Origin of the sequence: Leptospira ainlahdjerensis (assembly GCF_016919175.1) — a bacterium.
Taxonomy (GTDB): Bacteria; Spirochaetota; Leptospiria; order Leptospirales; family Leptospiraceae; genus Leptospira; species Leptospira ainlahdjerensis.
The window spans coordinates 1-57,671 of record NZ_JAFFPU010000042.1 but is presented as its reverse complement, the minus strand read 5'-3'; the positions used below and the strand labels follow the sequence as shown (position 1 = coordinate 57,671).

50 protein-coding genes and 2 pseudogenes (1 of these 52 running past the window's edge) are annotated in these 57,671 nt (G+C 43.4%); 21 read left to right on the top strand and 31 right to left on the bottom strand.

What is annotated here, in order from left to right; genetic code table 11:
• Positions 1 to 536: the 3' end of a M20 metallopeptidase family protein gene (locus tag JWG45_RS12020; protein ID WP_205279942.1), read on the top strand. The gene continues 646 nt to the left of window position 1, outside the view; the window shows 536 of its 1,182 coding nt (coding positions 647-1,182); its start codon lies beyond the left edge, outside the window; it ends in the stop codon at positions 534 to 536.
• Positions 537 to 727: 191 nt separating this feature from the next.
• Here the strand turns inward: JWG45_RS12020 and JWG45_RS12015 are convergent, their stop codons facing one another.
• From JWG45_RS12015 to JWG45_RS12000, 4 genes are all read right to left on the bottom strand, one after another.
• Positions 728 to 3,295, bottom strand: a complete 2,568-nt coding sequence (locus tag JWG45_RS12015; RefSeq protein WP_408611629.1) for a SpoIIE family protein phosphatase — start codon at positions 3,293 to 3,295, stop codon at positions 728 to 730.
• Between the two features lie 407 nt (positions 3,296 to 3,702).
• Complete coding sequence (locus JWG45_RS12010; RefSeq protein WP_205279940.1) at positions 3,703 to 4,992, bottom strand: aminopeptidase P N-terminal domain-containing protein; 1,290 nt, start codon at positions 4,990 to 4,992, stop codon at positions 3,703 to 3,705.
• Complete coding sequence (locus tag JWG45_RS12005) at positions 4,989 to 6,020, bottom strand: glycosyltransferase family 9 protein (RefSeq protein ID WP_205279939.1); 1,032 nt, start codon at positions 6,018 to 6,020, stop codon at positions 4,989 to 4,991. Before JWG45_RS12005 ends, JWG45_RS12010 begins: the two co-directional genes overlap by 4 nt.
• Positions 6,021 to 6,035: 15 nt before the next feature.
• Positions 6,036 to 7,154 (bottom strand): thiolase family protein, encoded by a 1,119-nt coding sequence (locus JWG45_RS12000; protein ID WP_205279938.1) that lies wholly within the window; start codon positions 7,152 to 7,154, stop codon positions 6,036 to 6,038.
• A 147-nt stretch (positions 7,155 to 7,301) separates the two neighbouring features.
• Here JWG45_RS12000 and bfr point away from each other — a divergent pair, with 147 nt between their 5' ends.
• The 4 genes from bfr to JWG45_RS11980 all read left to right on the top strand — a co-directional run bounded on the left by bfr (position 7,302) and on the right by JWG45_RS11980 (position 11,059).
• Positions 7,302 to 7,769 (top strand): bacterioferritin, encoded by a 468-nt coding sequence (bfr, locus tag JWG45_RS11995; RefSeq protein ID WP_205279937.1) that lies wholly within the window; start codon positions 7,302 to 7,304, stop codon positions 7,767 to 7,769.
• Complete coding sequence (locus JWG45_RS11990) at positions 7,766 to 9,016, top strand: THUMP domain-containing class I SAM-dependent RNA methyltransferase (RefSeq protein WP_205279936.1); 1,251 nt, start codon at positions 7,766 to 7,768, stop codon at positions 9,014 to 9,016. The genes bfr and JWG45_RS11990 overlap by 4 nt, the downstream gene beginning before the upstream one ends.
• Before the next feature lie 15 nt (positions 9,017 to 9,031).
• The gene (locus JWG45_RS11985; RefSeq protein ID WP_205279935.1) at positions 9,032 to 10,159 is read left to right on the top strand and encodes an acetylglutamate kinase; all 1,128 of its coding nucleotides are present in this window, start codon (positions 9,032 to 9,034) and stop codon (positions 10,157 to 10,159) included.
• Between the two features lie 555 nt (positions 10,160 to 10,714).
• Positions 10,715 to 11,059, top strand: coding sequence for a DCC1-like thiol-disulfide oxidoreductase family protein (locus JWG45_RS11980; protein ID WP_205279934.1), 345 nt, complete (start codon positions 10,715 to 10,717; stop codon positions 11,057 to 11,059).
• Here JWG45_RS11980 and JWG45_RS11975 read toward each other — a convergent pair.
• The 3 genes from JWG45_RS11975 to JWG45_RS11965 are packed head-to-tail and all read right to left on the bottom strand — an operon-like array spanning position 11,036 to position 14,065.
• Positions 11,036 to 11,731, bottom strand: a complete 696-nt coding sequence (locus JWG45_RS11975) for an iron-containing redox enzyme family protein (RefSeq protein ID WP_205279933.1) — start codon at positions 11,729 to 11,731, stop codon at positions 11,036 to 11,038. The two genes, JWG45_RS11980 and JWG45_RS11975, sit on opposite strands and share 24 nt — an antisense overlap.
• 11 nt (positions 11,732 to 11,742) lie before the next feature.
• A complete protein-coding gene (locus JWG45_RS11970; protein WP_205279932.1) occupies positions 11,743 to 12,810 on the bottom strand; it encodes a D-alanine--D-alanine ligase family protein in 1,068 nt (355 codons plus the stop codon).
• Positions 12,803 to 14,065: a KamA family radical SAM protein gene (locus JWG45_RS11965; RefSeq protein ID WP_205279931.1), complete on the bottom strand. Its 1,263-nt coding sequence runs from the start codon at positions 14,063 to 14,065 to the stop codon at positions 12,803 to 12,805. The genes JWG45_RS11970 and JWG45_RS11965 overlap by 8 nt, the downstream gene beginning before the upstream one ends.
• Before the next feature lie 98 nt (positions 14,066 to 14,163).
• Between JWG45_RS11965 and JWG45_RS11960 the strand changes: the two genes are divergently transcribed.
• From JWG45_RS11960 to JWG45_RS11950, 3 genes are all read left to right on the top strand, one after another.
• On the top strand, positions 14,164 to 14,838 hold the full coding sequence (locus tag JWG45_RS11960) for an HAD family hydrolase (RefSeq protein WP_205279930.1): 675 nt from the start codon (positions 14,164 to 14,166) through the stop codon (positions 14,836 to 14,838).
• Positions 14,839 to 14,881: 43 nt separating this feature from the next.
• Positions 14,882 to 15,700 carry a GerMN domain-containing protein gene (locus JWG45_RS11955; RefSeq protein ID WP_205279929.1) on the top strand — a complete coding sequence of 273 codons (819 nt, stop codon included), beginning with the start codon at positions 14,882 to 14,884 and terminating at the stop codon, positions 15,698 to 15,700.
• A gap of 131 nt (positions 15,701 to 15,831) precedes the next feature.
• Positions 15,832 to 17,058, top strand: a complete 1,227-nt coding sequence (locus JWG45_RS11950; RefSeq protein ID WP_205279928.1) for a GGDEF domain-containing protein — start codon at positions 15,832 to 15,834, stop codon at positions 17,056 to 17,058.
• Here JWG45_RS11950 and JWG45_RS11945 read toward each other — a convergent pair.
• The 3 genes from JWG45_RS11945 to JWG45_RS11935 all read right to left on the bottom strand — a co-directional run bounded on the left by JWG45_RS11945 (position 17,048) and on the right by JWG45_RS11935 (position 19,237).
• Positions 17,048 to 17,407 (bottom strand): LIC11299 family lipoprotein, encoded by a 360-nt coding sequence (locus JWG45_RS11945; RefSeq protein WP_205279927.1) that lies wholly within the window; start codon positions 17,405 to 17,407, stop codon positions 17,048 to 17,050. The two genes, JWG45_RS11950 and JWG45_RS11945, sit on opposite strands and share 11 nt — an antisense overlap.
• Before the next feature lie 326 nt (positions 17,408 to 17,733).
• Positions 17,734 to 18,834 (bottom strand): cyclic dehypoxanthinyl futalosine synthase, encoded by a 1,101-nt coding sequence (mqnC, locus tag JWG45_RS11940; RefSeq protein WP_205279926.1) that lies wholly within the window; start codon positions 18,832 to 18,834, stop codon positions 17,734 to 17,736.
• Positions 18,835 to 18,952: 118 nt separating this feature from the next.
• Positions 18,953 to 19,237 (bottom strand): hypothetical protein, encoded by a 285-nt coding sequence (locus tag JWG45_RS11935; protein WP_205279925.1) that lies wholly within the window; start codon positions 19,235 to 19,237, stop codon positions 18,953 to 18,955.
• Positions 19,238 to 19,390: 153 nt separating this feature from the next.
• Here JWG45_RS11935 and JWG45_RS11930 point away from each other — a divergent pair, with 153 nt between their 5' ends.
• A complete protein-coding gene (locus tag JWG45_RS11930) occupies positions 19,391 to 21,481 on the top strand; it encodes a heterodisulfide reductase-related iron-sulfur binding cluster (RefSeq protein WP_205279924.1) in 2,091 nt (696 codons plus the stop codon).
• 736 nt (positions 21,482 to 22,217) lie between these two features.
• Positions 22,218 to 22,664, top strand: coding sequence for a transposase (locus JWG45_RS11925; RefSeq protein WP_205279923.1), 447 nt, complete (start codon positions 22,218 to 22,220; stop codon positions 22,662 to 22,664).
• A 459-nt stretch (positions 22,665 to 23,123) separates the two neighbouring features.
• Here JWG45_RS11925 and JWG45_RS11920 read toward each other — a convergent pair whose 3' ends face one another.
• Positions 23,124 to 24,731: a peptide chain release factor 3 gene (locus JWG45_RS11920; RefSeq protein WP_205279922.1), complete on the bottom strand. Its 1,608-nt coding sequence runs from the start codon at positions 24,729 to 24,731 to the stop codon at positions 23,124 to 23,126.
• A gap of 640 nt (positions 24,732 to 25,371) precedes the next feature.
• Between JWG45_RS11920 and JWG45_RS11915 the strand changes: the two genes are divergently transcribed.
• The 3 genes from JWG45_RS11915 (at position 25,372) to JWG45_RS11905 (ending at position 27,907) form a co-directional block, all read left to right on the top strand.
• A complete protein-coding gene (locus JWG45_RS11915; RefSeq protein ID WP_205279921.1) occupies positions 25,372 to 25,692 on the top strand; it encodes a hypothetical protein in 321 nt (106 codons plus the stop codon).
• 184 nt (positions 25,693 to 25,876) lie between these two features.
• Positions 25,877 to 26,812 carry an ornithine carbamoyltransferase gene (locus tag JWG45_RS11910; protein WP_205279920.1) on the top strand — a complete coding sequence of 312 codons (936 nt, stop codon included), beginning with the start codon at positions 25,877 to 25,879 and terminating at the stop codon, positions 26,810 to 26,812.
• A gap of 102 nt (positions 26,813 to 26,914) precedes the next feature.
• Positions 26,915 to 27,907 carry an HpcH/HpaI aldolase/citrate lyase family protein gene (locus tag JWG45_RS11905; protein WP_205279919.1) on the top strand — a complete coding sequence of 331 codons (993 nt, stop codon included), beginning with the start codon at positions 26,915 to 26,917 and terminating at the stop codon, positions 27,905 to 27,907.
• Between the two features lie 108 nt (positions 27,908 to 28,015).
• Here the strand turns inward: JWG45_RS11905 and JWG45_RS11900 are convergent, their stop codons facing one another.
• Both JWG45_RS11900 and JWG45_RS11895 read right to left on the bottom strand, forming a co-directional pair.
• Entirely contained in the window at positions 28,016 to 28,489 is a 474-nt protein-coding gene (locus tag JWG45_RS11900; protein WP_205279918.1) for an LIC11177 family protein, read from the bottom strand.
• 203 nt (positions 28,490 to 28,692) lie between these two features.
• Positions 28,693 to 29,673 carry a rhomboid family intramembrane serine protease gene (locus JWG45_RS11895; protein WP_232380660.1) on the bottom strand — a complete coding sequence of 327 codons (981 nt, stop codon included), beginning with the start codon at positions 29,671 to 29,673 and terminating at the stop codon, positions 28,693 to 28,695.
• Between the two features lie 162 nt (positions 29,674 to 29,835).
• On the opposite strand from JWG45_RS11895, the gene mtnA reads away from it, so the two are divergent.
• Positions 29,836 to 30,927, top strand: coding sequence for an S-methyl-5-thioribose-1-phosphate isomerase (mtnA, locus tag JWG45_RS11890; protein WP_205279917.1), 1,092 nt, complete (start codon positions 29,836 to 29,838; stop codon positions 30,925 to 30,927).
• A gap of 76 nt (positions 30,928 to 31,003) precedes the next feature.
• On the opposite strand, the gene JWG45_RS11885 is transcribed toward mtnA, so the two are convergent.
• The 8 genes and pseudogenes from JWG45_RS11885 to JWG45_RS11850 all read right to left on the bottom strand — a co-directional run.
• Entirely contained in the window at positions 31,004 to 32,242 is a 1,239-nt protein-coding gene (locus tag JWG45_RS11885) for an SMP-30/gluconolactonase/LRE family protein (protein ID WP_205279916.1), read from the bottom strand.
• Positions 32,239 to 33,126 (bottom strand): M24 family metallopeptidase, encoded by an 888-nt coding sequence (locus JWG45_RS11880; protein WP_205279915.1) that lies wholly within the window; start codon positions 33,124 to 33,126, stop codon positions 32,239 to 32,241. The genes JWG45_RS11885 and JWG45_RS11880 overlap by 4 nt, the downstream gene beginning before the upstream one ends.
• A gap of 96 nt (positions 33,127 to 33,222) precedes the next feature.
• Entirely contained in the window at positions 33,223 to 33,960 is a 738-nt protein-coding gene (locus JWG45_RS11875) for a helix-turn-helix transcriptional regulator (protein WP_205280010.1), read from the bottom strand.
• Positions 33,961 to 34,346: 386 nt separating this feature from the next.
• A complete protein-coding gene (locus tag JWG45_RS11870) occupies positions 34,347 to 35,621 on the bottom strand; it encodes an SMP-30/gluconolactonase/LRE family protein (protein ID WP_205279914.1) in 1,275 nt (424 codons plus the stop codon).
• A gap of 93 nt (positions 35,622 to 35,714) precedes the next feature.
• The gene (locus tag JWG45_RS11865; protein WP_205279913.1) at positions 35,715 to 37,211 is read right to left on the bottom strand and encodes a FapA family protein; all 1,497 of its coding nucleotides are present in this window, start codon (positions 37,209 to 37,211) and stop codon (positions 35,715 to 35,717) included.
• Positions 37,212 to 37,511: 300 nt separating this feature from the next.
• Positions 37,512 to 38,552 carry an alpha/beta hydrolase gene (locus tag JWG45_RS11860; RefSeq protein ID WP_205279912.1) on the bottom strand — a complete coding sequence of 347 codons (1,041 nt, stop codon included), beginning with the start codon at positions 38,550 to 38,552 and terminating at the stop codon, positions 37,512 to 37,514.
• A gap of 189 nt (positions 38,553 to 38,741) precedes the next feature.
• Positions 38,742 to 39,254 (bottom strand): chemotaxis protein CheX, encoded by a 513-nt coding sequence (locus JWG45_RS11855; protein WP_205280009.1) that lies wholly within the window; start codon positions 39,252 to 39,254, stop codon positions 38,742 to 38,744.
• Positions 39,245 to 40,033: pseudogene (locus JWG45_RS11850) on the bottom strand (hypothetical protein); the annotation flags it as partial. The pseudogene JWG45_RS11850 and the gene JWG45_RS11855, both read right to left, overlap by 10 nt.
• Positions 40,034 to 40,437: 404 nt before the next feature.
• Here JWG45_RS11850 and JWG45_RS11845 point away from each other — a divergent pair.
• The gene (locus JWG45_RS11845; RefSeq protein ID WP_205279910.1) at positions 40,438 to 41,181 is read left to right on the top strand and encodes a class I SAM-dependent DNA methyltransferase; all 744 of its coding nucleotides are present in this window, start codon (positions 40,438 to 40,440) and stop codon (positions 41,179 to 41,181) included.
• Positions 41,182 to 41,209: 28 nt separating this feature from the next.
• Here JWG45_RS11845 and JWG45_RS11840 read toward each other — a convergent pair whose 3' ends face one another.
• Positions 41,210 to 41,908: a hypothetical protein gene (locus JWG45_RS11840; protein ID WP_205279909.1), complete on the bottom strand. Its 699-nt coding sequence runs from the start codon at positions 41,906 to 41,908 to the stop codon at positions 41,210 to 41,212.
• 221 nt (positions 41,909 to 42,129) lie between these two features.
• On the opposite strand from JWG45_RS11840, the gene lpdA reads away from it, so the two are divergent.
• Complete coding sequence (lpdA, locus tag JWG45_RS11835; RefSeq protein WP_205279908.1) at positions 42,130 to 43,548, top strand: dihydrolipoyl dehydrogenase; 1,419 nt, start codon at positions 42,130 to 42,132, stop codon at positions 43,546 to 43,548.
• Here lpdA and perRB read toward each other — a convergent pair.
• On the bottom strand, positions 43,538 to 43,981 hold the full coding sequence (gene perRB / locus JWG45_RS11830) for a peroxide-responsive transcriptional repressor PerRB (protein ID WP_205279907.1): 444 nt from the start codon (positions 43,979 to 43,981) through the stop codon (positions 43,538 to 43,540). The genes lpdA and perRB overlap by 11 nt on opposite strands.
• A 245-nt stretch (positions 43,982 to 44,226) precedes the next feature.
• On the opposite strand from perRB, the gene JWG45_RS11825 reads away from it, so the two are divergent.
• Positions 44,227 to 45,699 (top strand): sodium:proton antiporter, encoded by a 1,473-nt coding sequence (locus JWG45_RS11825; protein ID WP_205279906.1) that lies wholly within the window; start codon positions 44,227 to 44,229, stop codon positions 45,697 to 45,699.
• Positions 45,700 to 45,975: 276 nt separating this feature from the next.
• Here JWG45_RS11825 and JWG45_RS11820 read toward each other — a convergent pair whose 3' ends face one another.
• The 4 genes and pseudogenes from JWG45_RS11820 to JWG45_RS11805 all read right to left on the bottom strand — a co-directional run bounded on the left by JWG45_RS11820 (position 45,976) and on the right by JWG45_RS11805 (position 50,618).
• Positions 45,976 to 46,677: an HAD family hydrolase gene (locus JWG45_RS11820; RefSeq protein ID WP_205279905.1), complete on the bottom strand. Its 702-nt coding sequence runs from the start codon at positions 46,675 to 46,677 to the stop codon at positions 45,976 to 45,978.
• Positions 46,678 to 47,089: 412 nt separating this feature from the next.
• A pseudogene (locus JWG45_RS11815) lies at positions 47,090 to 48,016 on the bottom strand (hypothetical protein); the annotation flags it as partial.
• A gap of 150 nt (positions 48,017 to 48,166) precedes the next feature.
• On the bottom strand, positions 48,167 to 48,781 hold the full coding sequence (locus tag JWG45_RS11810; RefSeq protein ID WP_205279903.1) for a helix-turn-helix domain-containing protein: 615 nt from the start codon (positions 48,779 to 48,781) through the stop codon (positions 48,167 to 48,169).
• Positions 48,782 to 49,433: 652 nt separating this feature from the next.
• Positions 49,434 to 50,618 (bottom strand): hypothetical protein, encoded by a 1,185-nt coding sequence (locus tag JWG45_RS11805; RefSeq protein WP_205279902.1) that lies wholly within the window; start codon positions 50,616 to 50,618, stop codon positions 49,434 to 49,436.
• 311 nt (positions 50,619 to 50,929) lie between these two features.
• Here JWG45_RS11805 and JWG45_RS11800 point away from each other — a divergent pair, with 311 nt between their 5' ends.
• The 4 genes from JWG45_RS11800 (at position 50,930) to JWG45_RS22205 (ending at position 54,214) form a co-directional block, all read left to right on the top strand.
• Positions 50,930 to 51,361 carry a MarR family transcriptional regulator gene (locus tag JWG45_RS11800; RefSeq protein WP_232380655.1) on the top strand — a complete coding sequence of 144 codons (432 nt, stop codon included), beginning with the start codon at positions 50,930 to 50,932 and terminating at the stop codon, positions 51,359 to 51,361.
• A 9-nt stretch (positions 51,362 to 51,370) separates the two neighbouring features.
• Positions 51,371 to 52,114 carry an RluA family pseudouridine synthase gene (locus JWG45_RS11795; RefSeq protein WP_205279901.1) on the top strand — a complete coding sequence of 248 codons (744 nt, stop codon included), beginning with the start codon at positions 51,371 to 51,373 and terminating at the stop codon, positions 52,112 to 52,114.
• Positions 52,115 to 52,165: 51 nt separating this feature from the next.
• On the top strand, positions 52,166 to 53,011 hold the full coding sequence (locus JWG45_RS11790; protein WP_205279900.1) for an SDR family NAD(P)-dependent oxidoreductase: 846 nt from the start codon (positions 52,166 to 52,168) through the stop codon (positions 53,009 to 53,011).
• A 183-nt stretch (positions 53,012 to 53,194) separates the two neighbouring features.
• Positions 53,195 to 54,214: a hypothetical protein gene (locus JWG45_RS22205; protein WP_232380654.1), complete on the top strand. Its 1,020-nt coding sequence runs from the start codon at positions 53,195 to 53,197 to the stop codon at positions 54,212 to 54,214.
• Between the two features lie 72 nt (positions 54,215 to 54,286).
• Here the strand turns inward: JWG45_RS22205 and rsmI are convergent, their stop codons facing one another.
• The 4 genes from rsmI to JWG45_RS11765 form a co-directional block, all read right to left on the bottom strand.
• A complete protein-coding gene (rsmI, locus tag JWG45_RS11780; protein WP_205279899.1) occupies positions 54,287 to 55,054 on the bottom strand; it encodes a 16S rRNA (cytidine(1402)-2'-O)-methyltransferase in 768 nt (255 codons plus the stop codon).
• Between the two features lie 3 nt (positions 55,055 to 55,057).
• Positions 55,058 to 55,870, bottom strand: a complete 813-nt coding sequence (locus tag JWG45_RS11775; RefSeq protein WP_205279898.1) for an HAD family hydrolase — start codon at positions 55,868 to 55,870, stop codon at positions 55,058 to 55,060.
• Position 55,871: 1 nt separating this feature from the next.
• Positions 55,872 to 56,660 carry a M23 family metallopeptidase gene (locus tag JWG45_RS11770; RefSeq protein ID WP_118969041.1) on the bottom strand — a complete coding sequence of 263 codons (789 nt, stop codon included), beginning with the start codon at positions 56,658 to 56,660 and terminating at the stop codon, positions 55,872 to 55,874.
• 418 nt (positions 56,661 to 57,078) lie between these two features.
• Positions 57,079 to 57,504 carry a thiol-disulfide oxidoreductase DCC family protein gene (locus tag JWG45_RS11765; protein WP_205279897.1) on the bottom strand — a complete coding sequence of 142 codons (426 nt, stop codon included), beginning with the start codon at positions 57,502 to 57,504 and terminating at the stop codon, positions 57,079 to 57,081.
• Positions 57,505 to 57,671: the final 167 nt, after the last annotated feature.

Sequence of the window (57,671 nt, the reverse complement as noted above, 5' to 3'; positions counted from 1 at the left end):
TAACGGCACTTCAAACGATCGTTTCTCGAAACACCGATCCGTTGGATTCTTGCGTCGTTACGGTTGGAAGTTTTCACTCAGGAAACGCGTTTAACGTGATTCCGGAAAACGCGGAACTCAAAGGTACGGTAAGAACCTATTCCAAGAAGATGTTTGAAGAAGTTCCCGGCAAACTCGAACGTGTTGTCAACGGAATTGCGTCCGCGCTCGGAGCCAAGGTTTCCATCCACTACGAAAGAACCAATCAACCCACGATCAACGATCCTTTTATGGCGAATATCGTCCGTAAGGCTTCGCTTAACATTCTCGGCGTCGACAGCGTAACCGAAGAACATACGAAGTCCATGGGTGGAGAAGATTTTTCTGCTTTTCTTATGAAAGTTCCCGGTTGTTATTTTTTTGTGGGTTCGATGAACGAATCCAAAGGACTCATTCATCCTCATCACAGCTCCAAATTCGATATCGACGAAGATTCTCTCTCCATCGGACTTTCCGTCTTAAAAGAAGCGATTCGAATCTATCTCGAGGAAAATTAGGATTCGTCTCTTCTAAAAATTTTAAACAGACTTCATTCGCGTCTTGGAATCTAAGAATTTTTGATCTTATACCTTTTGCAAAAGGATTCGATTGACAAAAGGATAAAAAACATAGTTCCCAAGAGGAGACAGGATACATTTTTTAGAAAAGAATCATCCGAAACGTTTTACTTTTCGATACGGACGATCCGTCAAACGACTTCCAGAGAATTTTTTACCTGCAGGGCCTTATTATTATTGGGGTCAATACGAAGCGCTCGTTCGATCAGTTCCTTTGCACGAGGAAGAATATTCAAAATTCTGTATATATCTGCGAGATTGATTAGGTTTCTTAATAGGGAAGGATCCTGTAAAAACGCCCTCTCTCCCAGATCCGCGGCCTTCTGATGGAACCTTAACATCTTGTAACAAAGAGACGCGTGATACAAAAAATCGCTCGAAGCGCCGTTCTGATCCAGGAGGGTTTCCCAGTAGCCTACCGACTTTGCGTAATCTTTTTCCCTGAGATAAAATCTTCCTAAAACCTTAAGAATCTGCTCGTTTTTCGGATGAAGTTCCAAGGCCCTTTCCAGAGTTTTCAATCCGTCTTGAACTCGATTTTTTTCGAGAAGCTCCTTACCACGATCCAAAGCATCCTGCAAAGATTGGATAGGAAGCGTTTGAAAGGAGGAAACTCTATCGTCCGGATGATAGGTAATCTTTAAAAGCGTAAAGTCGTCAACGAGTGCACCGAACTTTACAATTCGATCATATACTTCCTTTAGGTCCGCACCTCCTTCTTCTACCCTTCTTAAAAACTGCTCCTGATCCTCGTTGATGATCCGATCTTCAGCCTTTCCGATCAGAAGATCGTCTCTTCCGTCCGAACCGATCACGATCGTATCACCGGGAAGCATTCGAAAGGTTTTGATCGTAAGGTGTTGTTCGTTTTCGGGAATTCCGATCTTACGAAGAGTCAGCTCGTCTTCTATGTAAGAAGCAACCCTATCCCGATACAAAACAGTCCAAGGGTGTTCCGCATTGATATAATACAACAACCCCGAAGATTCTTCCACCAAACCGAGAACGATCGAGATATACATCGATCCGTCGAAGGATTCGAAAATTTTCTGAAGTTCTAAAAACGCTTCCTTCAGCCATCGTTCGGGAGATTTGTCTTTCTGAGAGCTGATCCCGGATCGAGTGAGGATCGTATTAAAGACGGTTCCCATAACCAACGCGCCGCCCGCCCCTTGGATAGACTTACCCATCGCGTCCCCATTAACAAAGACCACATAACGTTTCCCGCTCAGTTCCACGTTCCCGGATATAAGTATGTCTCCGCCGATCTCGTATGTCTTCCCTTTGAATTCGAAGGACTTTTTCTGTTTTGTATAAAACTCGGTCTTAACGACCGCGCTCGTATTTTTATTCGAAGAAAGAGGATTAATGAGAAGCGAAGTGAGAAAATAATCTGCGTCTTGTTGGACCTTGAGACGATTGACTTGTTCGAGAGATTGTTTCAGTTCTTCGGTTCTTTGTTCGACTTTTTTTTCAAGATCCTCGTTTAACTCTTCCACCTCTTCGTTCAAACGGACAAACTTATTCGCGAGAATCGTAGCGATGCTCAGGATAAAAAATAAAAATGCGTATCCGACCACTCTCGGAAAAACGATCACATTGCGAGCTCCGAGAGTATCCAAAACCCCGGCGATCACGACTACCAAAACACCCAACAGAATAAAAAGTGCGTCACGATCCTTTTGAATAATCCTTCGGATCAAATAATACGAAATCAGACAGACATAAACAATCCAGCCGTATTGAACCACGTGCTTGTTCAGATTATTGTAATGAATCACGTTGTTTGAAAAAAGATAAAATATCGTAAACGCCGCATAACTTCCGTCCAGAACGTTAAGAATCATATTTCTAGGATATTTAAAATACACCCGGACAAAATTGGCGAACAACGGAATCAGAACGGTGAGAATGATATATTCCACCTTTTTCATATAGATAAATTCGATACCTAGATCGTATTTGATCTGATTTCTTAAGAATTGGTAGATAAAAAACAGAATCGTAAAAAGACCATAATACAGATTTTCCCGATCCGATCGACGCCTAACGTATAAAAATAGAAAATACCCACCTACCGTGAGATAAATCATCAATAAGAATGTTTTAATATACTCGGCGCGAAGGAGGTCTTTTAGAACCAAGGAGCTGTCGCCGATCAATGTTCGATCCTGCTCGATCCCGAGTTCTCGATCAAAAAATTTCTGAACTTGTATAACGATTATATTTTTGTCTCCCCTCCTAATAAGCTCGTTTGCTATCGGATAAACACGAATCTTATCGTAAGCTTGAGGAAACTTAGAATTCAGATCTCCCGTAGCGCCAATCAAAGTTCCGTTGAGATAAGTTCTATCCTTATCGTTGATCGTCCCCAATCGAATCGAAAGACTTGTCGCATTCCATTCTTTCGGCGCTATAAATTTTTTAACGATATAAACCGTCCGAACCGATTCGTCCTTTAACTTGTGGATCCCGGGTGCCTTGTAGATTTCAAAAGGAATGGAATTCTTTTTTCCCTCCAAGTAATCTTTTGAAAATAAAACGGGATCGATCGCAGAAGGAGTAATTTCCCAACTTTGTTCCGAAGTAGAATCCAGGCTTGTCAGCGTATCAAAGGAAGTAATTTTTTGAATCGTCTCCGAATGGAGCGGAAAGAAAAAACAAGCACCGAGGAAGCAAAAACAAAAAAGTGGATCAATCCGGAATTTTCGAAAGAAAAGAATCCCACTGAGAAGGAGAGACGAAAAAGAAAGGGATTTCTTTGCAGAAATCGGACCGAGGGCCTGTTCGTATAAAAACATAAAAACTAATCTTCCTTAGTTCTGATTGGGTTTTATCAAAAAACCTTTTTATAAATTTAGAAATCGAAAGCCTTCGGAGCCTTCCTCCAAAATAAGAACATTGGTCGCATTCCATCCCGACTTCGAAAGACTTTCTCCCAAAGAAAAAGTCTTTCGAAGTCGAAAAAACAATCCAACTAACGTTCTAATTCCGGCTAAGACAAGGATAAATTTAGTTTTTTAAGAATATGGAACTTCTTTTTATAAAAGTATTCCTCAATCCGAGTAAAACGGAGACAACCGCGCCATTTTCAAAGGACTTCGGATTAATTTTTTAAAGCTTCGATCTCGGCAATTTCTTTCGGAATCATTCGGGTTAGATTGAGCGGGTCTTGACCTTGAACTAGAACGTCGTCCTCGATTCGAATCCCGATTCCACGAAAACGTTCCGGGATTTCAAGATCTTCCGGATCAAAATACAATCCGGGTTCGATCGTGATCACCTGGCCATTTTCCAGTTTTTTGGAAGATCCGCTTTGATAGTAAGTTCCTACGTCGTGAACATCCATTCCCAAATAATGACTTGTCCTGTGCATATAATATTTTTTGAATATTCCTTGCTCCATAATAGAATCCAAAGAACCCTCCAAGACACCCAGATCCTTTAGACCTTCACAAAGGGTTCTTACCGCTTGATTATGAATCGCGACAAATTCCACACCTTCTCTCGTATGTAAAACCGCTTCCTTCTGAGCCTTTAGAACGACTTCGTAGACTGCCTTTTGTTCGGGTGAGAATTTTTTTCCCACTGGAAAGTTACGCGTAACATCCGCGGTGTAATATCCTTTTTCTGCGCCGCTGTCGACTAAAACGAGCTCGCCTTCTTTCAACTGACAGTTGTTAGACGTATAGTGGAGAATCGTAGCATTTCTTCCGGTCGCAACGATATGCCCGTATCCTCCACCCCAGGCTCCGTGCCTGAGATATTCGGATTCTAAGATGGCTTCGAGTTCGTATTCAAACATTCCTGGCTTGGATTCTTTCATCAAACGTTCGTGACCGAGCGCGGTAATCCTCGCTGACTCCTGAATCGCCGAGATTTCAAAGGGAGTTTTGAACATTCTCATCCAGTGTAAAAAATCGGGAGACTCGATTCTTCTTGGACCGAATTTCCCTTCTCTCGAACGCTGATTGAGGGAATGGATCCATTGGATGAGTTTAGAATCTCGGACCAAGTCCCTTCCGAAAAAATGATAGAGAGTATGCTGATTAACGAGAATTTCGTCTAACTTGGATTCCCACTCATTGGTATCAAAGGATTCGTCGAGTCCGAGAAGAGATTTCGCTTTTTCCTTTCCGATCCGAATCCCGGTCCAGATTTCTTTTTCCTTATCCTTCGGAAGCATAAAGATGGATTTATAAGAATTCTTTAATATAAGAATCCCGTCCGCTTCGTCCAACCCGGTCAGATAATAATAATCCGAATCCTGACGAAACTTATACTCCACATCCCGATTTCTGATGGAATGAGAAGCCGCAAAGACGATCAAAACTTCTCCGTCTTTGAGTTTTTTCTGAACTTCTATGATTCGTTCTCGATAAATTGAATGTGTCATGGCTGAATTCCCTTTGCTAATTGGACTGCGATGGAAAACAATTTATCGGGATCCTGTTCCCTCATACAACGAAAATGTCCTTCCGGACAAACTCTTCCACCGTGAATTCCACAGGGTCGACAAGAAAGTCCCGAAATCCCGGAGACGTAGGAAAGGTCGGCCAACGGAGTATAACCGAAATCGGGAACGGTAGCTCCAAAGACGGCTAACGTGGGAATGTTAAACGCAGACGCGAAATGAATCGGAGAAGAATCGTTGCTGACCATCAAGGAGGCTTTGGAAACCAGAAACGAAAGTTCCTGAAGATTCGTCTTTCCGGCAAGATTGATTCCGAATCCTGAGCCGACTTCCTCGCAGAGTTCGAAATCCCCCTTGGATCCGATGAGAACGATTTTTTTTCCGGATTCTTTCGAGAGCCTTTCGCCTAGCGCGCGAAACTGAGACGCCGGCATTCGTTTTGTTTCCCAGACCGAACTCGGAGCGAGAAGAATGAAGTTGCCCGCTTCCAAACCGTTTTCTTTCATCAAAACCCGAACTCGGAAAACGGATTCTTCTTTCCAAAACAATTCCGGTCGTTTGGAAAGATTTGCGGATTCTTTCTCTTCGTAAATTAAGGAAAACAATTTTTCCACCTCGTGTTTTCCCCGCAAGGGACGAGGAATTTTCTTCGTAAGTAGAAAGGAAAAACCTGCGCTCTCGTAACCGATTCTTACCTTTGCTCCGCTTGCAAACCCAATCAACGTGGAACGAAAAGAAAAATGAGGAAGAAGACAAAGCGTATATTCTTCTTTTCTTATACTCCACAAAAATGAAATAAATTTCCAAAGGGATTTTTTGAATTCTTTTTTATCCAAAGGAATGAGACGATCAATATGAGGATTCGCCTCCAGAACGCCTTCGGTGCCTTTGTTGACAACGACCGTAAGACGAGAATTCGGATACTTTCGTTTTACTTCTCGAAAGAAAGCGGTGGTTAAGATCAAGTCGCCTAAGAACGCGGTTTGAATCAAAAGTATTTTTTCAGTCACTGGCTAATTCCATTCTTATCCTTTGGAAAGAATCGTCGCAAAGTTGTTCACTCCCAGTCCGCCGATGGAAAGGGCAAGTCCGTTTTGAAAACGGTTATCCTTGTGCATCCAAGTCTGAAGCTCGGCGATTTGTGCCAGACCCGATACACCTACCGGATGCCCTCTCGTTTTCAGTCCGCCCGACGCGTTGATCGGAAGTTGTCCTTCAGGATGCGTCTTTCCCTCTTTCACATAACGTAGCGCCTTTCCCTTCGGGAAAAGTCCTGCGTCCTCGGCTCCGATCAATTCAAAAGGAGTGAAGGCGTCGTGAAGTTCCGCGATGTGAATATTTTCGGGTTTTAGATTCGCCTCCTTGTACGCGCCCGCAAAGGCGGCGACACTTGAGGAAAAACTCAAATCCCCCGGAGCTGAGGAAAGATTTCCGATTCCGTGTCCTACTCCGGCGACCCTCAACGTTTTGGAAGAATTCTTTTTTTCGGAACTCAAAAGTACGGCGCAACTTCCGTCCGAGAGAGGGGAAATGTCGTACAAACAGAGCGGGCTTGTAAAAAGCGGAGATTTAAAATATTCTTCTTCCGTAATATTCTTTCGGATATGAGCATTCTGGTTTTGAAGTCCGTTGTCGTGGAGTTTTTTGGAAAGCGCGTAAAGATCCTTTCGATCGTATCCGTGTTCGTAAAGATAACGAGTCGCGATCATTCCTCCGCCTTGCGCCATCGACATCGCGAACCCTCTTTGACGATCGGACAAGACACTTCCCAAAAGAAGATTGTTTTCCTCCCTTTCGAGTCGACTCATAACTTCGGTCGCGACGACCATTCCCCTTTGAAACGCTCCCGATCGAAGAAGATAAGTCGCCGTATGCAACGCGCTAGCACCGCTCGAAGATGCGGTCTCCGTGCGGATGACAAAAAGATTTTTAAGACCTAAACTTTCTTTGATTCTTGCGGGAAGAAAAATCTCTCCCGTATATCGTTCGGGAGCCATAGCCGCGAAAATAAGAAATTGAGGTTCAAACTCAGGATTTCGTTCGAGAAGTTGTATCGCGGTTTGATAAGAAAGAGAATGATAATCAAGTTCAGTTTTACCGAAACGACTGAGTTGAGAATCGATGAGAAATACGGATGAAGACACGATAGTCTATGTTTTTGAAAATTGTGAGATTGAAAATCAAAAAAATTAAATCAATGTGGAGAAGAACGACTTTTCAGGAGACTTTTGAAACTATCCTTGCAAATTTAAGAATGTTTTTTATACTGAAAGGATAGAAGGGGAAATACGATGAAAGGAAATAAAGAAGTTCTAGAAATTCTTGGCGAAGTTCTTGCCGCAGAACTCACAGCAATCAATCAATATTTTATTCACGCGAAGATGAACAAAAACTGGGGTTTCAAAAAGCTCGCCGATTTTATGAAACACGAATCCATTGACGAGATGAAACATGCGGACGAAGTTATCGATCGAATTCTCTATCTAGACGGGGTTCCCGATCTTCAGAGATACATGAAGGTAAACGTCGGAAACAACATCCAAGAGATCCTCAAAGCCGATCTAGAATTGGAATACGCCGCGGTGGAAAGATTCAATCGAGGAATCGCGATCGCCGTCAAAAACAACGATAACGGCACCCGAGAACTTTTTGAAAAAATCCTGATTTCGGAAGAAGAACACGTGGACTGGATCGAAGCACAACAGGAAATCATTCGTCAGATCGGCGTTGAAAACTATCTGGCGCAACAAATCGAGTGACGAATTTTAGAAACCCCGCTCCCAAAAAATCGCTGAGATTCAAAGTTCGAAAGCCCGAAGGGCGTTCTTCTTCGGATCATACGAAAGAAAAGGAAACACCGTCCAAAACGGAATGGGACTTTTCAAAACCGGAAACGTTTGAATACCACGCTTCTTGTCCGGACGGACTCTCCGGTTTACTTCGGGAAGAAATCTTAGAAGCGAGACTGACGGTTCTCGCGGAGAATCGCGGCGGGGTTTTCTTTCAAGGCTCCGCAAAGGCATTGAAGGATTTTATTCTCACAACCGGAATCGCCTCGGGGATCAGCATTTCTCTGCGCTACTGGAGAGTCGATAGCCCGGAAGATCTTTATAACCAAGCGCTTCAATTTCCTTTTGAGAAGATCATCAGTCCCGAACAATCCTTTCGGATCGATTCTACGACAAAAGATTCTCTCAAAGACTCGCGTTATGCGACTTACAAGCTCAAAGACGCTATGTTCGATCGTTTTCGCTCGAAGGGAAAAGAAACTCCGCAGGTTTCCAGAGACGAACCCGATTTTTTATTCTATCTTCGCTCCCATTCCGATCACGCTAAACTTTCTCTGGGCTTGAATACAAGACCCCTCCAACAAAGAGGTCATGGAAGAATCGGAGGCGACGCTCCGATGCGGGAGATTCTCGCGTCCGCCCTCGTTCGTTATTCCGGCTGGGACACCAAATCTGTGTTATACGACCCATTCTGCGGATCTGGAACGATCGTCATCGAGGCGGCTTTGAAACTTTTATACGGAGGTTACACGAACTACAGAAGTCTGGATTCTTCCCTTCCGTTTAAAAAACTCTTCGGAGAACCCAAACTCAAAGAAGAAGCCGGAAAGATTTCAAAAACACTTATATTTGCCTCGGATCAGGACGAAAAGGCCCTGAATCTCGCGAAATTAAATGCGAGGAACGCCGGCGTAGATCATCTGATCGAGTTCTTCAACGCGGATGCCACGGTTTCGGAAAACGAAAAAGGAATTCAAAACGGCTTTATCGTTACAAATCCTCCGTACGGAGTCCGTTTAGGAACCAAGGAAGAAGCCAAAGAAATCTACTTGTCCTGGGGCAAGAAACTCAAAGATCATTTTGCCGGGAACGTTCTCGCCATCGTCTGCGGAGATACTTCTCTTTTAGGTTTTCTAAAATTGAAAAAAGATAAAGAACAATCGCTCACAATCGGCAAGCTGAAGGGAAAATTAGTTGCCTACACTCTCGGCAAATAATCCAATCGAATCGGAATGAAACATCAGGAAATTCTTCTTAAACTTTTAGAAGTAACTGAGAACACGAAGGATTCATTCCAATTTCTAAAACTCTTCCGCTCCATCGAGCCTGAAAAGTTCGCGGTGATCTACGCGGATTCGGGAACTCTGATGGAGTCTGCGGAAGCGCTTCTCTACAATCTCAAACTTCTGCACAAACTCGAACTCTATCCTGTTGTCGTTTTGGATAAGGACGGAATATCTTATACCAATCTTTTTTATCAAAATCAAACCAAAGAAGAAGAGGAATCGACTCTTCCGGGTAAGCTCTTTCGTCACTTCAATGAATTGGAGACCTCGGTAGCATCGGCTCTGAACGAAAAAAAACTTCCGATTTTTATTTCGGAAGAAAGCGGTAGCGGTCTTTTTGAATTTCTAAACAATCTCTGCTCCTCTTTGAAAACGAAAAAGCTCATCTACTTGAATCCTCGAGGGGGAATTTATTCCGGAGGAGAAAAAATCTCCATCTACGACGTGGATTCGACGATCGAACCGGACCCGATCGATTCCGTTCTTTTTCACGCGTGCAATCAACTTTACAAAAACGTAATGGATCCCGACTTCGGGATAGCAATCACCTCGGCCTCCTCTCTTCTGAAAGAATTATTCACGATCAAAGGAAGCGGAACCCTCCTTCGAAAGAAAAATCGAATCGACTTTGTATCCGATCTCAATTCGGTTCCGAAAGAAAAGATCAACCACCTCATCGAAAGGTCGTTTCAAAGACCTTTGAAGAAGAATTTTTGGGATCAAGAGTTTGCCGGAATTCTTCTCGAATCGGAATTCAAGGGTTGTGCCTTAGTCAAGAACACTCCTTACGGCTCTTTTCTTTCTAAGTTCGCGGTAGACGAAATCGCGAGAGGGGAAGGAGTGGGAAGGGACATCTGGGATCAGTTGGTTCAAAGATTTCCGGTCCTTTTTTGGAGGGCCAGAAAGGAAAATTCGATATCGAAGTGGTATATGAAAGTCTGCGATGGTATGCAAAAGGAAGGGATCTGGATTTATTTTTGGATCGGAGTTTTGGAAGAACATATCCAACCCATTTGCACTTTTTTAAGAAATCTTCCCCAGGATCTGGAAGCGCCGTCTAACAATACAAAGTAGTCGGTGGATTTTTTTTATACCTGCTTGCAGAACATAAGAATTTTGTAAATTGTAAAAAGGAAAGTCAGGAGGAGTTCCTACAGGGAGAATGTTACTTGCAAAAAGTATGTTTTTCTGACAGGGAGATTTTGCTTGGAGGTTTTCCGCAACCACTTCCCTGCGAGCACCCCAAAGGAAGCGACACACTGAGTTTCCCAAGATCCGCATACTTACCCACAAGTTGTGAGAGGAGATACAACGAGAATCGTCCCGAGACAAGGGTTTTGTAGGAATTCCTACATGAGAATTTTTTCTTGCGAAAAGTTTGATTTTGTGATAGAGGAAAGTTTCCGGAATTTTTCCACCACCCACCCCACCACCCGAAAATCGGGCGGGGCACGTGACTTTTACGAAAAAAAAAAAATGTCGGAGTTCCGACAATTTTTCTGAAAATGCAGACAACCTTTCGGGTAAGGATAGGTAAGATCAAAGCCGGGCAGCAAAAGTTTCGCGGTGAATGTCGGAATCACGAAAAGAAGAATTCAAATTTTATTATACAACGAATAGAGAAAAAAAATGAACGCACTGGTCTTCTTATACGATGGAGATTGCGCTTTTTGCACAAACCTGGCACAAAAGCTCCATTCCTACAACCTCAATCCGAAGATTCGTTTTAAATCCTTTCGAGAATTTTCTGAAAAAGAACTGCGAGAAATTCATCCCAGTTTGAACATCCAAGTCGCTCAGGGAAACGTTCAGATGATCGCGGACGGAAGAAGATATCCGGGGTTTTTTGCGGTCCGAAAACTGAGCCATTCCCTCAAAGGATTTCGTTGGGTCGCTCCCCTTCTTTACCTTCCCTTGGTTCCCATTTTCGGAATGATCGGAATGAATGTTCTAAAATCCCTGAAGAGCCGATAATCCTTCGTAAAAGACAAGTCTTGCGTCCAAGGCCAGCCGATTCCCTTCCATCACACTTTTTCTCTTTTCATCCGTGTCTGCTACGGACTCTATCAAACGAAAGAGTTTTTCGGCGTGAGATTCATCGGCGTCCAGGTTGACCTGAAAGAACTTGCCTTCGGGCAAGAAAACTCTTTCTTTTAGCTCCTTGTAAGACATAAACATTCTAGAATATTCTAATTTTAGCAAGTATTCGTTCGCTGGACCGAGGGCCCCGAGAGCGGAATAAAAATCGCTAGTCGTGATTCTTTGCATAAGATCAAGATAAGCCTTTGTCTCCGGTAGACGATGCGATTCAAAAACGTTTTCTCCCATCTCGGAAAGAAATTTTTTAAGAATGGAAACGTGAGAATCTTCGGCTTTCCCCTCTCCCAATTCTTCCCAGATATTCTGAACGAGGACGATCTTTGCGTCCAGATTGTCGCTGATCGCCGCGGTGTTTAAAAACCAATTTACAAAGTCGACGCTCACGAAGTATTCCTGACGCAACCAAAGAAGAAGGTCTTCTTTTTCCATTCTTCTTTCTTTGGATTCCAACCAAAGATTGGCCGTTAGGACGGGATGATTCCGAACCGATTCTTCCAAAGAAGTCCGAAAAGAAACCGCGTTCTGTGAGGAATGAAACGTTTGCATAAATTTCTTTTTTATTTTTTCGAAAGGATGGAATTGGTCTTTAACTTAGAATATAAAAATCGAGGAGATTCTAATTCCAAACGTGCGTTCAGGAGAATCTCTGAAAACAAGGATTTTTCCTCCCCTAAGCCCTGACGATAACAAATCGGAAAGGTAGAATAAAACGGAGACAAACCCGGAGTCAGGTTGATTTCCAAAAAGAAAGGTTCACCCGCCTCGTCGCATTTCCAATCCAATCGCGCAGGTCCGGAAGTTCCCAAGGCCTTACAAAAAGAAAGACTCTGTTCCTGAAGGAACAATTCCCTTTCTACTGGACAGTCAAAGACCAAAGTTTCCGGCATCGCATTCTTAGACTTTGTCTTTTGTCCGTAGACTTCCTCTACTTTCAAATCCTCTCGCAAAATCAGACGTCCTGCACGGCTCGCACGATAACCCGATTTCAATGAACCCATTACAGAAATTGTATATTCAGAACCACTCAAGTATCCCTCAACCAAATAGGGAAAGTATTCTTCCGGCAGATCGCGCGTCAGCGAACGAAGTTCTTTTTCGTTTTGCACGATACTTTTTTCTCCGATCCCGAGGCTCGACCCCTCTCCGGAAGGTTTTAAAAAACAGGGAAACACGACCTCTTTCGGAAGAGTAAAATTCTTTCGAGCCTCATATTCAATGGAGAATCCCGGGGCCACCGGAATTCCGAGAGAATTTGCAAAGATCTTCGTTAAATTTTTATCCAAAGAAACACTTTGAGCAAATGCGTCCGATCCGGTGTGCGGAAATCCAAACAGTTCGGCCGTCGCAGGGATCAAGGCCTCTCTGTTCCGAGAACGAAAACCTTCCATCAGATGAAAAATCACCGGTCGATCCTTAAAACCTAAGGAAGAATATTGATTCAATTTTTCTAATAGATCTTTCGGCGTCGTCACGAGTTCTGAAACTTCCCCGAGTTCGTTTAACAATTCAAGAATTCTCTCAACGGAAGCGGAAGATTCCCATTCTTGTTTGTAAGAATCCGGAAATTCGCCCGTAAACTCGTGGAGATCGGCGTAGACGATTACGGTGGAAATCGTCTCACTCATAGGATTTTTTTTCTTTTGCACCCAGGCTTTCCGGAGAAATTCTTTCCCAGGTTTCCAAAGTGATCTCAGGATAACTATCTTCCATCGTAGAATCGGGAGGCTCCGGACTGACGTGATAGGTTCCGCGTAACGCGGATCGAAATACGTGCATCCTCTCCGGTTTATAATAACCCAGATACCAATCCGGAGTCAGAGTGATCTTGCCTCCGCCTCCGGGAAGATCGTTTACGAACTGAGGAATTCCCATTCCCGCGATTTTTCCCCGAAGATAACCCACGATCTCGATTCCTTTTGCAAGAGGAGTTCTAAAACCTCGGGAACCCGGAATCAATTCCGGATCATACATATAATATGCACGGATTCGAAGTTCTAACAGCTTTTTATGAAGTTCTAACATAGCCTCTCCGGAATCGTTGATTCCTTTTAGGAGAACACATTGATTCCCGACGCTCACTCCCGCTTTAAGAAGTTTTAGGACCGCTTCCTTCGCTTCGGAGGTGCATTCCTTTGAGTGATTGAATTGCGTATTACAAAAGATGGACAACCTCTCCGTATTGTGAGATTCGATTATATTACAAAGTTCGTATGTGATTCGAAACGGAAGTGTGACCGGGTTCCGTGTTCCGAGTCTGCAGATTTTTACGTGTTCGATTTTTTCGAGCCTTTCCAAAATCCAATCGATCTTAGAATCGCTCAAGTTCAGAGGATCTCCTCCTGACAAAACCACATCCCTGATTTCAGGATGGGATTCTATGTATTCAAAACAGGCTTCAAGATCTTCGGAAAGCATTCTCTCCTTGGAATCGGAAACCTTTCTTCCCCGCATACAATGTCTGCAATAGACCGAACATTCGTGATTGGTAAAAAGAAGAACTCGATCGGGATACATGTGTGTAAGTCCCTTCACGGGAGAAAGTCTTTCCTCGTGAAGAGGATCAATTGATTCTTCCGGAGAAAAGATCGTCTCCGCTTCCCTCGGGAGAATCATCTTTCGAATCGGATCTTCTATGTCTTCCGGATCTGTAAGAGAAATGTAATATGGTGTAGCCGAGACGTTTAGTCGAATCGTGTCTTGTAATCCGATTCTTTCGCTCGGAGTCAGTTGAAAGTAACGCTCCAGTTTTTCACCTTGGACGCGATTTTGCAACTGGGCCTTGTAGTCGGTCCAGGCAAAGGACGAAAAAAGCTCCGAACGATTCTGCAAAATTTTTTGCGGAGAGGAAGCGCCGGTTTGACTGAGATCCGAAGTTTTCATGGAGGAGATACTTCCTATTTTCTCCGCGTCCGGGGAAAATCAAGCAAAGGGAAAAAGAAAATGCCAAAAGGACCCGTTTTCAGAAACTGTCCTCAGAAATGACTTCCTTTTCCAGCGATTCTCTCCAAGCTCTTGCCTTCGACGTAGACGGAACCTTGTTCTCTTCGGAGGAGATCATTCTCCAAGTTTATAAGGATTCAATCGAACATTTTTCGCAAAGCTCCGGAATTCCCCTCGAATTGCCTTCGAGAGAAAGAATCATGGACGAGATCGGAAAGCCGGTCAAAACCATTTTCCTAAACCTCCTTCCCCAACTCGAAGAAGAACAAAGGGATACGATCTCCGACAGCGTTCTTCGATTCTTATGTCAGAGAATCCGAAACGGAGAGGGAGAATTTTATCCTCAGGTAAAAGAGACGATCGAGGCTCTTTCCAGAAAGGGATTTCGTATTTTAGCGGCTTCCAACGGAAGAAGACCCTATGTTGAAACTATTCTCGACGTTGCAGGAGTGCTTCCCCTCTTTGATCCGATTCTCGTCATAGACAACGAAAGGATCAAAACCAAGGGAGGAATTCTCAAAGAATACGTAAAACTCTACGGACTCGAACCCGAAAAAATTCTCATGATCGGAGACAGACTTTCGGACTACGAAGCGGCCCGTCAAAATGGTTGTCCTTTTGCGTTCTGCACCTATGGACACGCCAATCCCGGAGAAATTCCGGACTTCGAGATGGAGCTCAAAAACCTTTCGGATCTCACAAAACTCCTCTGATTTTTGCCTCCATAGAATCCGAATTCTTTCCGAAAATGTTAGAGTGCCGGATTCGGAAAAAAGAAAAAATCTCATCTTCATTCTAACAGGGATTATCTTTACGTTAGTACTTTTGGATAAAAGTTCCGGCTCGGGATTTTCTCTTTCCGGAACGGGATTTCAGGGTTTTAGAAACATTGGAAAGATGAATCCGGAATCTCAAAATTCCAATCGGGGAAATCTCAATCACAAAGAAATGATGGATCAGGCCGAAGACGAAATCCTCGGTGAACTCCTACAAAACGGAGACGTTCAAACCTCGTCTTCCGAAAATTCAAACACGATCGAAGAAGACCTAAACGAAGAAAATCTTGTTCCCGTGATGGATCCTCAGATTTCCGAAACCCAAGGAAAAGAATCCGCAACCGCACTTCCTACTGAAAAAGGAGAATTGTCCCTCTACTTTCTTAAGTTTTATGGAAAGGGGAGCAAAAGTCATTCCAGACTTGTAAAGGTTCTACGACTTTCCAAGGGCGGTGATCGTGTGAAGCTTGTCTTAAATTCCCTCATCGCAGGTCCGGTTGTCGCGGAAAAGGAAAAAGGAATTCTCAATTCGATTCCGTCGAGTCTCAGTTACGACCCGGATTATAGGATCGAAGACGGAGTTCTTAAAATTTCTCTGAGTGCCGATTTGGAAAGAAGCGCCGGTCCCGAAATTCTCAAAGATAGAATCGACCAGCTTACCTACAGCCTGATGGAGAATCTTCCGATTCGGGGAGTTCAACTGAGGATCAACGGAAAATCGGTGCGTTCTCTCGGCGGAGAAGGAATGCCTTTGCCCTCCGTTCTGACAAAAAATCCTAGAAAGATCGTAGTTTTTTAATATTCGACATCGTTATTTTTTTCCAAATTCGGTCGAATTCCTATGTCAAGGAAGCCCTAACAAATCCTGATTGTTTAAACAGAGCCGTTTTTAAAATGGGGAAGCAAGATTCTTTCGTCGTTCGCAAATCAATGAGACATTCATTCGGTAATAATCAAAAAGCAAAACTCCTCGCTCGGAGAGTTTTTTTCAATCCTTTCCCGGATGATTATCTGAAGATCTATCAACCGGATATTCAAAGAGCGACCGTCATTTATTTTTTTCTCTGTATCGGAATCAGCGTACTTTCGGCTTTGGTTCCGGACGGAGCCAATCCTCTCGGAGAAGAAAACAGAATTCTTGTTTACTCTCGTTTAGCAGTTATTCTGTTATCCGGTTTTTTTGCATTCTTACTTATAAAATGGAAAACCTTTTTTAGAAAGGGAATCGAGAGATTCAGCATTCTTTCTTCGGGAACAATTGTTTTTTCCGTGCTTCCGTTTATCTTTTTGGATCCAGAAAGAATGGGGCTTTACTTTCATTTTTTTACCGCCTTGGTTGTGAGCGGGAATATTCTTCTCTGGTTTACGGGAACCACCGTAATTTTTTTCAATTCCCTCTTCTATTTTTCACTCGTTCTTTGTACGACGTTTACTGGTTTTGCGATGCCTTTGCAACACGACTTTGCGATCATATTGATTTATCTTACTACGGGAGTGATCGGGAATCTTCTGATCAATTTCTGGAGGGTGATGGATCACCGTGCGAAGAAAAAATTGCAGAAGGCGGTGCATAAACTCCGGGACAAAAATATTCAGATCGAAAAAATTTCGAAGGTAGACGAACTCACACGTCTTTATAACAGAAGATATCTGATCGAACAATTTGAACTTTTTTTAAAAAGGGCCCAACGTTATAAATTTTCTCTCGCGATGATTATCTTGGACATGGACTATCTCAAAGAGATCAACGATTCCTACGGGCATCTCGCCGGAGATTTGTCCTTACGAACGATTTCGGAAGTAATGAAACACAGAGTGAGGGCCACCGATATCTGTTCGAGAATCGGAGGGGATGAATTTTGTATTCTTCTCGACGCGATCAAAAGGGAGGATCTTTCCCAACTCTGCGAAAAACTAAGACGGGACGTTTCCCAAAAGGAACTTTCCTATCGAACGAAAACGGGAGACCCTGTCAAGATCACTGTTTCCATCGGAGCCTGCATCTTCGGCCCCGAAGAAGAATTCAGTTTTGACGATATCTATCACTCGATCGATTCGGCGCTTTATGAATCCAAAAAGAAGGGAAGAAACAGAGTCTCCTTTATAGAACCGATCCGATACTTTCCCAAAGAAAACCCGAGAACTTTTACTTCTTAGGTGTCGGAAGTTCGTAGTGATAAGTGATCTCACAGTAAACCCCCTCTTCCAAATACTTCGTATTCTTTAACTCTAAAAAAAACTGTCTATTTTTTTGATCGGGTTCCAGCTCTTCCAATTTTCGGGTTGCGATCGTTTTCGCCGCCGTGCAGGAAGTGTTTTGCATCTTGAACTTATCGTTTTCTTCGATCGAAGAAGCCGAAGCTTGTCCGATCGAAACGAGTTCGTAATTATGAGGTCCGAGAGTTTTTACGGTAACACCCGTATCTACGTGAATCCTTTCCTTCACCTCGTGGGCGCAGGAAGTAAAAGCCAATACAAACACCAGAATACAATTTAGAATCTTCATCTTTTTCTCCTCATCGTCTTTTTTTAGAAAAGACGTTCTCTCATTTCAGACCTTTTCTATTAATAAAAACGGATTCTTCTCTTTTCATTTCTTATCTCTAAATCCTAAAAAAAGAGCCAACCTTGGTTTCGAAAAATCTTTCTTTCAATTCGAAATGGATCCGGATTTTCATCCCGTTTGAAAGTAGAATCCGGTAAGTCCTCTCTCTAAGAACAGGAAAAAAATTCGAACACTTCTCGAAACTTGAGATCGCAGGTTCGTTTTTAAGATAAATTTTTCCCATTCTTAGAATGGAAAAACAAAACGAGTCGTTTCAAGAAAAATTTTTAGAGACTTCCAGCCAATTCGTTCCCATAACGATCGTAGTTGTAAAGAAGATCTCTTCGTTTTGGAACAAATCCTCCTTCCTTCAAAAACTTGATCGCTTCTTTTTCGGTCTTGAGTCCGTAAGAACGAAGGACATTTTCTTCGATGACGACGGAAGAGATGTCGTCGGCCCCGCTCGTGAGCGCCAACTGCCCGACTCCCTTTCCGAGAACCATTACGGAGGTTTCGATATGAGGAATGTTGTCTAAGAAAATTCTACAAATCCCCAGAACCTTTAGATATTCCTGCGTGGAAACCGCGCGGACCTTAAAACGTTTTGTCTGAGGCTGAAACGTCCAAGGAATAAAGGATAAGAATCCTCCGGTTCGATCTTGGAGGTTTCGCACAACGCTCAAGTGTTCGATCACTTCTTCTTTTGTTTCCTCAGAACCGAAAACGATGTTTGCACTTCCCGGAAGTCCCGCTTCGTGACAGGTTTCCATTGCGCGAACCCATTCTTCCGTGGTAGCCTTTTTGGGAGAAATGATATTGCGCATCCGATCCGTAAGAATTTCCGCTCCCGCTCCGGGAACGGAATCGAGACCGGCTTGTTTCAAAATTTGTAATACTTCTTTGAGAGGAAGTCCCGTGATTTTTTCTAAGTTGATGATTTCCACGGGAGAAAAAGCCCGGATATGCATGTCAGGATATTTCTTTTTTACGGAAGAAATGACCTTTAGATAATAGTCGAACGGAAGATCCGGATATACTCCGCCTTGGAGAAACATCTGATCCGCGCCTTCGCTCACAGCGTAATCCATCTTTTCCAAAATTTCTTCCGCGCTCAGGACGTAACCTTTTCCGCTTCCGATCTCATCCATAAAAGAACAAAAACTACATTCTACATTGCAGAAGTTTGTGTAGTTCACGACGCGAAACATCGTATAACTCGCTTGTGTATGAGGGAGAATTTTTTCTCTCAAGGTTCTGGCGGTCGCCATGATCTTCAGATGATCCGCATCCTTGTAAAGAGAGAGAGCCTCTTCCGGAGAAATTCGAACTCCGTCCAGGGCTTTTTCTAAAATCGAATCTGTCGGATGAGAGGAAAAAATTGAGGCCACTTGTGCTCCTGTATTCGGGCGTTCCCAAAAAGGGATTCTCCTTCAATCATTGGACTGATTCTTTATTTGGCATCTTCTTTTTAAGGAGAATTTTGGTTCCTCAGAACGAGTCCTTTCTCTAAAAGAGACTTTGTCTCAACAAAGTTGCAACCCTGTTTTCAAAAGAAGGAACGGGGAGTTCCCACACTTCTCTGGAGGACAAAGTTGCAGCCCTGTTTTCAAAGGAAAGAACGGCGAGTTCCCACACTTCTCTGGAGGACAAAGTTGCAACCCTGTTTTCAAAGGAAAGAACGGGGAGTTCCCACACTTCTCTGGAGGACAAAGTTGCAACCCTGTTTTCAAAAGAAAGAACGGGGAGTTCCCACACTTCTCCCTCTTTTCTAAGAAAAGTTGGAACGCTCACAAATTTCGGTCTTATTCAAAACCATTGAGTTTCAATCTCAAGAACGATCGTTCTACCGAAGGTCCCTGATTTGAAAATTCCTCGACAGGCAGGTTCTAGATTCCTACGCTGTAAATCAAATCACCAATCCAAAAGAAAGGGTAACTCATCAATATGGCAATTTCACAAATCGCCTTTCACGTGATCTTTACGATCCTCTTCGTCGTCGCGAATGTAGTTTTTATCCGTGCGATTCTTTATCGCCTTCAACTGATCTTCAACGCAAGAAAAGCGGCGGGAACAGAGAACTTTCTGGAAAACCCGAACTGGGGATTTAGAATCAACAGTTTTCTCCAGAACGTGATTCTTCAGAAGAAAAACTTCAAAGAACCTCTTCGCGGAATCATGCACGCGTTTATCTTTTACGGTTTCGTAACCTATCTGCTTCATACCACGAGTCAGATGATCTCCGGTATGTTCGGATACGGAATGGATGATCCTTACAAATTCTCCCTGATCGGTTTTCTTTTTGGAGAAAGTATCGGACATCTGTATGAATCCATCGTTCAGGTGGTTTCGATTTTTGTTTTGATCGGTCTCGGATTTTTTGCTTGGAGAAGATGGATTCAAAAAGCAAAAGGACTCGATGTTCATTCTCCCGCTTCCGCAGTCGTAATCTCTATGATTTCCATTCTGATGATCTCCACACTTTTGGGTGAAGGTGCCAAAGCAGTGGGCGCAGTTTACGATAGCCCGACTGAAAACGCTTCTTTTATCGCCGCCGGAATCGGAGCCGTTTGGAAATCCATCGGAGTGGAATATTCCACCGCAGACTTGGTCGTTCAGATCATGTGGTGGGTCCACATTCTTTCCGTATTCGCTTTTATGCTCTACGTTCCGACTTCGAAACACGCGCATTTAATCTTCGCTCCATTCAATTACTTCCTTCAATCCGATACTCCGAAGGGCGCTCTTTCTAAAATCAATTTAGAAGATGAGAATGTGGTCTGGGGTGTTAACCGTGTGGAAGACTTTCCTTGGCCGAATCTGCTCGACGGGATGTCCTGTATCGAGTGCGGACGTTGCCAGGTTCAGTGCCCTGCAAACAGAACCGGAAAAGTTCTAAACCCAAAAGCTATCATCGTAGAACTCAAACATGCACTTCTTGAAAAAATGCCGGAAGTGGCAAAGATTCGTTTGGAAGAATCCGACGCTGGAGTTGCCGCAGAAAAAGTTGCAGCACTGGATACGGCTGTGATCAACAACTACGAAGGCCTTTCTGAAGAAGCCCTTTGGGGTTGTACGACTTGTTACGCTTGTGTCGAAGCTTGTCCTGTTGGAAACAACCAGGTCAACGCGATCATGGAAATGAGAAGACACTTGGTTCTTGCAGAATCCAAATTCCCCGTCGAACTTCAAAACGCATTCGTGAACATGGAAAACAACTCCAACCCTTGGGGTGTAGGAGCTCACACGAGAGCGGATTGGGCGGATGGACTGGGTGTAAAAACTATGGCGGAAGATTCCAACGTAGACGTTCTCTACTGGGTCGGCTGCGCCGGAGCTTTTGACGAGAGAAACAAGAGCATCGCTAAATCTTTCGTAAAAATTCTCCAGAAAGCGGACGTGAAGTTTGGAATTTTAGGAACCGAAGAAAACTGTTCCGGAGACTCCGCAAGAAGAGGCGGTAACGAATACCTCTACCAAACTCTTGCACAAACAAACGTGGATACGATGAACGGATACAACGTCAAAAAAGTTGTGACCGCTTGTCCACACTGCTACAACACAATCAAAAACGAATATCCTCAATTCGGAGGAAACTTCGAAGTCGTTCACCATTCCGAGTTTATCAACGACCTCGTAAAAGAGAAAAAGCTGGATGTAAAAACCGCTGAAGACGCATCTTCCGGAAAATACACCTATCACGATTCTTGCTACATCGGCCGTTACAATGATAACTACGAAAATCCAAGAGACGTTGTTAAAAAAGTCGCAGGTGGAAAACTCGCTGAACCTTCCGATCACCACACAAAAGGTCTTTGTTGTGGAGCGGGCGGGGCTCAGATGTGGATGGAAGAACAGAACAACGATCGTGTCAACGTCAAAAGAACAAAACAACTTTTGGATACCGGTGCCACTACGATCGCAACCGCTTGTCCTTTTTGTGTGACCATGATCACAGACGGTGTGAAACACGAGGGAAAAGTAGAAGAAGTAAAAGTAAAAGACATTGCGGAATTGGTCGCGGACAATCTTGCCTAAACGATTCTAATTTAGAATTTACACTTCAAAAGCCGGTCTTCAAAAGCCGGCTTTTTTTATTTTCTCTCTTTTTTCAAATCACAAAAATCCAAACTTTCTTTTTAAGGCTCTTTCCCTTTCTGCCTCCAATCGTTGAGTCCTTCTGAAATCCTTTCGATTTCCTCAGTTCTTTTTTCCAGCGAAGAATTTTTGAAAATCGAAGGACCTTTTGTGCTGTCTCGAATATTTCTCCAAAGCCGACTTTCGTTTTTCTAGGAAAGCGATTGTTTGTTGTAAGAAAAGAAATCAAATTCCAGAATCGGACCTGAAGGAAGAAAGGAATTTATTGAAATGCTAACTTGAGAAGCCAGTTTTTCTGATTTTAGCGCTTCGAGAGGTCGGTTTTTTCGTAACAGAAGTAAGAGTTCCCACACTTAGAGTTTCAGAGCAAAGTTTTACTTTAAAAGTTTTCAAAAGTAAGAGTTCCCACGCTTAGAGATTTCGCAGGAGACAACACTGAACGAATTTCAATTTCGGATCGACTCAATCCTAATGAAACCGCTTACTTTCGAAGTTTGATTTACTTCGAAAACCTCACATCGTTTTTGTTTCAATGCAAATGTATTTCTACTTTTCCTTCGAATTTTGTCGGAAGGTATAAAATTTTAAAAAAAACAGAGCTACGATTTTTAGGAAGATTGACTTTCACAGAGGGCCGAAAATTCGTTGGAGCTGCAACCATAAGTCAGGAGAATCCATGAAGAAGATTCCGATTCGAACACTCAGAAAGAATTCCAAACTCCCAGAACAATTCCTCTCCGCAAACGATTATCACTTAATCCTTGAAACAGTGGAAGAATTTCCCTGGGTGAACCCGCATCTAATGACCCAGATTCGAAGCCTCTTTCGAGAGAAAGCGGAAGAAGTGAACGTAAAAACTTATCTCGTAAACAGAACCAAGAACCAGGTCCACGCCCTTCTCTCGGTTCCATCCACGATCGGAGTTCCTGCTTTGGTGCGCCGTCTCAAGGGATATTCTTCCAAAATTTTAGGAAGAAATACCTTTTGGAAGAAAGGTTATCAGATCCAAACCGTGGGTGAAAAAGACTTTCATTCCACCTTCCGCTTTCTAAAAAATCGAGTCGGTGATTTCGACCTACAAAGGGAAAATCGGGAATTCCAGAACACCCAAAATGCAGCTTAGATTTCCCAAGATTTTTGATTCCTTTTCATTGGGTCTTTATAGCAAAAGAGGCCGATTTTTTAGAATTCCATTGACGCTTCCAAAGAAAATCCTTAGAAAAGAGCCTTCTCTATCCTGCAAAAAGGGATTTTACAAAAAAATAGGCGAAGGGGTCCAAAGACCGCTTCGCCTCAAAGACATCTGGTGCAAATACGTTTCTTAAGACTCTAAAAATTTTCAGATTCTTACTTCCCTAAGTCTCTTTTTTTAAGAATCTAGAAATGTTTTTTCGTTCTGAAACAAAATTCAGTTTTAAAAGGGAGAAATAAAGAAGAGGTTCTTTTCTTTGAAAGGCAGGCTTTTGTGGGAACTCCCCAAAAAGCGGAGAATTCTGTTTGAGAGATTCTCCAAAAACAAAAAAAGAACGGGGCTTGAAACCTTCTCAGATCTGAAAAAAGAATGTTTCCTGTTTTGGGAAATTTAGACCGAAGGTGGATAATCCAAAAGAGTTATTTCCGGATTCTTCTTTTGAAAGTAACCCTTGTCCCATTCCGTATCAAAGAGAAGAGCAGCGCGTCCTCCCCGATCGGAGACAAGATTCGCCGAAGAAGGAACTTTTGAAAGATCTTCCTGCGCAATCCAACAAGAGATCGCATACGGAAGAATCGTGATTGTAGAGGGCGCATTGTATTCGTCCATAAGCCTTCTTTTGAAAACTTCGAACTGGAGTTGTCCCATCGCTCCGATGATCGGCAATCCTCCGCCGACGGTCTGTGAAGAAAAGAGATGCAGAATTCCCTCTTCAGCGAGCTGATCGATACCTTTTCGAAAACTCTTCATACTCGCCGTGTCGGAAGACGAAATCGTTGCAAAGAGTTCCGGAGCAAATACCGGAAGTCCTTTCAGATCCGGAACCTTGGAAGTCGCGACGATATCTCCGATCGCGTAGGTTCCGGGATTTACGAGTCCGATGATATCTCCGGGATACGCTTCGTCGACCGTGTTTCGATCCTGTCCAAAAAAAGCAAAAGAAGAAGAGAGTTTAACAGATTTTCCTAATCTTCCGTGAAGGACGTTGAGTCCTCTTTCAAATTTTCCGGACGTTACTCTTAAGAATGCGATTCGATCCCGATGTTGACGATTCATGTTCGCTTGAACCTTAAAGATAAATCCGCTAAAAGGAGTATGAATCGGATCGAGTTTGGATCCGTCTTTCAGAGGGAAAAACATGGGAGGTGGTGCGATTTTTATAAATTCATCCAAGAACAATTGAATCCCAAAGTTGTTCACCGCTGAACCGAAAAATACGGGTGTGATCTTGGATTCTAAAAAGTCTTCTTTGTTAAACTCGGAAATGCCACCTTCTACGAGTTCCAATTCTTCTCGGAATGCTTTGATGACCCAATCCTCAAATCGAGAATCCAATTCGGGGTCGTTGATTCCGGATGTTTGGAAGGAAGATTTTTGACTTCCTCCGGGTGTTTTGTCATAGGTAAGAATGGATTTATCTTTTCGAGAATAGACTCCGCTGAAATCAACTCCAGTTCCGATCGGCCATACCATCGGAACCGCTGCAATTCCTAGAACCTTTTCGATCTCATCCAAGAGTACAAAGAGATTTTTTGTAGGTCGGTCCATTTTGTTGATGAAGGTTACGATCGGAATTCCTCTATCTCTACAGACCTTGAAGAGTTTGATCGTCTGAGGTTCGACCCCTTTTCCGGCGTCGAGTACCATCACTGCAGTATCCGCCGCGATGAGAGTTCGGTAGGTATCTTCGGAGAAGTCTTCGTGACCGGGAGTATCTAAGAGATTGAGGACGTGTCCGCTGTATTCAAATTGAAGTGCGGCGGATGTGATGGAGATCCCTTTCTCTTTTTCCATCTCCATCCAGTCGGAAGTAGCGGCCTTCCGATTCTTTCTTGCCTTTACGGCTCCGGCGAGTTGGATCGCGCCTCCGTAGAGGAGAAGTTTTTCAGTGAGGGTTGTTTTCCCTGCATCGGGGTGAGCGATGATCGCGAAGGTTCTTCTTCGCCGGGTTTCTTCTTCTATGCTTTGATTTTGTTTCTGCGCTATCGTCTCGCTCATAGAATTTGCCCTACCCAATTCCAGATTTTTCTTTCAAATCGGAGTGTCAGCAATTAAACTCGGATTCGAAACGAGTGAACTTTGTTTGGATAGAGGGATTGAAAGAATCAGAGCTTGTATTTTAAGAGCGCGCCTCGTCGTAGTTCCGACATTCCTCTGTGAAAGTCGCGGGCCCCACCCTGATCTTGGGCGGAGGGGAGCGGTGGCGGGAAAAATCGGACGACTTTCCTCTATCACAGAATTCTAATTTTGCAAGCCCTAATCCCAGTGTAGGAACTCCTAAAAAGCTTCTCTTCTCGGGGCGATTCTCGTTACAGTTCCTCTCAGCTTGTGGGTAAGTTATGGATTTTCGGGTATCGAGGCGGAAAAATTCCGGAAACTTTCGTAGATCACAAAAAAGCCAATTCCGCAACCAAATTTCGAACCTAAAAGAATTTTGTCGGAACTCCGGCAAAATTCTCCCATAACGCTTTCCATTCTGAGCAGCCCCCTCGCCTTTTTCGATTTCAACTCCCTCGATTCTTTCAAAGAATTTCCAATGCCGACTTTTCTTTTTTCTCACGATCGTATTGAACGGGTAAATCGATTGTAACAGGAATGGATTACATTCTTACTCATCTTACAAATACAAAGGTGTTTTATGGAAGGGATTCCCCTCACTCCATCCAGAGTTCTCAAAGGATTGACTCTTCAAATAGACGGACTCGAAGAATCTTTTGAAATTCTAAAAATCAGAGAAGAAGGAATCACGGTTTCCTCTTCCTCGGAACTCAATCTTCTCGTCGGATCTCCCCTAAGCGGACAGATCGCTTCCCAAAGTCTAAATCTTCAATTTCGATTCCAAGGGAGTTTGCAAAGACAAGTCCTCAGACCGGATCAAAATGGATTTATCCTGGGCATTCAATTCCATCAGACCACAAGGTATCCCGATCTCCTCATCGCACTGGAACTCGCTTCATAGTTTCCCTTTTTTTTTTGCATTCGTTCCCGACAAACCATGAACCTTAAAGGGGCGCTTTTGGCCCCGTTTTTTTAATCCCAACCCGCTAAACTACCTTGCCCCCTACGGGCAAGTTCGGCGGATCCACATTCATCTATTTTCATTTACGAAACAACTTCCGTTTTGTTTTCTGTACATATTCCTTATGTCTGAAAGCAACGTGAAACATCTGATTTCCTGGGAAGATTGGTCGGATTCTGAAATTGTCGATTTGCTCAACTTTGCGATCCATGTTAAGAAGAATCGTGTCAACTACGCGGGTCATCTCAGCGGGCGAAGTCTCGCGATGCTCTTTCAGAAAACTTCCACAAGAACCAGAGTTTCTTTCGAGGTCGCGATGACCGAGATGGGAGGTCACGGAATTTATCTGGATTGGATGGCGTCTAACTTTCAACTTTCCGATATCGATCTGGAAGCGAGATATCTTTCCAGAAACGTCTCCGTCATCATGGCACGTCTCAAAAAACATGAAGACCTCTTGGCGATGAGAAACGGATCCCAGGTTCCGGTCATCAATGGTTGCGACAATATGTTTCATCCATGTCAATCCCTCGCCGATATCATGACGATCGCCTTGGACAAACCGGACCGTCCTCTGAATCAAGTAAAACTCACTTACATCGGAGTTCATAACAACGTAGTCAATTCTCTCATCGGAATCACTGCGGCCTTGGGAATTCATCTGACTCTTGCAACGCCGATCGCGGAAAAAGAAAACATCCACGAAGGCACCGTAGAAAGAGCCAAGTCAAAAGGAACCCTCGCTTGGGAGAAGAATCTCGAGAAGGCAGTGAAAGACGCGGATTATATCTACACAGATACCTGGCTCGATATGGAATTCTTCAACGATCCTTCGTACGCGGATAAGAAAAAGGAAAGAATGGAACTCATGATGCCATATCAGATCAATTCTTCTCTTATGGAAAAAACGAACGCAAAGGTCATGCACGACATGCCGATCCACGCGGGTTACGAGATCACACGAGACGTCGTCTTAAGTCCACGATCCATCATCTTTCAGCAGGCGGAGAATCGTCTGGACGCTCAAAAAGCAGTCATTCTAAAACTCCTCGAAGCATAACCTTCCGAAAATCGGTTTACCAGAGGCGTATCCTTTCCAAACCTGTATTTAGAGCCTTTTCACCCTCACTTGCGGGCTCGAATAAGAATTAAAGGTATCTCTATGTCTAAATTGACTCATCCAAGAGAGGCGCTCTTCGAAGGAGAAAAGCCTTTCCCTATCATTCCTGCCTGCGAACACTTCGCCGGTTCCGAAAAGCTGATTACAAAAGCCCTTGAACTCCAGAACAAACTCGGCGGTCTCTTCGACATCACGATGGACTGCGAAGACGGAGCACAGACCGGAAAAGAAAAAGAACACGCTGAATTGATCGTTCGCCTTCAGAACAGCGAGCTCAACAAACACAACATGAGCGGCGTGAGAATTCACGATTATACAAACGCATACTGGAAACAAGACGTAGACATCATCGTTCCAGGCGCAGGCGCAAAAATCGCATACATCACAATTCCAAAACCGACTCGCGCGGCTCAAGTGGAAGAGATGATCACTTATATCCAAAAAGCGGTTCAGAAAGCGGGAATCAAAAGAGAAATTCCGATCCACGTTCTCATCGAAACCAACGGAGCGCTTCAGGAAATCGAAAAGATCGCTGCTCTTCCTTGGTTGCAAGTTCTTGACTTCGGATTGATGGACTTCATCTCCGGGCACCACGGAGCGATCCCAGCTTCTTGTATGAAAAGCCCGGGTCAGTTCGACCACGAACTCTTAAGAAGAGGAAAGGCAAACTTAGTGGCGGCCGCTCTCGCAAACGGAGTCATCCCCGCGCACAACGTAACCCTGGATTTGAAAAATCAGTATCAAACTTACAAGGACGCAAAACGCGCTCACGACGATTTCGGCTTTTTAAGAATGTGGTCCATCTACCCGACTCAGATCCAAGCGATCCTCGACGCGATGGCTCCGGATTACAGCGAAGTGCAGACCGCGTCTGAAATTCTCATCCAAGCTCAAAATGCAGAATGGGGACCGATTCAGTATGCGGGCGATCTTCACGACCGCGCGACTTACAGATACTTCTGGGAAATTCTTCAAAAAGCAAAACTGACCGGAATTCCGGTTTCGGAAGAAGCTTCCAAAAGATTCTTTAGCTAATCGGATTTACAAAAAACGATATTCAAAAAGCCGCAAGTGATTGCGGCTTTTTTTATTTCTTCAATGAGGTTTGGAAAAAGAGAGGCGAGATGGAATATTCTTTTCTGATTATTTAACGAATTTTTCCAAAAGTTTAGCGATCAGTTCGTTTAAACTTTTTTCAACGTAGTCCCAGGATTTTTTATTCATGGGTTCGAGAGGCATTTTTTTATTGAGTTGTTTGAAACGATCAAAACTTTCTCTCGCATAGTCGAGATACTTCCTAGGTTCTATCCCAAGCCGATCCAGATGGCCTTCATTCTTATTGTAGATGCCGGCGACTTTCTCTCTGTATTCGTCTTCCAAAAAATAGTAACGAATATCCAATTTGATTTCATCCATGGCCTTATAAATCTTCATTCCCTGCCCTTCTTTTTTTTCGGTTGGAGCAGTCTTCTCAACGGGATTATCCGAGCGGGAAGTTTTCGGACTCTCTTTCGGACCGGCGATCTTGGAAGCGGAATTTTGATTTCCTTTGATCAACTTCTCAAGTTTTTCTCGTTTTAAAATATCAAATAAAGCGCTCTTCTTGTTCTTAGTCACGATCAAAATCCTACTATGCTTAACTTGCACCAAACCCGAATTAGACTCGAACCATCGGCGTCACCGAACGTAAGAATTCTTTTTCAAGGAAAGATTCTAATATTCTTATCGGAATATACGTGTATCCAGTCCATAACTAACGGTTTATGAGACGATTTTTCTTATAAAAAAGGAAGATTTTCCTAACAGCGAATTGGAAACAATTAATTACCAAAATTCTCACCCGTCCGAATCTTTCTCAAAGCACAGTTCGGCAACCATTCACAACGAAGACAAAAAGGATCCTCGGGTTGAAATGTTGAAGGAGGACATAAATTCACGTTTGTCTGTTGCAAAGGAGTCAGAAGTGTTTCTCTCTCGGAAACAGAATCGATCTTGGAAAGCTGCGCTAAAAGTTCCCGATTCTTTCTCGTTTGAGTGTCCAGATCTTCGTTCAAAGAACGCACTGTCGGAACCGGAGGGGATGATTCTTTCTCCTGCCGTTTAGGAAAGATTTTTCCAGAATCAAGAAGATTTCCCTTTAAGATCCACGGAGCAACGAGAGTCGCACCGATCGCTCCACCCAAATGACAGGAGTTACTGATAAAAAACGGAGAATGAAAATAGTATAAGGAGATCAGATCTGCCGCATAGCCCACACCCACGATGATCCAAGGAGCGTAACGAGCTTTCATTCGAAAAAAGATCAGGAAAACTTCGGTCTCAGGAAATAAAATTCCAAAAAGAACCAGAATCCCTGTGATCCCGCCACTTGCCCCCAAGGTCATAGTCTGAAAAAGATCCATCGGATAGGGAATTCCTAAAACATGAAGAATCACCGGAGCAAGTGCGACGGTAAGACCTCCCACCAAAATCGAAACAACATAGATGACGGAAAATTTCCAAGCGGGAATATATTTACAGATCAACCCACCGAACATCACAAGAACATACATATTCAAAAAAAGGTGAACAAACGGGGTTCCGTGAACGTCGTGAAGAAAGCCGTAAGAAAAAATCTGCCAATAATCTCCTCGAAAAAAACGTCCCGGAGTCAAGGCAAAGTAGTATTCAAGAATTCCGGTTCCACCCGCAAAAAGTTGAAGAATGTATATGAGTACGTTTGCTAAGAGGAACAGATTGATCGGATGAAAAATGGAATAACCGAAAAGCGAGATTCCGTTTCGGTATTTTCTTTTTGCCATATAGGATAGAATACGAACTGTGGTCAGAGAGTCAAGCAGGCAAAGCCGGGGCAAAAAATCACCCCGGGTTTCCCCATTCTCCGGGAGAAGGAGAATGATTTTCAATCACTCTCTTTAAATCGAAAAAAAAGCCCTCATCCTTTATAGCCGGGAACAAAAAAAATGCAAGAATCAGGATTAAAACCAATTCTTTGGAAAAACCGAGAACTCACCCTTTTGGATCAAAGAGTTCTTCCCGGCACGACATCGTTTTTAATCGCGAAAACGATGGAAGATTGTATTTTTGCAATCAGAGAAATGGTGGTTCGAGGAGCTCCGGCCATTGCTATCACGGGGGCTTTTGGAATTGCCCTCTATCTCAACGGACTTTCCTCCAAACCTACTCTTTCCGAATTGAAAAAAAAACTCGGAGATCTCTTAGAATCAAGACCAACGGCGGTAAACCTCAGACTCGCGATCGAAGAATTCTTTTCGCGCTTTCCGGAAACTGAATATTCATCTTTTCACTTGGAGGATCTCCAAAGAGGCGCCGAAAAGTTCGCGCTCTTTATGCTCGAAGAAGATCTAAGCAACAATCTCGCTCTTTCTAAAAATGCACTGAGTCTCTTTCCGAAAAATCCTTCTTCCTTAAACATCATCACTCATTGTAATACCGGAGCGTTAGCGACCGCGGGTCACGGGACTGCGTTAGGTGTTATACGATCGCTCCGGGATGCGGGGCATTCTCTCACGGTATACGCGGATGAAACCAGACCTTATCTTCAAGGTGCAAGACTCACGGCCTGGGAACTCAAAGAAGAAGGAATCCCCGCATATCTGATCACGGATAGTATGGCCGGGTGGGTCATGTCGTCCCGAAAGATCGACGCGGTAGTAGTCGGCGCCGATCGAATCGCGTCTAACGGAGACACAGCGAATAAGATCGGGACTTATCCGTTGGCGATCGTAGCCAAACACCACGGAGTTCCTTTTTACGTAGCCGCGACCGAAAAGAGTATGGATTTTAGAATCCCGGATGGAACTCAGATTCCGATCGAGATGAGAAAGGAAGAAGAAGTCACCTCTTTCGGATTTTTAAAAGACGCGGACGGAAAACCTTTTTTGAGCGAAGGAGTAATCGCGCCCAAAGGAATGCCCGCACTCAATCCTTCTTTCGATGTGACACCCGCCTCTTTGATCACGGGGATTATCACCGAAAGAGGAATTATCTCTCCGGTTACGGAAGAAAATCTAAAAAAAGTTTTCGGCTCTTAAAAATCGCTCCCGCTTTTTAAAGTTTTTGATTCTTTTTAAAACAATCTTTAAAAGGATACTATCTTTTTAAAAAAATTCATTCTTTTGATTCGAATTTGTCCATCGAAAGAGAATACAATCCTCTCGACGTTTTATCGAAAGTAGGAAAATAAACCCGACCTCCAAAGGGAACGGCGACCGAAATATCGGTGATCTTAGAACCGTCGTGCATCCAATAATACAACGCTCGTTTTGCATCCGAATCCAAAACAAGAACTCCCGTTTTTTTGGAGATGGGTAAAATTCCTTGAGGAAGAGACAAAAGAAAGGATTTGATCCAAGGATTTTTATGAACGAAGTTGATCAGTCCCGACCTTCGTTTGATGATTCCCACCCAAATTCTTCCCTTCTCGTCTCTTTCCATTCCGTCAGCCAAACCGGGAAGGTTTTCAAAAAGAACCTCGGACCTTCCCTCGTTCTTTCCGGATAAAAAAGCTCGAAGAATTCTAAACTTTGTTGTCTCGGTAAAAACTACAGACTCCTCTCCTTTTGTTTTTCCTTCTTCCAATAGAATTCCGTCCACAAAGGTAAAGCCACCTAACACAAGCGAGATGGTCTGCTCTTTACGATCCAACATCCAAAGTTTCCCGTGCGGAAAAAGTCCGATCGCTTCCGGAACCGCCCCGCTCCCCATTGCCGCGTCGGATCGTTCAAAGGGTTCGGTGATGTAAACACGATTCCCGTCCTTGGAAACGGCAAGATCGTTACAAAGTGAAAACGGCCTCGAGTTCGAGGCGTTTAAATCCTTTAAAAGAAAAGATTTTCTTTCGGAGAGAGTATAAACTTTTTCGAACTCTTCCACTTCCGTTTTTGGCAGATCGAGAACCAGAGGTTTAACGATTTGTGTTTTTATGTCGACCTCATACAAGCCTACCTTGTCTTTTTCTTCGTAGGTTTCTCCGCCCAATCGGGAAGCACATACAAGAATTTTGTCTTTTTTCGAGTTTGTGTATTGTATTCCGGCCGGATTGACCGGAGGACGCAACCATCGGACCGCCTTTCCCGTGGTTGTTTCCAACTTCCAAATCCATCCGTCCATTCCGGAAGCGTAGCCGACTTTTTTTTCGAAATCGAAAATCAAATCGTCGTGACCGGGGAGATCGTTTTCCTCCACTTTCAATCCTTCCAAGAAGGGATCTTCCTTTGTTTCAACTTCTAAAATTCCGGAAGGGGTCTCTCCTAATGTAAACGTTTCTCCGATTTTGATTTTTCCCGGATTACAAGCGATTCCGAAAGACATCAGGAAGAATATAAGTATAGTATGTTTTACTTTCATATCAATACCTCTGGCTCCTTTCCTTTGATTACGTGAGGAACCTCGTCGTCCAACCAATAAGCTCCTTCTTTTTCCACTACCAGAATCTCTTCGAATTTAAAACCGGTTTTTCCTCTGCCGAGATGCGGCTCGATCGCCCACAATCCGATTTTATCTCCTTCGTGGTCCGGAGTTAGGAGTTCCGGTAGGACTTTGTGCGTCAGAAATTCGTATGACCCTTGCAGACTAAACCAACTCGCAAAACTGACCGGCAACAGGGGAAATGAAAAATTGGGAAGATGCACTTTATAGACTCGATGCCCTAAAACCGCAAACGGATATAAAGAATGAACGTTATCAAAGCCGTTCTCTTTCGCGTCCCGATCGATCTTCCACCAAATTTCGGAAGCGCTCATAGACGATGAAAAGTATTCGGGAATTTCCTTTCGAAGTTTGAGAAGATATTCCATTCCCAAATCCAATTCCTGATTTGGGACCAAGGAAGAAGAATAACCGATATCACCGATATAACCGTCCACTACGGGGGAGACGTCGAGGATAAACGATTCCTGAGACGTTAGTCGCTTCTTTCCAGGATGAAACTGGGTGAAACGTTTGTAACCGTCAAACCTCGCGTGTTCTCCGAACCAGGCAAAGGGTCTGTGCAGAAATACTTTTACGCCGTGGTCCTTCAAAAATTCTTCCATCCGTTTTGCGGTTTGAATTTCGGTCCAACCTTCCCGCATTTCTTTTTCAGTTTCGGTCACACATTGATATGCCAACCTTTGCGCTTTTAAAAAACCCGCCTTCTCTTCTTCGCTCGGAGTTTTAATCGACTTCGAGTTGTATCTCGAAATTTTTGAGGAAACTTTGGATAAGAATCCCTTTTCTGTTTCTACTGGCATAATTTCTTCCCTAGGTTCGATAGGAGAAAGACTAACAGAAAGGGTTCGATTTGAATTGAACGATTCCGGTATCGACGTGATTTTTCGAAAGGAAATTCAGTCGGACTCGCAGAATCGTACTTCGATCGATTTGAGATGACCGAAAAAAAGAGAAGGAACAAATCCGAAATTCTCCTTAAACGTTCTGGTAAAGTGAGCCGAATCGGAAAAACCCGCGGCGTGCGCCGCTTCGGTTATATTTTTACCTTCTTTCAGGAGTTTCACCGTGCTCAAAATTCGAACCCAGAGTAAATAACGTCGGAGAGGAATTCCTAAATTCTCCTTAAAAAGCCGAATCAATCGATCCTCTGAGATGGAAAAGTCTTTTCCAATCTCTTTCATCCGAATGCTATCCGGAAGTTCGGTCCGAATTTTATACGCGATCCTGCGAATTCTTTCGTCTATGTTTTTTTCCAATCTTCGAAAGGGAAACACACATTGAAGAAGATCCAGATGTAATCCCCATGCGTCTTCGTTATTTAGATTTCCGTTATATAGATTCCATAACCTTTCCATCAGAGGAAGAAACGCCGTTATCCCCAGCCTTTTTACTTCCCCCGTCTTGATTCCATCGGATATGGATCTGTATTCGTAAGTTTCCGGATCGATCAATAAGGCGATCATTTCCACTCCGGGCGAAACGGTCCGATGATAAGTATTCGGTCCGACCAAGGCTACACGATATTCTTCTTTTCCGAGTTCGGTTTCGATGCTGATATTCGTTTTTAAAGCGATCGCCAGAGTTGCGGCGTAGTGTTCGTGAAAGTCCGTCTGCATCGCGTTAGTCGCGTACATTACCCGGCTGTTCCAGAGATAAAGAATGTCCTTATGGGAAACGTCCAACTATCGGGACTCCGTGTTTAGAATCCTAATTCTGAATCCGCGAGAATTCCATTCGATTTCGTTTTTAGAATTCGGATCAAACACTAAAAAACGAATGCCGGTTTTTAAAATCGAATCTTTGCACATTTCGGAAAAAATGATTCTTCAATACAACGCAGGTTTATCAAGAGAAAAATTGGAATTCTTCCCGCGTTGTTTTTCACTTTTTCGAAAGGAATCGGTTTTGTTGTTTCCAGTTTAAACACTTTCTCGTTCAATTTTTCCGCTCCTTTCCTTTTTTTATCAGCTCCTCGTATAGACCTCCATCGAACGTTTCTTTTCCTTCGATTCAAAAAAAATCAGATCGGATAGGGAATCCCAATCAATCCCTTGTGATCCTTTTTGTAGACCGAAAGATAAATTCGTTTTTTGCCCGGAACCACTACGATGAGCGTAGAAAAAAGGGATCCGTTATGGATCGCGTAATAAAGCGGTTTTTTTGCATCCTTTGACAAAACGAGCAAACCCGTCTTTTTCGATACGGGTTGAAAATTTTCGGGAATATACAGAACTAAGTTTTTCCAAAAAGGATGTTTGTGCAACCAGGTGATCAATTTGGATCTTTCCACCGGCAAAGCGATCCAGATTCTCCCTTGCGGATCCCGATCCATTCCGTCCGGAAAACCGGGTAGACCTTCGATTACGATTTCATCTTCACCGGATCTTTCACCTAACAAATGCAAACGAATCAATCGGAATTTGGAAAGTTCATTGAGAAGAATCGAAGATTCTTTTCTCGAATCGGACCCGTACTCGAGTAGAATTCCATCCAGATACGAATAATCCTGAGCGACCAGACTCGCCGTATTTTCTTTTAAATCATACTTCCAAAGATTTCCGTTTTTGCCTAAGGTGAGAGCTTCGTTCCGGGATTGTTCGCTCACTCCCAATAGGGCGCCCGCGTGGTCGTAAGGCTCCGTGAAATAAATTCTTTCTCCGTCGTTGCTGATCGCGAGGTCGTCCGCCTTTTCCACCGCTCTGCTGTTCTCGTCAGTCATATCGGTAAAACGAAGAGTCGGTTGTTTTTCAGGAGAATAGAATTTTCCTAAAAGACTGTGTTCATTCTTCGCTTCCGATTCCGGAATTTTGGGAACACGCGTTCCTATCTTTCGAATTTGTTTATTAGAAATTCTTAATTCGTAAATTCCGGGTCCATTCGGTTCGGTGATATCCTCCTTTTTTCCTCGAGACGCACAAAAGTAAATCAGGTCCGGTTTTTTCGGATTGGCTACCATTCCTCCCGGAAGCAAAGGTGTTTTCACAAACCGTGTAGACGTGTTGTTTTTCAGATCCACGATCCAAATATAACCGTCGATCGAAGCGACAAAGGCCCTATTCAATTCTTCTTGTAAAAGTATTTCATCTTGGGCGGGGACATCGGGGACTAAAATTTCTATTCCTTTCGAGCTTAGGTCCCGAGGATCCCGGACCTTCTCGATTTCGGCGTTGTAAGGAAACTCAACCGATTCTTGAATTTGTTTTTTAAAATGATCTTCGGGGGAAGCGAGAGAATTCCACAATCCGATTCCCAAGAAAATGGGAATCAAAAGGAATAAAGTTCTTTTACGATTCATAAAAACAATCGTAACCGAAAGAACCAAAATCCGCTTGAACGAATCCGGTATTTATCTTTGTAAAATTATTTTTATATCGAAGCTCTAAGACTGCTATTTCTGAAGAGAAACCATCATCGCTTTGTCCTGACCGGGTTCAAAAACCATCATAAAAGAGGATTGAAACTTAGTGATCTTTTCGATCTGTCTTCGATAATGAATCACCGCTCCGGGATAAGCGCCCTTCTGAACCGCCAACCTTACCGAACCCGGATTAAAACGCGCTCCTTTTAAGGCGTCCTGTTTGTATTTGAGCATATTCAAAATTTTTAATTTTTTGTTATAATCTTCGAACACCGCCTTAAAGGCCGCTTTTTTGTCGTCCGGAAGATTTCCTCTTGAGCGCTGAACCAAATGTTTGATCTGTTGAATTTTCGGAAGAATTTTCTCCATCTCTTTTTCGCCCAATTGAATTTTACGCGTGATGTCTTGGAAGGAGCGGTCGTTTTTATAATGAAAGCCGAGTTCGATACTCACGTCCAATTCCGCACTGGAACCTAAGGAACTCAAAGATATTCCCTCGTTTGTTCGAACCTTACTGGAAACGAGGTTTCCGTTCGTACCGTTTAGAATGATGGAACCCAAAGTATCGATCGTCGAGTTGAGAATGGCTCCTTCGATGATGATATCCCCTTCCGTTTCCAAACGAGCGTTTTCGATAAACTTCGCCTGAACCCTTCCGATAACTTGGATGATATCCTCGCTCCCTCCTTTAATTCCGCCGTGAACGATCAAATCTTGACCGACTTTGATCGTATTACTTTCCAAGTTTCCGTAGATGACTAAGGAGCCGGAACATTCCACTACCGAGCCGGGTTCGATATCACCTCGCACAATGACGTTCCCGTCGAATTGAATATTCCCTGTGGAAAGACCCACGTTACCCGCAATCTGTAATTCCGGAGAAACATTGATCGAAGATTCGGTGACAAAGATTACACCGTTGCTTGTTGCGTGATATTCTTGGAGTTCTTTTCCATCTTCCGTGACCTTACGTTCTTCGATATGATTCCCGATTACGAGTTTCGGACGTTTGATCGCCGGAGGAGGAATGATGTTTCCAAAAACGTCAAAACCGGGAATCCCCGGAGTTCCTTCGAACTTAGTCGCGAGTTTTTCACCGATCTTTACGTTGATATATCGATCGATGTTCCTAAAATCAGCTCTTCCATCTTCGAGAAGTTTGACACGTTTTGCCATCGGATGATAGAAACGAACCCAACCGTTTTCGCCCGGAGTCGGAGGCACACCTTTTGCAACCTCCACTTTGATCGGAGTAAAGTCGTTCTTTTTGCCGGCTTCGTCCAAGAGAGTAAGAATTTTTCGAATCTCATCGGTTAACATTCTTTCTCTGTGGATCCCCCATTCGAGGATGATACTCCAAAGTTTATCCTTGGATACGGTTTCCCCTTTGAGATTATAAGGTCTTACCGTGAGGATTGCGGAAAGTTGGTCCGGGGAAATCGCAATGCTGATTGCCGATTCCACCGAAATCGGTGAAACTTGAGATTCGGGCGTTGGTGTGTTCATAGGTTCGTCGTTCGCATTCATAGTATTTCAATCTTTGATCTTGGGAGACCAAGGTTCTTCTCTCTCTAATTTCGACTGAAAGAGAAGGAACTTAAATGTAGTATATAAAGTTCTCTTGAATTGAAACTTTTTTTTACTTATATTAGGATGAAATCATAAATAAAAAGAAGATCCCAAACAAACAACAACCCGGACTCCGATTTCTTCCCATACATCCTAACACCTATTCGCAATATTGCGAGCAAGTATTCATATCCGAAAGGATGAATCAGATCCGGATTTGGCCGTGCATGAGACGATGGCGTATATAAGATTCCACGCCTAAAAATGATTTCGTGAAGAAAAAAGATAACTTCCCCAGAATTCAGCCATAGGAAGAATCTCCGTCAAACGCGAGTAAAACGGTAAATGATCGCCGTGGGTCAAAAGACTGGTCTCCAGAAACATCGCCGAAGCGGCTTGGTTATTGAGGATCAGCTTTTGGAGGTCTTTGGATTCCTCCGGAGAAATGACGGGATCATCGTTTCCGTGAAGCAAAAAACAGGGTTTGATACAACGATCGGCAAAAAACGCGGGTGAGGTTTCTTCGATAAACGAATCAGGGACCTGGGATTTTAATTGTTTGGAAGCGTTGATTCGAAACTCAGGATTCTCCAAAAAATTCTGAACAAACTTTCGGTCCTCTTCGTTGAGAGAACGAAAGATCTGCGGCCCTTTTTTAGAATTTCCTTCTCTGGAAAGTCCATTGTCGAGAGCGGATTCGAAGAAGTATTGCTTCAAAAGTTCGACGTTAGAACGGATGAGATGAATATAATTGAACATCATCACGTTGACCGCATAACTTTCCTTTTCGTAATTCTTAAGAATATAAGAAAAGGTTTGTCCGAAATCCGCATACGAACCGATCAAAAGGATCGAGGAAAGAATCTTTTGGCACTGCGAATTTGCTAATGCGACAAAGCCCATTCCCGCAGAAAAACTGGCCGACAGATATGAGATAGGGCGTTTTTCCAAGGCGTGGATTTGCAGGAATGAGGCTCGTATGTTAGAGACGGTTTCGGCCGTCATGATCAGAGATTTTACTTCCGGAAGTTCGGGAAGATAAACCCGAAAACCTCGGTTTACAAGATTGGTTCCGAGCGCGAGAATTCTCGGATCGTCGATCCCACGGACGCTCATCCCGTGTTGAAGATAAACGATCGGCGCGGCTGGATTGTTTTCTCTTTCGAGAATTTTAGTCCGAAGCAAAACGGAATTCGGAAGTTTCAACGCGATCTCCGTTATACGCGCTTCCTTTGGATTTTTGAGACCGGAGTAGTCTATTAAAAACGGAAGTCCTTTCCAGAGGTGTAAAGAATTCATTGCAAATTAAGGTTTAAGGCGCTGTAAAAATCTCCACAAAATTTTTTTAACCGGAACGGATTTTTTAACAAATTCCAGAAAGTGAACTTTTGAATTCAATCCTTCGAATCCTAAAAAGGATTCGGTCCTTTGAAAAAAAATTGAATGAGGGTTCAAAAAGAAAAAAATTAGATTCGAAGCCGAGACGGTTCAAAACTTTTTCATCAGTAGAATGAGATAGATTCTTCCCAAATAACGTTTTTCTTTCGCGTCCTTTAGAAAATAAATGAGGATATATTGGCGATAGGTTTCAAGATCGACCGCGACGAGTTTGTGATTGAGAATTTCAGGAGCAAGGAGTTCAGTTTCGAATCTTCCGAGTCTCATCTCCGAGATCAAAGCCCCACAGATCTGGTTTGCAAACTCCATAAGAATCGAAGGTGCGTCGGCGCGAACGGTCGGATCGATGTGAAAGGATCTCGCGATCAAAGGAAGTAATTTCAGTTTTGTATAGCCGTCCATCGCAAGAAATAATTTCCCTTCGATCTCCCCTTTGAACTCGACCATCGTACAGTTTTCATAACACAGACCTTCGTTTTTGGAAGGCCCGAACGCCTCGCGCATCGCTGTCACGTTCAAGGTCTTATCCAGATATTCCGGGAAGATCTGGGAAATGGTAAGAATGAATTTTTCGTCGAGTAAGGGATCGATGCTCACAGACAGATATACCTATTCGGTCCTTGTTCGATCGAATGACCGAGCGCCTTTCTCGCGTTAGAAACCCATCCTTCCCTACTTTCCTCCAGAATGGAAACCCCAAGATTCAAATCGACCCTGTGACTTTCCTTTTGTAAGGATTCGATGAGTTCCTTTAGATTTTTACTGAACTGTTCCCAGTCTTCGGGGGACAAAAAGAAGGCGACCCGATCTTGGCGGATTCTATAAAAACGGATTTGTTTTCGGAGAATTTTGGAAGTCCACAAAGACATCCATTTTAAAACGTAGGGAAGCGAAGACGCAGTCGTTATACTTGCAAAAATTAGAATATTCTCCTGAACCCGGATCTTATCGATTTCGAAAGCGTGAATATTTCCGAAACCGGTTTCAGAATCGGAAGATTCAAACTGAATCGATACCTGCTCCTCGTATTCCTCTTTCCAAGCTTGAAATTCTCTCGGGTTCAAAAGTTTCCAATCGTTCGAGGAAAGTTTGAGATATCCAAAAGGTTGGATCCCCGTGGCGAGAGGAATGTATACAAACCCTTCCTGGAAGCCGATTCTTCCTTGATGGATTTCTTTGAAAGTTTTTTCGGAAAGATTCCATTCCTCCGCCGACTCCGGGAGATGAAATAATTTTCCTCTTTTGGAAGCCAAAAGAAGGGAAACGTCCCCACTCAAAAAATAGATCTCCGCGTTTTGAATTTTGAAACCCAGTTGTTCCAAAAATTTTTGATGAGCAAGAATGAACTCTGGATGAGCGGGAACTTCCCTTTTCCACACGATCTGAGATTTGATTTGTCTTGGAGTCGGCGAGTTCGTATTCAAAAAACGATCGGGCGTCTTTTGGGATAGGACCGAATTCTCCAGTTGCGGTTTTGGTCCCGCCGTCGAAGCGGATATACTTTTTATTTCCGGTGATTCTTCTTCGATTCTTTTTTTAGCCGCTACCGGTCTGTGTACACTTTCTTTGAGAACCAGACCAAAAAGAAAAAGAAGTGAAATCGAAATTCCTCCCAAAACCAAGGTGTCACCGGTTAGAAATTCCTGAGAAAGACCAACTTGTTTGGCTTGGGCAAAAATGGATCGATTAAAAAAAACTAAAATGATTCCGAAATATTGGATTTTCATAAGCTGAGTGCCGTTAATATAGTTAACGGGCAGATTCCGATACCTCTGAACCAATTTTTATGAAGTTGTACAACGAACTCGCAGAATTCTACTTTGATATCGAAAAACCGGCTCGCAAGATCGATTCCGAAGCTAAGTTTTTGGATCGCCTTTTCCGCAAACACAGAATCATGACGATTTTGGATATGGGCTGCGGCACCGGAGAACACGTCCGTTATTTTCAGTCTCTCGGTTATAGACCGAAGGGCATCGATTCCTCCTCTCGGATGATCGACGTCGCAAAAAAAAGATATTCTCACTGTAAGTTCGACGTTGCTCCGATGCAAAAGTATCAATCCGGTTTTCTTTTGGATTGTGTGGTCAGTCTTTTCGGATCGTTTAACTATCTCTTAACGAACGAAGAAATCGATTCCACGCTCAAACTCATCGAACAAAATCTAAAACCGGCCGGCCTTGCCGTTTTGGAAGTCTGGAACGCGGAACCTCTCCGAGCGATCAAAAGAAAACCGATCACTCCCGTAGCCCAGATCAAATCCCAGAACGCTACGATCCAAAGAAACAGGGGTTTTCGTCTGGTCAGGGCCGATACCTCGACGATGGTGGAAGTCAACTATATCTATCAGATCAATACTCGTGAAATCAGAGACAAACACGTTATGCGCGTTTTCTATCTTCCCGAGATCGAAAAGATGATCCTCAGACATAAATTCGAAATCATGCACGTCTACTCCGGCTTTAACGAAACCAAGTTTAAAAATTCCGCCGGAAGAATGATTCTTGTTCTAAAACGTAAAAGCGCTTAGTTCCGTTTTCCTCAAAAATGTTCCATTCTTATTTTGGAATCGTCACTTCCCAACGATAGAGTTGCGATCGGATTCCAAGAAAGAAATACGGGAATATCCGATAGGTGAACCCGATCGTGAACGGAAACGTCGGCCCCACAATTTTTCCCCAGAACGTATAAGTAGTCCCTGCTTTCAAATTATAGTGTTCGGCGACTCTTTCGTCGTTTAGACTCGGATCATCCCAACTCTCTCCGCCATCTCCCATTTCCAACGGTATCTTAAAAAGATATTCGAATTCTTTAGCCGATTTAGAACCTATGGATGTTATCATTTCTTCTTCCGCGATTCCCTCTTCCGAGTAATTGGATTTATAAATGGAAAATGTTGGCCTGGAACGACTTCGAGCGAAATCAAATTGCCTCTTCACTCCGGATTCATCCACAGGAAATTCCTTTTTCAGTGAGCCTTTACCGATCAAAACTGTACGTTTCGGATTTCCTCTTTCGATCGGATAAAATTCAAAACGAAGAAAACAGTGGTAACCTTTGCATTCTCGTTTGTCCAAAAAGTCGATATCCGTGATCAAACGAAAATAAAGATTGTTCGCTTCTTTTCTTTCCAGTTTTACGGAATGAATTTTAAATTCCGTTGCGGCGCAGTTTGTTAAAAGTAAAAGAAGAATCGCAAAGACGATTTTTAGGATCGCAGGCGTTTTTCGTTTTTTTGGATTGAGACCTTTTTTCAATCGATTCTCCCGTTTCTATCTCGCATCGAATTTCGATTTAAATAACAAGTCAAGATTCGAGATCGACAATTGTTTTCACTTTTCTCCGAAAATAAGATACTCCGAATTCCTTCAAAAAAATGGATTTCTTTCTTTTCGAAAAGGAAGAAGAGGATTCGATTCTTTCAAAAAGTCCTTGCCCAATGTAGAGAAAGACTCATCTAATAACTCGGGAGAATTTTATGCCAGAATCCTACGATCTTACCGTCATCGGAGCGGGGCCGGGCGGTTACGTCGCCGCCATCCGAGGCGCTCAATTGGGAATGAACGTCTGTATCCTTGAAAAAGATAGACCCGGCGGAATCTGTCTCAACTGGGGGTGTATTCCCACAAAAGCGCTTTTGGAATCGGCTCATCTTTTGGAGAAAATACATTCCGCAAAAGAATTCGGAATCGATTCGAACGGAGCCAAACCCGATTTTCCAACGATCATCCAGCGCTCCCGAAAAGTAGCGGACCAGATGGCCTCGGGTGTGGAATTTCTTTTAAATAAAAATAAGATCACAAGAAAAAAGGGGACAGCCGTATTCAAAGATTCGAATACGATTTGGCTGCCGGATACTTCCAAAGAAGAAATCGTCTCCAAGTATTTTATCATCGCGACGGGCGCGAGAGCCCGCGAACTTCCGGGTCTTCCTTTCGACGGAAAGACTGTTTTATCTTCGAGAAGCGCGATGGTGTTGGAAAAAATTCCCGAATCCCTTTTGATCGTCGGAGCCGGTGCGATCGGGGTCGAGTTCGCCGACTTCTATTCCGCGATGGGAACCAAGGTCACGTTAGTCGAAATGCTGGACCAGATTCTTCCCGTAGAAGACAAAGATGTTTCGACATTCTTAGAAAAGTCTTTTGTAAAAAGAGCCATCCGTGTTTTGACCGGTGTTGGAGTTTCCAATCCGGAACTAAAGGACGGAAAAGTCAAAGTTCTTTTAAAAGGAAAAAATCTGCCGGAAACCGGAGAAATCTTAGAGGTCGAAAAAATTCTCGTTTCGATCGGTGTTGTTCCTAACACCGATTCGATGAACTTAGAAGAGATCGGAGTTTTTTTACAAAAAGGTTTTGTAAAAACCGATACAAAATACAAAACGAGCGTTTCTCATATCTACGCGATCGGAGACTGCAACGGTCCCCCTCTTCTCGCACACGTCGCATCCTTGGAAGGAATCAAAGCCGCGGAAGCGATTTCGATCCACGCAGGAAATCCGCATAACCTCAGTTATACGCCCGTCGATTACAATGCGATCCCCGGTTGTACGTATTGTCATCCGGAAGTAGCTTCCATCGGTTTTACAGAACAAAGGGCCATCGACCTCGGATATAAGATCCGCGTCGGAAAGTTTCCGTTTATCGGAAACGGACGCGCGCGCGCAATGGGAGACGTCGGTGGTTTTACAAAGGTGATCGTGGATCAAAATTCGGGGGAAATCTTAGGAGCTCATCTGATCGGTCCCGGTGTAACCGAACTCCTTCCCGCGGTTGTGCTTGGAATCACTCAGGAATTGACGGCGAAAGAAATCGCCTCTACGATCTTCGCCCATCCCACACTTTCCGAAACCGTAATGGAATCCTTCGGAGTGGCCTTGGGAGAAGCGATCAATCTTTGAGTTTAAAATCCAGATTTCCGGTAAGCAGGATGTCGGTCTTGTTTACTCGAAACTCGGCGGGAAGATCAGAACTGAGAGAAAGAAGAGAAGGATCGATATCGTGGAATTTTCCGGAAGCCTCGTCGAAGAAGTGATAGTGATCCACGATATTGCTGTCATAGACCGACTTTCCCAAACAGGAGAATTTGAACTCTCTCAGAAGTCCCGCACTCACGAGAACGTTTAACGTATTGTAGACGGTCGCAAGACTCATTTTAAAAGAGCGACTGTCGACCCATTCTTTTACTTCTTCAGCGGTGGGATGATCGGCTTCGCAGAGAACATACTGGCAAATCGAAATTCTCTGCATAGTGGGTTGGATGGAAACGGACTTCAATCTCTGTTCGATCTCGTTCGGGGTCAAACAGGCCTTCTTTGTAAATAACGCTTCCATTCTTTTTAATTCCCTTTAAGGGAAGAACCTTCTATCCATCTGACATCCGCAAACTTCGTTTTTGCACAATTTATTTGCGGTACCGCTTAAGAAACCATTCTCTTTCTTGAAAAATTCTGCAATCCAAAAAAGTTCGCAAAATGGAATGCCACAAATCGGAAAAAAAAGGCAAAGAGATTCTTTTTCCTTTTACTCTTGCTTCTAAATCCTGAAAATGTCTAAAAATTCTTCAGATGATACGAGCTATGAAACAAAAACTTACTTCCGTCCTTCTGGCGATCCTTCTTACTCTGCCCGCAGCGGCGCTCTTGGCCGACGAACCCGCCGGAGAAACACAACCTCAGATTCAGTCCAGCGAGAATCACGATTCTTCTCATAACGAGGCGACCGGCGGCGGTCACCATGAAGTGAAAGGGGAAGATCTTCCTTACTGGAGTGTGATTCCGTTTGTTCTGATTCTTCTGAGCATCGCGCTCCTCCCCATCGTTTCCCACACAACTTCTCACTGGTGGGAAAGTAACACGAATAAGCTGATTTTAGCTTTGGGTCTGGCTGCGATCTCTTTTGTGATCCTGGTTCTCCACGGTTGGTTTGGAAAGATCGTTCACACTCTCGTCTTTGAGTATGTGCCCTTTATCATTCTACTCGGCGCCCTCTTTTATATCTCCGGCGGAATCCGTCTGAAAGGTGATATCGAAGCGACTCCGGTTAACAACACGATCTTTTTGATCTTAGGAACCTTCCTTGCTTCCTTTATCGGAACCACGGGAGCTTCTATGCTTTTGATCCGTCCGATTCTGAAAACGAACTCGGAAAGAAAATACGTTGTTCATACGGTGATCTTTTTTATCTTTCTGGTTTCGAACATCGGCGGTTCCTTGACTCCGCTCGGAGATCCTCCTCTTTTCCTCGGTTATTTGATCGGAGTTCCGTTCACCTGGACCTTTAAGCTTCTTCCTGAATTGTTAGTCGCCGGAATTCTTCTCCTCGTGGCGTATTTTATTTGGGATACGATCGCTTATAAAAAGGAAACTCCAAAGGATCTCAAAAAAGATCGCGCTCACAAACATCCGATCAGCCTAGAAGGTCAGGTAAATTTTATCTGGCTCTTGGGAGTCGTTTTGTCGGTCGCGTTTATCAATCAGAACTACATTCCTCAGATTTCTGAAAATCCTTATCTTGCGTTTATCAGAGAAGCGGTTTTGATCGGTTTGATTGTCGTTTCCAAACTTACCACAAGAGGACACGTGAGAGAACACAACAAGTTTACGCTCCATCCGATCCAGGAAGTAGCGTATCTTTTTATCGGGATTTTCATTACGATGATTCCGGCTCTGATTCTCTTAGAGCACAACGGAAAGAATTTGGGAGTGACACAACCTTGGCAGTTCTTTTGGGTTACGGGGCTTTTCTCCGGGGTTTTGGACAATGCGCCGACCTATCTCACTTTCCTATCTTTGGCAAAAGGAACTCTCGGAATGAGCGACGTCGCTCAGATCCTGGCGGATCCTTATGCGGAAAGTCTTCTGAAAGCGATTTCAGTCGGAGCCGTCTTTATGGGAGCGCTCACTTATATCGGAAATGCGCCTAACTTTATGGTGAAATCCGTAGCCGAAGAAAACAACGTAAAGATGCCAAGTTTCGGAGGATACGTTTTATATTCGTTCTCCATTTTGATTCCGACGTTTATTCTTCTCACCTTTATTTTCTTTCGTTAAAAAAGGTTTTTTCTACGTGCCTCTCTCGTTCTTCGAGAGAGGCACTTGCTGAGTTCCTACACGGGAATTTTTTTTTTGCAAAATTAGAATTTTGTGATATAGAAAAGTCTCCCGAGTTTTTTCCCGCCCCCCACCCCTCCACCCGAAATTTGGGCGGGGCGCACTGCTTTCACGGTGGGGGCGTCGGAGTTCCGACAGATTTTTCCTTGAGAATCAAATTTGCAGACAAGCGGAAGTGGAAGAAAGAGATTCCTTTTGAAAAAAAGACTCTAAAAACTAAAATTCAATCCAGCGCCCCAATTCCAAGAAAGAAGAAACGAATTCTAAATTTTCATCTTGAAAGATTTTCGCAGAATGTCCTTCATGAGCCATTCCTAAAAAACGTAAACCGGCTCCCAAAGATGCGGTCGCATCGCCCAGGGTATCCCCGATATAGAGAATTTCGGAGGAATCAAGTTCTCTCCTTTTTGCCTCCTCTAATATCGGAAGAAAAACCTTTGGGTTGGGTTTGTGCACTTTCGTATCCTCCGCCGTTTGGATTGCAAAAAAAGAATCCTTGGAAAAGGAAAAATATTCCATTTCTTTCAAGACCCGTCTTCCACTCGAAGAAGAAAGGATTCCAAAATGAAACGTAGAACCATATTTTTGTAGGAAGTCCTCCACACCCGGAAATGTGAGATTCGGATCCCTTTCACAAAAGGAATTGTAAACTTCCCAGAGACTTTCCAGGTCTTCTGAAAATTTTCCATAGACCCTCCTTAAAAAATCGTCTCCGGGCAACCCCCAAGCGTCGTCGATATGCGAATCCTTCAATTCAAACTGAAATATTTCTCTTGCGAGATCTTTCAGGGTTCCGTAACGGATCTTTCTTGTTTGCACCAAGGTGTCGTCATAATCAAAAAGAATGGCCTTGATTTTCATTTTTGGAGTTCCCACACTGCCCATTTCTTCCGTTCCAAAAACGTGTTCTATATTCAAAAAATACAATTCCTTTTTTAAAAAAGGATGGAAGCCGCACTTAAGACCAGAGTCTGAAAACAAAAATCGCTTCTAAGATTCAGGTCAGCTTGTAATCAAAACGCAAGAGTTCCCACAGGACTTCCCGAATTCGGCTTCTAAATTTAAGGACTGAATTCTCTCGGTCAATTCTTAGGGGAGTTCCCACACTACTCATTTCTTCCGGTCCAAAAACGTGTTCTACATTCAAAAAATACAATTCCTTTTTAGAAAAGGATGGAAGCCGCACTGAAAGGCCGCACCAAAATCGAATTACAAATCAAAGTCTTCTCCAGAAAAAAGAATCCTCAAAAAAACATTCCATTTTTAGAGTCTATCCGATGCCTTCGGTTTGAGAAAAATTCTTCGTTTGAAGAATCGAAAACACCCTCCCTTATCTTTTCGATTCCTCCGGAGGAAGAAAGATTACGGAATCGATTTTTTTTCCTTTTTCCGAATCGACGTAGTTGATTTCGATTTTTCTCTCCGAAGCCGGTTTGTAAAGAATCAAGGCGGAAATCATATCGTAAACGGTTAACGAATAATCGATCGCTGTGACAACTGCTTGAAAGGCGAGAAATCTCGACTTTGTAACTGGTTTGACCTCTCTTTCCTTTCCAGCGGCCATCCACTTGTAGATCCGAGTAGAACGATTCATTCCTTTTAAAGATTCCAGATCCAATTTTGCTTCGGGAAGGACGGCTTCGGTCTGACGAAACGAAACCTTTACCGGAACCATTTTGTCCCTGGATTCTTTCAAAGCCTGGGAAAGTTGTAAATCAAAGGTATCGTCGTCCAGATATTCAATCTCGTTACAATTCGCAAAGACCGTATTACAAATATCTCCGTATTTCCGATGAACAAAATAGACGAGAAAGATATTTAAAGTTTCCGGATGATACAAAACCTTCGCGTGATAGTCGGAAGTTCTTCGATAATAGATCTTTTTATAAATTCTCTTAAAAACATCCCAGCCAACAAGACCAAGATCTTTTAAGAATGGGGGTTCCGGAAGTTGAAAAGAACGGATCGCGATATGGAGTCTTTCAATCGCAACCTTCCCGTCCCTCTTGGAAATCTCCTCCAATACGGTACGAACGTCGTCCAAATCTTCCGAATCGATCTTTCGCGCGGAGCCGGAGGTATCGATCAGAATTTTCCCAGCATTCTCCGACATCAGTCGAGAAATTTTTGACTTCACACCTTCTTCGAGAATATCTTCGAGTTTTAAGGAAATACAATCCTCCGGATGACAGGAAATTTGTTCTTCATAAACCGAATCCGGATTGGCCGATGAGACGGGTAAACTCTCCGCCTCTAAATAAGAATGGAATAAAAAAGAAACGATAAACGCGAAAAGAAAAACGGTCCTGAAATAAAACGGGTAACACATTCTTTTGTCTGTCCTAAAAGGAATTATCCAAAGGATTCTCCTTTGCGGACAAAGAATGGAAAGATCTTTTTTACGAAATCAATTGATTTCGTCTCTGTAATCCATCACCAGATACATCAAAGTTTCTTGGTCCGTCGGATTGGAATACTCGTGAGGAATATCGGCCCTAAAAAAGACGGAATCCTTCGGTTCCAGTTCTACGATTTTTTCCCCGACACGAAGACGGAGTTTTCCGGAAACAACGACGATATTTTCAGTCGTTCCGGATTGATGCGGCTCGGCAATCTCGATACCACCGGGCTTTAAGATGAGTTCATAAAATTCGGTCTTTCGATTTCCGTTATACGGAAAAAGCGCCCGGCTGGAAAAAACTTTGGAACTGGAAAACAAAACCTTCGTGCTTTCGGCCTTCATCACGATGACACCTTCGGTTCCTTTTTCTTTCAGAAGTTCGCTGAACGGAACATTCAGACCGTTTGCGATCTTCCAGAGAACCGATATGGTAGGAACACTCTTTCCCTGTTCGATTTGAGAGAGCATGGCCCGACTGACTCCACAACGGGAGGCCAGTTTATCCAAGGAAAACCCCTTTGTATGACGGATGAGTTTAAGATTTTCTTTAACGACTTCTGTGATGTGCTCGCTGGAAGGAAGTTCCTTCCCTGCTTCCAATTCTTCCGTGGCTGGGTTCATTTCCTTTTTTTTGTCTAATATAGCAGAATTTTGTCAATCTAAAACTCCCTTCCCTCGAAAAATAGACCGATTCTTATCACTACAATTGCAAAAATCACGAATCCAATCTTCCCGAAGAACGCGGTAAAACGGATACGGCGGGAAGAAATCACAAAAGCAAGTCCTACAAACTCTGAAAAGTATAGCAAAGATGTTTCCAATTGGAGAAACCGAGATTCCAAAATCGAAGAATCATTTTGGAAAGGAGAATTCAAAGCGGGTTCCAAGGAGTCCTCAAACCGAAAGGAAGACCGAAAACTTAGCTTGAACGAACAGAGGTGAAAGAGGAATTTTTTTCTTCAGATCCCACAAATCTTTTACTCTCCCGATTGGGATTCGACAGCGAACTGTTTCCCGCAAATCCGGGAGCGTTGTTTTTGCCGCACGGTTCCATTTTCGGAACCGTTTTCCTTTTTATTCTCGCGAGTGATCGGAAATAAAATTCGAGAAGGATGAACCGGAGCCTTACAATATCTCGCAAAACGTAAGGAAACGCTTTGAATCGGTCCAGGGAAGTTTTTTAGTCGGTTCTTGTCGAAGCTGCGATCCAAAAGAAGGACAGGAACTCGCCGTCCTGGAAATCGAAATCACTTCTATAAATCACTTTCCAAATTTATTTAGTAGCAATTCCTAATATACTGGGTCCGGGAGAACCGGCATCTCCTTGTGTGACGACGGTCCAATCCGATGGAAGCCCGGTTTTGGAAAATCCAAACGCAGTGGGAATATTCGTCGACACACTTCCTCCAGAGACGAACAAATCCAATGTGGAATTGTATGTGGAAGACATCCAATCCAGACCGGAACACTGACTCATATTGGGAGAAGCAGCAGGGTGCCAAACTTGAAGGGTAAGATCGTAATAATCCAAGGCGCACTGATTCCCAAAAACGACGATCTTGTCCTTACCTTCTACGGCCGAATTGATAAAACCGGGTACCGCCGTATTGAAAGTTCCACTCGAAGCGACGGTCAAAACCGTATTTCCGATTTTTGCAAAACTTGCGGTTGGGTTCACATCCGTATTTCCCCCAAAGACAAAAACCTTACCAGATTTGAGAGCCAAAACTCCGTTTTTCGAAGAAGGAGTGGAAATAGAGACATCAGAGTTTGTCAAAGAAGGAAGAGAAAACTGAGCCAACTCCGAATTTACGCTATGAAAGCCGCTGAAGTAGATTTCAGAATTAGCCGCGCTATAAGTGCTGAAAGAAAAGTAATCAGTCCCGATGTAAGTCGATCCGTCGGGAATGGCAAGAAATTGCCAGCTCTTCCCGTCGTTTGAGATTTGTCCAAAAAATCCGACCCCTGTTTGGGCAGCAATATGATCTCCCGCCGCAAAAAAACGTCCTCCCCCAAAAGTGACTGTATAGAGATTTCGGATCACCGAAGTCGGAGTGCCGCTGATTGTAATCATACCGGCCCCGCAAGAAGATTGAGTCCAGGTTTCCCCGTCTTGGCTGGACCAGATTCCACAACCAGTGGTTCCCGTAAGAGTTCCCACAGCAACCCAGGTTCCGTTGCCGTAGGCTACGCTATAGACGGATCCGTTCGTACATCCGGGAAAACGGGTCGCGCTGTATTTCCAAGTGGTCCCGTCCCCACTCGTCCAAGAAGAACAATTGCTTCCAACCGCCACAAATTCAAGCGCGCCGGCTCCCTTGGGAGGAACCAAACCCAAACTCCAACCGAATTGAACAAGCATCGCCAGAGGATTGGAGTTATCAAAACTAGATTTCTCCGCTTCCGCGCAGGAACTAAGTAGAAGAATGAGAAACAACGCTCTGATTTTATTTTTCATAGCCGCCTCTTATAAAATAACAACAATCCCATTTTTTTTATCGGAAAAATTAAGAACGGATCCAATTCGAAATCAATCGAATTCTATGGCAAGAATTGAAATTAGAAAAGCGCAAAACACAAAAAAAAGGGATAGAAGCGAAAATTCATTCTCCTGAAAGGATCTTAAAAAGCCTTTGTTTCCAAACACCCATCAAACACTGCAAGCGCTGAGGGCGGTATCATCACGCGGACCGGTTTGGTGAGAAACACAATCTCACTTTACAATCCCGGTTCCCATCTTAGAATGAAACCGGCATTTAAAAAAAGGTTATGAAATCTAAATCCATATTCAAAGTAGAAAAGACGGAGGGAAGCGCTGGTTTTCTTTTTTGGCAGATCACAAATCTATGGCGAAAAAAAATTCGGGAATACCTCCTCTCTTTGGATCGTCCCCGCGTACAATTTGTTCTCTTCGAAAATTTGGGTTGGTTGGAAGAAACCGACCCAAATAGTAACTCAGATAAGGCTCGCCGAACACGCAAAAACGGACTTGATGATGACTTCCAAAGGGATCCGAAGTGTGGAATCGAAATGACTTCCGACTCGAACACCGGATCCGGAGGACTTTCGGATCCATTGTCTTTTTTGATTTCCGAAAAAAAGGAACTCATCGGAACAACGGTTCCGATCGTGAAAACGACGGACCTTTTTTTTCCATTCTTAAGGATGAAAAGAATTTCAGAAGTTCGCTTTTGGATCTAAGACAAAAGAATGCCTAAAGAACATTCCAATTTTAGAATATTCTACCAATCGGATTCTTTTCTTTTTGCCGAAAAACCCGCCGGGATTCCTGTTCACGCAACCAAGGATTCGAAAAGGGAGAATTTTTCCGATCTCCTTCAAAAAGAATTAGGACTTCCTTTTTTAAGAACCGTAAATCGACTCGATCTGGATACAAGCGGTCTCGTATTCTTCTGTAAGGATCCTGAAAAAAATAAGGAAGCCGATAAAATTTTAAAAACGTCCGTAAAAATTTATCTCTGCATTGCTACGGGAATCGTTCCCGAAGATCGTTTTACGGAAACCTGTTATCTCAAGGACGGAAACAAAAGGGTCAAAAAAGTATTTTCCGGAGGAGACAAGGCCGTGACTGAGTTTGTCGTTCTAAAACGGAATTCGAAAGAAAACTATTCGGTCCTTCTCGCAAAACTTCAAACCGGAAGAAGACATCAGATTCGGTTTCATCTAAGCGAAAAGGGATTTCCTATCGTTGGAGATCACGTCTACGGATTTTCCGATAAATCTTTGTTAGGCGATCAGAAACAAAAATCCAAAACGAATGGCAATCCTTTTCCGCGAGCCAAACGGTCGCTTTTGCACGCGACCGGGGTTTCCTTTTTTGAAAAAGAGGGAATCGAAGAAAAAATTCTTTGTCCACCTCCGCAAGACTTCCAAAAATTTTTAGAAGGAATATCGATCGATCCTTCTCTTTTTTCCGAATTCTCCTTAAAATAGAAAGACAAAGAACTCTTCTTAAGAACCATCTCCTGCGAACGGAGAATTTTCATGTCAAAAAATGCACTCATCATCGGAACGAGCGGAGTGGCCGGACAAAGCGCTGTGGAAGCAGTCCGAGAATTCGCAAAGACAAAAAACGAGAACTGGAAAGTTATCGCCACAACGAGTAAGGACTCTTCTCTTCCCGAAGCGGATCTCACGATCACAAAGATCAACTTGGAAGATCCAAAATCGTCCCTCGAACTTTTGTACGAAGGTTTGAAGAAGAATGGAATCGAGAAGATCGACCTTTTTGTATACACTCCCGCAAGAGGGAACCTGGGTTATCCGGTTTCCGAAACTCCCGAAAACGATATCAAGGAAGCCGCGAAATTTTGTTTGGATCCGATGATCGCGATCGAAGAAAAATTAAAACCGGATCTGAGCGTAGGTTACTCCGCTTATTATTACAGACCTCATCTTCAACCCTTTTATGGTTCTCTTGCATTTGTCAAAAGAAAGATGGAAGAATGGGCGATTCAAAAACCGTCTCGCCGAAAGATTATCCGCGCGGGTTCGTTTTTTAGCCAGAGCGTTCGAGGAATTACGATCATCCTTCAGAGAATGGGGAAAAAATCGCTGGACAAGGATCTGCAAGAACTTCTCAAACAGCAAAAAGAATCGGGAATGAGTTTTCCCGACTTTTTTCTTCAATACGTCGCCAAACAGGAACAATCGTCTTTTTCTTCCAAGTTTCCGGACGTTCCGTTCCGGCTGACTTCACAAGACGATCTTAAAAAAGCGTTAGTCGCCATCTTGAACGGCGAAACGGCTCCGATCGTTTCGCTCGTCGGAGACTGGGTTTGGACGGAAACCGTTTTGCCGGAAATGCCAGAATACTTAAAGAAATTCTAATATTCAAGATTTGAAAGTAAAAACAAATCTGACCCTTTGACAAGGGCCCTGACTTCGGATCAAAAGGGTCCGCGCAATCTACGAACAAAATGTTCGAAAAAAATTATAGATATACAAACCAAAGCGTCCACAAAAATCCCCTTTCTCCCTCAAGTTTGCCGTTTTAAAATCGACAATCATCCTATGAAACGTTTTTTGACTATTCCTTCGATTCTTATTTTTTTTCTTCTAAAACCCGTAATGGCGGAAACGGATCCGAGCGATCCGACATTGAGTCCCGAAGAAAGGATGAAGATCATTCAGAGTCAGGAAACTCGGTGGGAAATCGGAAAATCATCTACGAATCAGACACCCTTCGGCTTTTCGATTTTAAAACCTTTTGTAGATTTTTTTTCTACGGATTTAGAATCCGTAATGGATATCGGAAGCCTAAGACTGACGATTCCTCCGCGTTCTTTTTCAAAAACGGAACAAGTGGAAGTTAGAATCATAACCTTAAACAAACACGCCGATTTTCTCTTTGCCGGAATTCCCACACAGATCGGCTCGAACCGTTCTCCCGCTCTTCTTCTGGAATCTACGGGAATGTTTTATGTTTCTTTTTTTAACGAAGATGGAAAACGAATCGAACCCAAAAAAAATCTGAAGGTGGAATTACTTCCTCTCACGGATCCAAACGGTTCGAATGTATATCGTTATACAAAGGGAAACTGGGATTTGATTTCCCAAAAACAGGAAAGCTCCGCGATATCCGAAATCGAAGGATCGGATTGGATTCCTTTTCAAATCTATTCCAAAATCGATTCCTCAGGCTGGTGGAACTTCGACAAACCAAAACCGGAATTCACCTGCGTAACTGGAAAAATCCTCGCAAAAAATCCGGAAGAATTTTTGATCCAAGGAGTTGGAATCGATTATTTCGGAACGAGCTACGGCGTAGTGGAACCTTCCGGTGTTTTTAGAATCAACGTATTAAAAAACTCGAATGTGAAAATTTTCGCCTTGTTTACCCCAAAAAATAAGAATGCTAAAAGGGAAATCGGATTTTTTCCGACCTTTCGAACACAAGAGCGCACAACATTTTCTTCCGAAAAAAATCCTCGGTGTCAAAAAGTTTCCGAAATTTCTACATTCCCGATCGAGGAATCCATATTTCAAAACAGAGCCCGATTCTTAAAAACTATTGACATGCCGGATATTTAATATTCTCAATTTAGAATTTACTTTTTTAGATACGTTTCGATTTCAGCCTTAGTATTATCTTGGATAAAAAAACTATCTTTTATTTTTCGGTTTTTGCGTTTTCTTTTTGGGAAACGTTTTTGGATCCTTCCTAAAAACCGATCCTCCCTTTCTCTGAGAAACGACGATCACAGGATTTCCTTTCGGAAGCGAATCCAGAATTTTCAGAAGTTCGGAAAGTTTTCCACGAAATTGAAATTCGGATTCTAAGGTAAGATCCAAACAAAGAAAAATCTGTCTTTCCTCGCCGGATTCTTTTAAAACGAAATCTAAGTCGTGAAGAACCGCCTTATAACGATAAGGTGTTTCGTAAAACACGATCGTATGACCCGGTTTTAAAAAACGATCCAATTCCTTTCTACGATCCGGAGATTCTCTGGAAAGAAAACCGCAGAATGTAAACGGAGAAATTTTGAATCCGGAAATGCTAAGAGCCGCCCCAAAAGCGATGGCACCGGGCGCGCTCTGGACAGTTCCTCCTTTTCTCAAAACTTCTTGGACGAGTTCCCTACCCGGGTCTTCGATCCCCGGAGTTCCAGCGTCCGAAATCAGGGCGGTACAATCGGCGCCGATCACCTTTTCTCCCAAAAAGCGAATGTCTTCGGGAGTCGAATGTTCATTGCAGAGAAAGAATTCCTTTTCGATGGAAAGCGATTTGAGAAGAGTGGAAGTCGTTCTAGATTCTTCCCCTATGAGTATATCAGAATGTTCTAATATTTTTTTTGCTCTCTGAGTAAGGTCGCCCGGATTTCCAAGCGATACAGAGACAAGGATCAAAACTCCCTTCGGGTTCGAATTCATACTTCAGATCAAAACTCCTTCGAGAACGTTCCATCCTCGAAGACTTTGGATCCTCGTTCCCTGCGGAGGGACGGTTCCTTTTTCTCGATCCAAAAAAACTCCGAGCTTTGCGGATTCCAAAAGAGGAAAGTCGTTTACCGAATCTCCGAAGGCGAGATCGGGCAACGCACCGACCGCGTTTTGAAAACGTTTCACTTTCCCCTTTCCATAGGTAAACGGTTCTAAAATTTCAGAAGAATGAATTCCATCCTCAAGAGAAAGTTGCATTCCTAAAACCTTCTCTTCCGGAATTCCAAAAAGGGTCGAAACGGATTGGATGATTTCTTGAGGAGAAGCGGTCACGATCCAAACGTCCCAACCGGAAGACTGTAAGTGATGTACCAATTCTTTCATCGGTTCGTAGATCTTTACGGAAAGTGAATCGGAATCCGCAGAGTGCTCGTTCCAGACCGACCTGGAAATCGTCTTTAATTCCTCGGGAGAATGTCCGGAAAAGATCCAGGAGCTCCAGCGATAAGAAGCTTCCAAACCCGATTCTCTTTGGATCGATTCGTATTCCTCTAAAACGAGGGAACGGAACAAGAGAGGATCTTTGAATCTTGAAGAGAGAATTCGTTCCCGATTCTTCTCCGAAAAAAAAGAAGCGATGTCTTTTTGATACGCCGGAACTCCTTGCGAAAGAAAAAGCTCCATCACGGCTTCCCCAAAATCGTTTCTTACAAGAGTATTATCAAAATCGAATGCAGCTTTCCCGGGAGAAAGCCGGGAAAGGGTTTCGAAGAGCTCCGGATTCCAAAAATCCCGGCGAATGAACACTTTAAGGTTCGATGGTCTCCCGCGCGATCGCCACACGACCCTCGGAAGATGATTGAAAGACCGGAAGGTAGTGTTCCGGATTTAAAACTACGTTTTGATAGCGGACTTCGAAGTGAAGGTGAGGCCCGGTTGTATGTCCCGTGTTTCCGGAAAGAGCAATGATCTGCCCTTTTTTGACCTTATCCCCTTCTTTTACATAAAGAAGAGAATTGTGAGCGTAGAGAGTGTTGATCTGATTGATTCCGGGATGGGAAAGAAGAATTTTATTTCCATATCCCCCGTCCTTTTTGGATTCCAGAACCACTCCGTCCGCCGCCGCGATGACGATCGATCCGGTAGGACAGGCGATATCCACTCCGGAATGCATCGCGTTCCATCTTCTTCCCAGACGAGAAGTTACGAAAGAATGTTTGAAACTGATCGGCCAGATAAATTCTCTCTGATCGGTACGGAGAATTTCTCTTCCTTTGTCCTCGAGAAGGAGACTTCTTGTATAATTTTCGTTATAAGGGAAGAATACGGGTTCGTTGACGGGAATTCTTTCGTTGTCCGGGATTCCGTTGACCCGTTTGATCTCGTGCTCTGTGGTTCCAAAGTTGTGGACCAGGTCGCTTACGGATTCTTTCACACGATTGGGGACAATCCAGATTCCTTCCGTGCCTCTGTAGGTCTGAAGATACTGATTGTCCAACTTGATTTCTTCTAAATTTGTATTGGCGAAGGATTTGATGCTGAACAGTAGCCCAAGAACAAGCAATCCCGCCAGTATGTAGCCAGTTTTTCTTTTCATATTGTAAATTCCAAAATATGTCGCCAAAAAGCCGCGGAGTCCGGGCCTATTCCAAAGGTCGGCAACGGAAAACAACTTCTAAAGTCAGTCTTCTCCATTGGGGATTCCATTCAAGAATTTTTCGGCTCGATTCCCAAAGCAAGAATGAACGATAAAGGAAGATTCTTTATAGATTTTAGAATTTTTTGAAAGCATAGTTTAAATTTTAGACTATTTTTCCCATTTTTAGACTTTTAGCCTCCGTTATTGAGATTGGATTCTTATTTGGGAAAGAAGGAGTTCCTACTTTTTTAAAGGTTTTTCTGTGCAGTCCAAAAATTCTTGAGGGGACTTCGCTCGAAGGAAAAAGGAAACCGGTAAACACTTCATTCTTATTTGAGAATTGATGCGTTGCAAAAAAAACGAGACAATCGTTCTGTTATTCGGATTCTAAAAAGCGGGATTTGTATTCCGGACTCGGGATTCTACAAGCTTCGCTCTTTCCAAACCACCGGTATCGATTTTTTGCGATCCAATCATAGACGAAGTCCCGTAAAGAGGCGGGAATCCATCGAAAGATCTGTGCCAGGTTCCAGGGAAAGGAAAGATGAGTTGCGATCTTCAGAACCGCAGTCGATTTTTCGTAAAGAACCCCCTTCTCCAAAAAAAGAACGGAGGATGGAGAATCCTTCGGAAGAACTTTTTTTCCAAGAATCCGTTCCGCGCCTTTTGATTGAAGGCTCGCAAATCGAAGATTTTTTCCGGGGTTATGATCCAAGAAGAATAGAACGGTTCCGTTACAGAGATTGCATACTCCGTCAAAAAAGACGATCGAAGTTTCCCGTTTCTCGAAAATAGAATCCATCCTTGTTTAGACTCTTTGTTACTCGCTTTTCGTTGTCAATGGAAGAATCAAAGCGCTTCTTCTTCGGAAAATGATACCCTTTTGATCCTTTGATCCTTTGATCCTTTGATCCTTTGATCCTTTGATCCTTTGATCCTTTGATCCTTTGATCCTTTGATCCTTTGAAG

What these genes read in the sequence shown, in the direction of transcription:
- JWG45_RS12010 (WP_205279940.1), bottom strand. Translation starts at nt 4,992, where the DNA reads ATGACACATTCAATTTATCGAGAACGAATCATAGAAGTTCAGAAAAAA.
- bfr (WP_205279937.1), top strand. Translation starts at nt 7,302, where the DNA reads ATGAAAGGAAATAAAGAAGTTCTAGAAATTCTTGGCGAAGTTCTTGCC.
- JWG45_RS11985 (WP_205279935.1), top strand. Translation starts at nt 9,032, where the DNA reads ATGAAACATCAGGAAATTCTTCTTAAACTTTTAGAAGTAACTGAGAAC.
- JWG45_RS11980 (WP_205279934.1), top strand. Translation starts at nt 10,715, where the DNA reads ATGAACGCACTGGTCTTCTTATACGATGGAGATTGCGCTTTTTGCACA.
- JWG45_RS11975 (WP_205279933.1), bottom strand. Translation starts at nt 11,731, where the DNA reads ATGCAAACGTTTCATTCCTCACAGAACGCGGTTTCTTTTCGGACTTCT.
- JWG45_RS11970 (WP_205279932.1), bottom strand. Translation starts at nt 12,810, where the DNA reads ATGAGTGAGACGATTTCCACCGTAATCGTCTACGCCGATCTCCACGAG.
- JWG45_RS11965 (WP_205279931.1), bottom strand. Translation starts at nt 14,065, where the DNA reads ATGAAAACTTCGGATCTCAGTCAAACCGGCGCTTCCTCTCCGCAAAAA.
- JWG45_RS11960 (WP_205279930.1), top strand. Translation starts at nt 14,164, where the DNA reads ATGACTTCCTTTTCCAGCGATTCTCTCCAAGCTCTTGCCTTCGACGTA.
- JWG45_RS11950 (WP_205279928.1), top strand. Translation starts at nt 15,832, where the DNA reads ATGAGACATTCATTCGGTAATAATCAAAAAGCAAAACTCCTCGCTCGG.
- JWG45_RS11945 (WP_205279927.1), bottom strand. Translation starts at nt 17,407, where the DNA reads ATGAAGATTCTAAATTGTATTCTGGTGTTTGTATTGGCTTTTACTTCC.
- JWG45_RS11930 (WP_205279924.1), top strand. Translation starts at nt 19,391, where the DNA reads ATGGCAATTTCACAAATCGCCTTTCACGTGATCTTTACGATCCTCTTC.
- JWG45_RS11925 (WP_205279923.1), top strand. Translation starts at nt 22,218, where the DNA reads ATGAAGAAGATTCCGATTCGAACACTCAGAAAGAATTCCAAACTCCCA.
- JWG45_RS11920 (WP_205279922.1), bottom strand. Translation starts at nt 24,731, where the DNA reads ATGAGCGAGACGATAGCGCAGAAACAAAATCAAAGCATAGAAGAAGAA.
- JWG45_RS11915 (WP_205279921.1), top strand. Translation starts at nt 25,372, where the DNA reads ATGGAAGGGATTCCCCTCACTCCATCCAGAGTTCTCAAAGGATTGACT.
- JWG45_RS11910 (WP_205279920.1), top strand. Translation starts at nt 25,877, where the DNA reads ATGTCTGAAAGCAACGTGAAACATCTGATTTCCTGGGAAGATTGGTCG.
- JWG45_RS11905 (WP_205279919.1), top strand. Translation starts at nt 26,915, where the DNA reads ATGTCTAAATTGACTCATCCAAGAGAGGCGCTCTTCGAAGGAGAAAAG.
- JWG45_RS11895 (WP_232380660.1), bottom strand. Translation starts at nt 29,673, where the DNA reads ATGGCAAAAAGAAAATACCGAAACGGAATCTCGCTTTTCGGTTATTCC.
- mtnA (WP_205279917.1), top strand. Translation starts at nt 29,836, where the DNA reads ATGCAAGAATCAGGATTAAAACCAATTCTTTGGAAAAACCGAGAACTC.
- JWG45_RS11885 (WP_205279916.1), bottom strand. Translation starts at nt 32,242, where the DNA reads ATGAAAGTAAAACATACTATACTTATATTCTTCCTGATGTCTTTCGGA.
- JWG45_RS11880 (WP_205279915.1), bottom strand. Translation starts at nt 33,126, where the DNA reads ATGCCAGTAGAAACAGAAAAGGGATTCTTATCCAAAGTTTCCTCAAAA.
- JWG45_RS11875 (WP_205280010.1), bottom strand. Translation starts at nt 33,960, where the DNA reads ATGTACGCGACTAACGCGATGCAGACGGACTTTCACGAACACTACGCC.
- JWG45_RS11870 (WP_205279914.1), bottom strand. Translation starts at nt 35,621, where the DNA reads ATGAATCGTAAAAGAACTTTATTCCTTTTGATTCCCATTTTCTTGGGA.
- JWG45_RS11865 (WP_205279913.1), bottom strand. Translation starts at nt 37,211, where the DNA reads ATGAATGCGAACGACGAACCTATGAACACACCAACGCCCGAATCTCAA.
- JWG45_RS11860 (WP_205279912.1), bottom strand. Translation starts at nt 38,552, where the DNA reads ATGAATTCTTTACACCTCTGGAAAGGACTTCCGTTTTTAATAGACTAC.
- JWG45_RS11845 (WP_205279910.1), top strand. Translation starts at nt 40,438, where the DNA reads ATGAAGTTGTACAACGAACTCGCAGAATTCTACTTTGATATCGAAAAA.
- lpdA (WP_205279908.1), top strand. Translation starts at nt 42,130, where the DNA reads ATGCCAGAATCCTACGATCTTACCGTCATCGGAGCGGGGCCGGGCGGT.
- perRB (WP_205279907.1), bottom strand. Translation starts at nt 43,981, where the DNA reads ATGGAAGCGTTATTTACAAAGAAGGCCTGTTTGACCCCGAACGAGATC.
- JWG45_RS11825 (WP_205279906.1), top strand. Translation starts at nt 44,227, where the DNA reads ATGAAACAAAAACTTACTTCCGTCCTTCTGGCGATCCTTCTTACTCTG.
- JWG45_RS11810 (WP_205279903.1), bottom strand. Translation starts at nt 48,781, where the DNA reads ATGAACCCAGCCACGGAAGAATTGGAAGCAGGGAAGGAACTTCCTTCC.
- JWG45_RS11805 (WP_205279902.1), bottom strand. Translation starts at nt 50,618, where the DNA reads ATGAAAAATAAAATCAGAGCGTTGTTTCTCATTCTTCTACTTAGTTCC.
- JWG45_RS11800 (WP_232380655.1), top strand. Translation starts at nt 50,930, where the DNA reads ATGAAATCTAAATCCATATTCAAAGTAGAAAAGACGGAGGGAAGCGCT.
- JWG45_RS11795 (WP_205279901.1), top strand. Translation starts at nt 51,371, where the DNA reads ATGCCTAAAGAACATTCCAATTTTAGAATATTCTACCAATCGGATTCT.
- JWG45_RS11790 (WP_205279900.1), top strand. Translation starts at nt 52,166, where the DNA reads ATGTCAAAAAATGCACTCATCATCGGAACGAGCGGAGTGGCCGGACAA.
- JWG45_RS22205 (WP_232380654.1), top strand. Translation starts at nt 53,195, where the DNA reads ATGAAACGTTTTTTGACTATTCCTTCGATTCTTATTTTTTTTCTTCTA.
- rsmI (WP_205279899.1), bottom strand. Translation starts at nt 55,054, where the DNA reads ATGAATTCGAACCCGAAGGGAGTTTTGATCCTTGTCTCTGTATCGCTT.
- JWG45_RS11770 (WP_118969041.1), bottom strand. Translation starts at nt 56,660, where the DNA reads ATGAAAAGAAAAACTGGCTACATACTGGCGGGATTGCTTGTTCTTGGG.
- JWG45_RS11765 (WP_205279897.1), bottom strand. Translation starts at nt 57,504, where the DNA reads ATGGATTCTATTTTCGAGAAACGGGAAACTTCGATCGTCTTTTTTGAC.